53 protein-coding genes, 1 tRNA gene and 1 pseudogene (1 of these 55 running past the window's edge) are annotated in these 57671 nt (G+C 61.3%); 25 read left to right on the forward strand and 30 right to left on the reverse strand.

The genetic code is table 11. From position 1 onward, the window contains the following. Window positions 1-341, reverse strand: a pseudogene (locus AC1D0I_RS17675) (recombinase family protein); the annotation flags it as partial. A gap of 1431 nt (window positions 342-1772) precedes the next feature. On the opposite strand from AC1D0I_RS17675, the gene AC1D0I_RS17680 reads away from it, so the two are divergent. From AC1D0I_RS17680 to AC1D0I_RS17690, 3 genes are all read left to right on the forward strand, one after another. Next, window positions 1773-2960, forward strand: coding sequence for a TIGR03032 family protein (locus tag AC1D0I_RS17680; protein ID WP_477396689.1), 1188 nt, complete (start codon window positions 1773-1775; stop codon window positions 2958-2960). A 25-nt stretch (window positions 2961-2985) separates the two neighbouring features. After that, window positions 2986-7374: a hypothetical protein gene (locus AC1D0I_RS17685; protein WP_477396690.1), complete on the forward strand. Its 4389-nt coding sequence runs from the start codon at window positions 2986-2988 to the stop codon at window positions 7372-7374. Window positions 7375-7844: 470 nt separating this feature from the next. Then, complete coding sequence (locus AC1D0I_RS17690; protein ID WP_477396691.1) at window positions 7845-8216, forward strand: tlde1 domain-containing protein; 372 nt, start codon at window positions 7845-7847, stop codon at window positions 8214-8216. A 518-nt stretch (window positions 8217-8734) separates the two neighbouring features. On the opposite strand, the gene AC1D0I_RS17695 is transcribed toward AC1D0I_RS17690, so the two are convergent. Together AC1D0I_RS17695 and AC1D0I_RS17700 are read right to left on the reverse strand one after the other, a co-directional pair. Then, the gene (locus AC1D0I_RS17695) at window positions 8735-9148 is read right to left on the reverse strand and encodes a hypothetical protein (protein ID WP_477396693.1); all 414 of its coding nucleotides are present in this window, start codon (window positions 9146-9148) and stop codon (window positions 8735-8737) included. A gap of 323 nt (window positions 9149-9471) precedes the next feature. Then, window positions 9472-9795 (reverse strand): hypothetical protein, encoded by a 324-nt coding sequence (locus AC1D0I_RS17700; protein WP_477396695.1) that lies wholly within the window; start codon window positions 9793-9795, stop codon window positions 9472-9474. Window positions 9796-10121: 326 nt separating this feature from the next. Between AC1D0I_RS17700 and AC1D0I_RS17705 the strand changes: the two genes are divergently transcribed. Next, a complete protein-coding gene (locus AC1D0I_RS17705; protein ID WP_477396698.1) occupies window positions 10122-10274 on the forward strand; it encodes a hypothetical protein in 153 nt (50 codons plus the stop codon). Window positions 10275-11076: 802 nt separating this feature from the next. Here the strand turns inward: AC1D0I_RS17705 and AC1D0I_RS17710 are convergent. The 6 genes from AC1D0I_RS17710 to AC1D0I_RS17735 all read right to left on the reverse strand — a co-directional run bounded on the left by AC1D0I_RS17710 (window position 11077) and on the right by AC1D0I_RS17735 (window position 20977). Then, entirely contained in the window at window positions 11077-11778 is a 702-nt protein-coding gene (locus AC1D0I_RS17710; RefSeq protein ID WP_477396700.1) for a M48 family metallopeptidase, read from the reverse strand. After that, window positions 11775-15032, reverse strand: a complete 3258-nt coding sequence (locus AC1D0I_RS17715; protein ID WP_477396701.1) for a type I restriction endonuclease subunit R — start codon at window positions 15030-15032, stop codon at window positions 11775-11777. Before AC1D0I_RS17715 ends, AC1D0I_RS17710 begins: the two co-directional genes overlap by 4 nt. Further along, complete coding sequence (locus tag AC1D0I_RS17720; RefSeq protein ID WP_477396703.1) at window positions 15029-16102, reverse strand: restriction endonuclease subunit S; 1074 nt, start codon at window positions 16100-16102, stop codon at window positions 15029-15031. Before AC1D0I_RS17720 ends, AC1D0I_RS17715 begins: the two co-directional genes overlap by 4 nt. A 205-nt stretch (window positions 16103-16307) precedes the next feature. Then, a complete protein-coding gene (locus AC1D0I_RS17725) occupies window positions 16308-19028 on the reverse strand; it encodes a type I restriction-modification system subunit M (protein WP_477396705.1) in 2721 nt (906 codons plus the stop codon). Window positions 19029-19590: 562 nt separating this feature from the next. Further along, window positions 19591-20037: an MltR family transcriptional regulator gene (locus AC1D0I_RS17730; protein ID WP_477396707.1), complete on the reverse strand. Its 447-nt coding sequence runs from the start codon at window positions 20035-20037 to the stop codon at window positions 19591-19593. Window positions 20038-20203: 166 nt separating this feature from the next. After that, complete coding sequence (locus AC1D0I_RS17735; protein WP_477396709.1) at window positions 20204-20977, reverse strand: hypothetical protein; 774 nt, start codon at window positions 20975-20977, stop codon at window positions 20204-20206. Between the two features lie 923 nt (window positions 20978-21900). On the opposite strand from AC1D0I_RS17735, the gene AC1D0I_RS17740 reads away from it, so the two are divergent. Further along, window positions 21901-25857, forward strand: a complete 3957-nt coding sequence (locus AC1D0I_RS17740) for a P-loop NTPase family protein (RefSeq protein WP_477396712.1) — start codon at window positions 21901-21903, stop codon at window positions 25855-25857. A gap of 44 nt (window positions 25858-25901) precedes the next feature. Here the strand turns inward: AC1D0I_RS17740 and AC1D0I_RS17745 are convergent, their stop codons facing one another. The 4 genes from AC1D0I_RS17745 to AC1D0I_RS17760 all read right to left on the reverse strand — a co-directional run bounded on the left by AC1D0I_RS17745 (window position 25902) and on the right by AC1D0I_RS17760 (window position 27570). Continuing rightward, window positions 25902-26375 carry a hypothetical protein gene (locus AC1D0I_RS17745; protein ID WP_477396713.1) on the reverse strand — a complete coding sequence of 158 codons (474 nt, stop codon included), beginning with the start codon at window positions 26373-26375 and terminating at the stop codon, window positions 25902-25904. A 242-nt stretch (window positions 26376-26617) separates the two neighbouring features. Next, a tRNA-Glu gene (locus AC1D0I_RS17750) sits at window positions 26618-26692 on the reverse strand. Between the two features lie 90 nt (window positions 26693-26782). Then, window positions 26783-27190 (reverse strand): VOC family protein, encoded by a 408-nt coding sequence (locus AC1D0I_RS17755; protein WP_477396715.1) that lies wholly within the window; start codon window positions 27188-27190, stop codon window positions 26783-26785. Continuing rightward, complete coding sequence (locus AC1D0I_RS17760) at window positions 27187-27570, reverse strand: fimbrial protein (RefSeq protein WP_477396717.1); 384 nt, start codon at window positions 27568-27570, stop codon at window positions 27187-27189. Before AC1D0I_RS17760 ends, AC1D0I_RS17755 begins: the two co-directional genes overlap by 4 nt. A 26-nt stretch (window positions 27571-27596) precedes the next feature. Between AC1D0I_RS17760 and AC1D0I_RS17765 the strand changes: the two genes are divergently transcribed. Then, a complete protein-coding gene (locus tag AC1D0I_RS17765; RefSeq protein WP_477396719.1) occupies window positions 27597-28652 on the forward strand; it encodes an RluA family pseudouridine synthase in 1056 nt (351 codons plus the stop codon). 211 nt (window positions 28653-28863) lie between these two features. Then, window positions 28864-29775 (forward strand): RNA polymerase sigma factor RpoH, encoded by a 912-nt coding sequence (rpoH, locus tag AC1D0I_RS17770; RefSeq protein WP_095089340.1) that lies wholly within the window; start codon window positions 28864-28866, stop codon window positions 29773-29775. Window positions 29776-29857: 82 nt separating this feature from the next. Here the strand turns inward: rpoH and AC1D0I_RS17775 are convergent, their stop codons facing one another. The 4 genes from AC1D0I_RS17775 to AC1D0I_RS17790 form a co-directional block, all read right to left on the reverse strand. Continuing rightward, window positions 29858-30730 carry an MBL fold metallo-hydrolase gene (locus AC1D0I_RS17775; RefSeq protein WP_477396721.1) on the reverse strand — a complete coding sequence of 291 codons (873 nt, stop codon included), beginning with the start codon at window positions 30728-30730 and terminating at the stop codon, window positions 29858-29860. A 243-nt stretch (window positions 30731-30973) separates the two neighbouring features. Continuing rightward, window positions 30974-31633 carry a peroxiredoxin gene (locus AC1D0I_RS17780; protein WP_477396723.1) on the reverse strand — a complete coding sequence of 220 codons (660 nt, stop codon included), beginning with the start codon at window positions 31631-31633 and terminating at the stop codon, window positions 30974-30976. Window positions 31634-31859: 226 nt separating this feature from the next. Continuing rightward, window positions 31860-32225, reverse strand: a complete 366-nt coding sequence (locus AC1D0I_RS17785; protein ID WP_095089345.1) for a cell division protein ZapA — start codon at window positions 32223-32225, stop codon at window positions 31860-31862. A gap of 18 nt (window positions 32226-32243) precedes the next feature. Then, window positions 32244-32516 (reverse strand): DUF4164 domain-containing protein, encoded by a 273-nt coding sequence (locus AC1D0I_RS17790; protein WP_095089347.1) that lies wholly within the window; start codon window positions 32514-32516, stop codon window positions 32244-32246. Window positions 32517-32778: 262 nt separating this feature from the next. On the opposite strand from AC1D0I_RS17790, the gene tkt reads away from it, so the two are divergent. The 7 genes from tkt to AC1D0I_RS17825 all read left to right on the forward strand — a co-directional run bounded on the left by tkt (window position 32779) and on the right by AC1D0I_RS17825 (window position 42393). Continuing rightward, window positions 32779-34770 carry a transketolase gene (gene tkt / locus AC1D0I_RS17795; RefSeq protein ID WP_477396725.1) on the forward strand — a complete coding sequence of 664 codons (1992 nt, stop codon included), beginning with the start codon at window positions 32779-32781 and terminating at the stop codon, window positions 34768-34770. A gap of 210 nt (window positions 34771-34980) precedes the next feature. After that, window positions 34981-35991, forward strand: a complete 1011-nt coding sequence (gene gap / locus AC1D0I_RS17800; RefSeq protein ID WP_095089351.1) for a type I glyceraldehyde-3-phosphate dehydrogenase — start codon at window positions 34981-34983, stop codon at window positions 35989-35991. Between the two features lie 216 nt (window positions 35992-36207). Then, complete coding sequence (locus AC1D0I_RS17805) at window positions 36208-38097, forward strand: potassium/proton antiporter (RefSeq protein ID WP_477299936.1); 1890 nt, start codon at window positions 36208-36210, stop codon at window positions 38095-38097. A gap of 144 nt (window positions 38098-38241) precedes the next feature. Continuing rightward, window positions 38242-39438, forward strand: a complete 1197-nt coding sequence (locus tag AC1D0I_RS17810) for a phosphoglycerate kinase (protein ID WP_477396727.1) — start codon at window positions 38242-38244, stop codon at window positions 39436-39438. 186 nt (window positions 39439-39624) lie between these two features. Continuing rightward, window positions 39625-40650 carry a class I fructose-bisphosphate aldolase gene (locus AC1D0I_RS17815; RefSeq protein ID WP_457150470.1) on the forward strand — a complete coding sequence of 342 codons (1026 nt, stop codon included), beginning with the start codon at window positions 39625-39627 and terminating at the stop codon, window positions 40648-40650. Window positions 40651-40881: 231 nt separating this feature from the next. Beyond that, complete coding sequence (locus AC1D0I_RS17820; protein WP_457150469.1) at window positions 40882-41667, forward strand: DUF899 domain-containing protein; 786 nt, start codon at window positions 40882-40884, stop codon at window positions 41665-41667. Between the two features lie 9 nt (window positions 41668-41676). Further along, window positions 41677-42393, forward strand: coding sequence for an SGNH/GDSL hydrolase family protein (locus AC1D0I_RS17825; protein WP_457150468.1), 717 nt, complete (start codon window positions 41677-41679; stop codon window positions 42391-42393). 28 nt (window positions 42394-42421) lie between these two features. Here AC1D0I_RS17825 and AC1D0I_RS17830 read toward each other — a convergent pair whose 3' ends face one another. Both AC1D0I_RS17830 and AC1D0I_RS17835 read right to left on the reverse strand, forming a co-directional pair. Then, complete coding sequence (locus AC1D0I_RS17830) at window positions 42422-42583, reverse strand: hypothetical protein (protein ID WP_082525434.1); 162 nt, start codon at window positions 42581-42583, stop codon at window positions 42422-42424. Window positions 42584-42697: 114 nt separating this feature from the next. Next, window positions 42698-43645, reverse strand: a complete 948-nt coding sequence (locus tag AC1D0I_RS17835) for a ring-cleaving dioxygenase (RefSeq protein WP_477396729.1) — start codon at window positions 43643-43645, stop codon at window positions 42698-42700. A gap of 310 nt (window positions 43646-43955) precedes the next feature. On the opposite strand from AC1D0I_RS17835, the gene AC1D0I_RS17840 reads away from it, so the two are divergent. The 4 genes from AC1D0I_RS17840 (at window position 43956) to AC1D0I_RS17855 (ending at window position 46156) form a co-directional block, all read left to right on the forward strand. Continuing rightward, window positions 43956-44123, forward strand: coding sequence for a hypothetical protein (locus AC1D0I_RS17840; RefSeq protein ID WP_457150466.1), 168 nt, complete (start codon window positions 43956-43958; stop codon window positions 44121-44123). A gap of 83 nt (window positions 44124-44206) precedes the next feature. Beyond that, a complete protein-coding gene (locus AC1D0I_RS17845; protein WP_477227739.1) occupies window positions 44207-44797 on the forward strand; it encodes a DJ-1/PfpI family protein in 591 nt (196 codons plus the stop codon). A 158-nt stretch (window positions 44798-44955) separates the two neighbouring features. After that, window positions 44956-45366: a hypothetical protein gene (locus AC1D0I_RS17850; protein ID WP_457150464.1), complete on the forward strand. Its 411-nt coding sequence runs from the start codon at window positions 44956-44958 to the stop codon at window positions 45364-45366. 70 nt (window positions 45367-45436) lie between these two features. After that, on the forward strand, window positions 45437-46156 hold the full coding sequence (locus AC1D0I_RS17855; RefSeq protein ID WP_091578656.1) for a helix-turn-helix transcriptional regulator: 720 nt from the start codon (window positions 45437-45439) through the stop codon (window positions 46154-46156). 104 nt (window positions 46157-46260) lie between these two features. On the opposite strand, the gene AC1D0I_RS17860 is transcribed toward AC1D0I_RS17855, so the two are convergent. From AC1D0I_RS17860 to AC1D0I_RS17870, 3 genes are all read right to left on the reverse strand, one after another. After that, a complete protein-coding gene (locus AC1D0I_RS17860; protein WP_095089368.1) occupies window positions 46261-46953 on the reverse strand; it encodes a DUF1013 domain-containing protein in 693 nt (230 codons plus the stop codon). Window positions 46954-47300: 347 nt separating this feature from the next. After that, complete coding sequence (locus AC1D0I_RS17865) at window positions 47301-47441, reverse strand: DUF1127 domain-containing protein (protein ID WP_095089369.1); 141 nt, start codon at window positions 47439-47441, stop codon at window positions 47301-47303. A gap of 204 nt (window positions 47442-47645) precedes the next feature. Further along, entirely contained in the window at window positions 47646-48656 is a 1011-nt protein-coding gene (locus AC1D0I_RS17870) for an NAD(P)H-quinone oxidoreductase (protein WP_477299943.1), read from the reverse strand. 112 nt (window positions 48657-48768) lie between these two features. On the opposite strand from AC1D0I_RS17870, the gene AC1D0I_RS17875 reads away from it, so the two are divergent. The 3 genes from AC1D0I_RS17875 (at window position 48769) to AC1D0I_RS17885 (ending at window position 50593) form a co-directional block, all read left to right on the forward strand. After that, a complete protein-coding gene (locus AC1D0I_RS17875) occupies window positions 48769-48963 on the forward strand; it encodes a DUF1192 domain-containing protein (RefSeq protein ID WP_477299944.1) in 195 nt (64 codons plus the stop codon). An 86-nt stretch (window positions 48964-49049) separates the two neighbouring features. Continuing rightward, window positions 49050-50297, forward strand: coding sequence for an MFS transporter (locus tag AC1D0I_RS17880; RefSeq protein WP_095089372.1), 1248 nt, complete (start codon window positions 49050-49052; stop codon window positions 50295-50297). 32 nt (window positions 50298-50329) lie between these two features. Further along, window positions 50330-50593, forward strand: coding sequence for an ArsR/SmtB family transcription factor (locus AC1D0I_RS17885; RefSeq protein WP_095089373.1), 264 nt, complete (start codon window positions 50330-50332; stop codon window positions 50591-50593). A gap of 26 nt (window positions 50594-50619) precedes the next feature. Here AC1D0I_RS17885 and AC1D0I_RS17890 read toward each other — a convergent pair whose 3' ends face one another. The 5 genes from AC1D0I_RS17890 to AC1D0I_RS17910 all read right to left on the reverse strand — a co-directional run bounded on the left by AC1D0I_RS17890 (window position 50620) and on the right by AC1D0I_RS17910 (window position 53582). Continuing rightward, window positions 50620-51084: an SRPBCC family protein gene (locus AC1D0I_RS17890; protein ID WP_095089374.1), complete on the reverse strand. Its 465-nt coding sequence runs from the start codon at window positions 51082-51084 to the stop codon at window positions 50620-50622. A gap of 56 nt (window positions 51085-51140) precedes the next feature. After that, on the reverse strand, window positions 51141-51614 hold the full coding sequence (locus AC1D0I_RS17895) for an SRPBCC family protein (protein WP_477396731.1): 474 nt from the start codon (window positions 51612-51614) through the stop codon (window positions 51141-51143). An 11-nt stretch (window positions 51615-51625) separates the two neighbouring features. Beyond that, window positions 51626-51961 (reverse strand): ArsR/SmtB family transcription factor, encoded by a 336-nt coding sequence (locus AC1D0I_RS17900; RefSeq protein WP_095089377.1) that lies wholly within the window; start codon window positions 51959-51961, stop codon window positions 51626-51628. A 5-nt stretch (window positions 51962-51966) separates the two neighbouring features. Continuing rightward, the gene (locus AC1D0I_RS17905; RefSeq protein ID WP_477396732.1) at window positions 51967-52623 is read right to left on the reverse strand and encodes a glutathione S-transferase family protein; all 657 of its coding nucleotides are present in this window, start codon (window positions 52621-52623) and stop codon (window positions 51967-51969) included. Between the two features lie 122 nt (window positions 52624-52745). After that, window positions 52746-53582, reverse strand: coding sequence for an alpha/beta fold hydrolase (locus AC1D0I_RS17910; protein WP_477396734.1), 837 nt, complete (start codon window positions 53580-53582; stop codon window positions 52746-52748). Between the two features lie 100 nt (window positions 53583-53682). On the opposite strand from AC1D0I_RS17910, the gene AC1D0I_RS17915 reads away from it, so the two are divergent. From AC1D0I_RS17915 to AC1D0I_RS17925, 3 genes are all read left to right on the forward strand, one after another. Beyond that, the gene (locus AC1D0I_RS17915) at window positions 53683-54204 is read left to right on the forward strand and encodes a winged helix-turn-helix transcriptional regulator (protein WP_477396736.1); all 522 of its coding nucleotides are present in this window, start codon (window positions 53683-53685) and stop codon (window positions 54202-54204) included. 77 nt (window positions 54205-54281) lie between these two features. Next, a complete protein-coding gene (locus AC1D0I_RS17920; protein ID WP_095089622.1) occupies window positions 54282-54515 on the forward strand; it encodes a hypothetical protein in 234 nt (77 codons plus the stop codon). Between the two features lie 169 nt (window positions 54516-54684). Then, complete coding sequence (locus AC1D0I_RS17925; RefSeq protein ID WP_477396738.1) at window positions 54685-55116, forward strand: GlcG/HbpS family heme-binding protein; 432 nt, start codon at window positions 54685-54687, stop codon at window positions 55114-55116. 127 nt (window positions 55117-55243) lie between these two features. Here AC1D0I_RS17925 and AC1D0I_RS17930 read toward each other — a convergent pair whose 3' ends face one another. The 3 genes from AC1D0I_RS17930 to AC1D0I_RS17940 all read right to left on the reverse strand — a co-directional run bounded on the left by AC1D0I_RS17930 (window position 55244) and on the right by AC1D0I_RS17940 (window position 57010). Further along, window positions 55244-55645, reverse strand: a complete 402-nt coding sequence (locus AC1D0I_RS17930) for a hypothetical protein (protein ID WP_477396740.1) — start codon at window positions 55643-55645, stop codon at window positions 55244-55246. A 279-nt stretch (window positions 55646-55924) separates the two neighbouring features. Then, window positions 55925-56107 carry a 50S ribosomal protein L32 gene (rpmF, locus tag AC1D0I_RS17935; RefSeq protein WP_008834724.1) on the reverse strand — a complete coding sequence of 61 codons (183 nt, stop codon included), beginning with the start codon at window positions 56105-56107 and terminating at the stop codon, window positions 55925-55927. Window positions 56108-56248: 141 nt separating this feature from the next. Beyond that, a complete protein-coding gene (locus AC1D0I_RS17940) occupies window positions 56249-57010 on the reverse strand; it encodes a biosynthetic peptidoglycan transglycosylase (protein ID WP_095089384.1) in 762 nt (253 codons plus the stop codon). A 78-nt stretch (window positions 57011-57088) separates the two neighbouring features. On the opposite strand from AC1D0I_RS17940, the gene AC1D0I_RS17945 reads away from it, so the two are divergent. Then, window positions 57089-57671, forward strand: partial view of a polyprenyl synthetase family protein gene (locus tag AC1D0I_RS17945; protein ID WP_477227730.1) — the 5' portion only. 335 nt of this gene lie beyond the right edge of the window; only the first 583 of its 918 coding nucleotides appear in the window; the start codon lies at window positions 57089-57091; its stop codon lies beyond the right edge, outside the window.

Consider the following 57671-nt stretch of genomic DNA (forward strand, 5'->3'; position numbering starts at 1 on the left):
GTTGGATGGGGTCCTTGGTCGCTCCGTCGAACACCATGGCATTGATGACCGTCTTGATCACCACACCGTCACGCATGAAAAGCCGGATGCTATCCGATCACGTCCCGATAGTCGCGGCCCAGCCGATCGACCCAGCGCACCACCAGGGTGTCACTAGGGCGGATGATGTCGAAAAGCCGCTTTCCTTGAGGTCGCTCCGCCAGCTTGGTCGAGATGCCGGACACACCGTGGTCGGCAATCTCTTGATCAATCTTGAAACCTGCTAGCTCGGCCTGCCTGCGTTGATGCTCAAGCGTCTGGTCGGCAGTTGAGACGCGCGCATAAAAGACTGTCTTGGCCACAGGCCGACTCCTATCCGAAAGGGTTGCGTCCGTTGACTAACTTGTCCGTTGATCCAAGTCAGCCCTAACGGACGCTCTTTAGGAACCCATTTCACTTGACCGCTAGGCTATACCCCAACGGACGCCTCACTGCGTTTTTTCATCCCGATAGGGGGATGATGTCGGACAGGACCACCCCGCCTTGGCGACGGTGGCACCCGCTCCGGCATTGACGGGGGCCGACCCCAATGGTGACCTTTGGCCGGAGGCGGACTGACAGCTTTGGGCCTCGGATCTTGAATAGAGGACCTTCAAACCGGTGCGAAGATGGCTGGTCGACGTGTCGACTGGTTGCGCCATCCGCGCAGCCGGACGGTAGCGTGTCGGAGCGAAGCAACGGAGACCCAAGGTTTGTTTGATCTCGAGCTTTAATGGTGCGATATTTTCTTCCGAATGGAAGGAAGCGGTCATCAGCGACGTAATCGCGCGTTATCAACAAAGACGCCGTAGCGGCTATCAGTTTGGGATTGCCTACGCGTTTGGAACCGGCACGGTCAACTGATGTGAGGCGAAGGAGGGTCTATGTCTGCAAGGCTATCATTTATCTTGGTGATGACAATCGCGCAGTGCTTCTGGACAGCATCCTCATTCGCGAAGACAGGCGGTGCCCTTGCCGTCGTCTGGGGGCAAGGGGCCAAGTTCCATGGATTCTCCTCGGTTGGGTCGCCGACTGAGAACCGCAAAGCAGCCATCCGGAAATGCGGCAACCAGCGATGCGCGATCGCGCAGGAGTATCACAAAGGTCAGTGTGCAGTTCTAGTGCTTGGGAACGGGCAGATATTCTGGAACGGGGGGAAAGACGGGGACGTAAAGAGCTTCGCACCCGCAAATATTGTCCGCAAGAATTTACTCGCACATTGCAGTCGTATCGATGATGGCTGCCACATCATATTGACTGAGTGCTATTAACGGGCACGCTCTAATTAGGCAAATGTGCGCCGCTTCGTCATCGAGCCTCGTCGGGATCTTCCGCTGTGTGGACCGATACTGAGCCCAGGACCTAGCAAGCCTGTCGTTCAGCTATGCCAAGTTGTCGAAATCGCGCCCCGCGCGGCTGGTTTTCGTCAACGTGCTTCGTTGTCCCTGTATGTCACCGACAATTGTGTGGTCGCATCAGGAGAACTTTCCCCACCTGGATGAACAGCGTTCGCAGCTACGTGCTGCCGCTCTTCGAGATGGGGCTCCAGGATTACGTCGCTGCTCGAGCACCATTGGCGTTGCCGAACAGCAACAGGGGCCGAGGTTCCTGGCATCATGATCCCTGTCAGTCCATTTAAGGATTGCCTGTCGGTCAAGCTGAGATCATACATTAGCTGGAGATCATACATTCCTAAATTCTAAGTTAGCTGAGATCATACAATCCTAATTAGTTGATTTTTGGAGATCGGCACCATGGCTGCGCGCGGAAGCGGCAAAGCTGCGGGCGAGCCCCTTCCGGAAGAGAGCGAACCGGCCGAGGCCTCGCCTGATCTCACTTATTCGATGTCGGCCGGGCTGGTGGCGCGGCTAAAGGCGCTGGATGTCGCGCTCGCAGTTACCTCATACCAGTCCGGCCTGTTCTATCTCATTGGCCGCAACCCGATGACCGGCGGGCTCAACGTTCACCAGACGCCGATTCAACGGCCGATGGGACTTGCCTACGCCTCCGACGGGACGCTGATGCTGGTGGCGGGCTTCCATCTCGTGCGCTTCGTCAACGCGCTGGAACCACACCAGCGGGCCAATGAGATCTTTGACGCCTGCTATGTACCGCGCACCGTGCACGTTACCGGGGAACTCGACGCGCATGACGTCGGCATCGGCGCGGCCGGCCGGCCCATATTCGTCAACACGCGTTTCAACTGCCTCGCCACAGTGTCGGACCGCTACAGTTTCGAGGAAGCGTGGCGGCCGCCCTTCATCTCGGCGCTGGTGGACGAGGACCGCTGCCACCTGAACGGTCTGGCGATGCGCGACGGTGAGGCGGCCTATGCCACCGCTGTCAGCCGCTCCGACACGATCGACGGCTGGCGCGACCGGCGCGCCGACGGCGGCGTTGTGATCGATGTCAGGACCGGCACGGTCGTGTGCGAGGGGCTCTCCATGCCGCATTCGCCGCGTCTCCATCGAGGAGCGCTGTGGCTGCTCAACTCCGGCACAGGCGAGCTCGGCATCGTGGAACGGCCGTTGGACGGCGGCATGGGCCACTTCGAGCCGGTCGCGTTCTGCCCGGGTTTCGGGCGCGGGCTGGCGTTTTGCGGCCGCTACGCTTTCGTCGGTCTTTCCAAGCCACGCTACAGGCGCTTCGAGGGGCTGGCGCTCGACGCCCGCCTCGCCGCCGCCGATTCCGAGCCGTGGTGCGGCATCCAGGTCATCGACCTGGAAAAGGGAACCTGCGTCGACTGGTTCCGCATCGACGGCCAGGTGGCCGAGCTCTACGACCTCGCCGTCATCCCCGGCTTTGCCTGCCCCATGGCGGTGAGCCTTCGCTCGCACGAAGCGGCAGGATTCGTCAGTCATCCGACGAAAGACGCGCGACCGCAATTGCCATCGAACGATTCTCTTGCCGAAGCTGTTACGGGAGCCACGGCCACGCAATAACCAAGACCGCGAAGCGGAGGCGATCATGAGGCAGGGGACGAAACTGGGAAATACGGACGGGCCGGCGCTCGGCCTGCGCAATCGCCTGGTGCTCGGCGCCGCGCTCGCGACGAGCGCCTTCCTCGGTGGCTATCGCGGCTATGTGCGACGTGCCTATGCCGCCTGCAGCGGCGCCGGCGGCACCTACACCTGTACCGGCGTGACGACGACGACGCAGACGCTGCCTCCGCTAGGGTCGCCTCCCACCGTGCTCAACGTGACAACGGACAACACCTTCAGTATCAGCACAGCCGCGGGCAACGCCCTTACCCTCACGGGCACTGGCGGACTCACATTTAGCGACTACGCTTCTGGAGACCCCAATTTCTCGACCATCACTGGCTTTGTTAGCGGTATCGCCGCTCGCAACCACAGTAGCGGTGCTCTGTCGATCACGACGACAGGGACTGTCACAGGCAACAACCTGTCGAGTCCCGGATTTGGCGGAAACGGCATCTACGCCCACAACTACGTCGGAACCACCGACCTGACGATCCAGGCGGCGGACGCAAGCGGTGCGGGAAATGGCATCCACGCCATTAACCAGGGAAGCGGAGTGCTGTCGATTACCGTCAGCGGGACGGTGACGAGTACGAGCACGAACTATTCCAGCATCTCCGCCGCGAACTATGGCACTGATCTGTCGATCGTGGCGGCGAACGTGACAGGTCAGATCAAAGCCCATAATTACGGAAGCGGCGAATTGTCGATTACCGTCAGCGGGACGGTGACGAGTACGAGCGCGAACTATCCCAGCATCTCCGCCGCGAACTATGGCACTGATCTGTCGATCGTGGCGGCGAACGCGACAGGTCAGATCAATGCCCATAATTACGGAAGCGGCGAATTGTCGATTACCGTGACGGGGACGGCGGCAGCCTCGAACTTTCCCGCCATTTTCGCTCGCAACAACGCTGGGACAAATCTAACAATTACGACCGCAGGTACAGTGACTGGAACATCCGGCATCTACTCCCGGAACGACGGGAGCGGAGCACTATCGATTACCGCTACCGGCGCGGTGTCGGGGACGACCAATAGCGGCATTTACGCCCGCAACAATACTGGCACCAGTCTAACGATCAACGCGGCGAACGTGAGCGGTGGGACTAYCGGCRTCGWTGCCCGCAACTTCGGGAGCGGTGCACTGTCGATYACCGCCACAGGTGCAGTTACGGGGACGAGCAATATCGGCATCTACGCCAGYAATAATTCTGGCACCGCTCTAACGATCAACGCGGCGAACGTGAGCGGTGGGACCACCGGCGTCGTTGCCCGCAACTTCGGGAGCGGTGCACTGTCGATTACCGCCACAGGTGCAGTTACGGGGACGACAAATAACGGCATTTACGCCAACAACTCCGGTGGCACCGATCTGACGATTGAGGCGGTAAATGTTTCCGGCGGGACATCCGGCATACACGCAGAACACTACGGCACAGGCGCACTGTCGATCACCGCAACCGGTACAGTAACGGGAACGGCGGGAGATGGGATTTATGCCCGTACCTTCTCCGACGTTATTTCCAGCACCGATTTGACAATTGAGACGACAAACGTGAGCGGCGGGACCTATGGTATCTCCGCCGAACACCACGGCACTGGCGCCCTCTCCATTACTGCCACCGGTACCGTGACAGGGGGTACCGGCGCATTGACTGGAGGCATCTACGCCCGAAACTACGGCAGCGATCTCACGATCGTCACGTCGGGCGGCGTGAGCGGTGGTCTGGGCATCGGCGCCGACCAGGAGGGCACCGGCGTGCTTTCGATTACCGCCACTGGCACGGTGACGGGTACGTATGCGAGTGGCATTTTTGCCCTTACGGGGGTCAACTCTACTGGCCTCACGATCAACGTTGCCGATGTGAGGGGCGTCATCGGCATCTTCGCCGAACACCATGGCAGCGGCGCGCTCACCATTACCGCTAGCGGTCCGGTGACGGGGGGGATTGATGCTGGGGGCATCTTTGCGTTGGCATACGACAACGCTACGGGCCTATCGATCGAGGCCGCGGACGTAAGCGGTGGGGCATACGGCATCCTCGCAATTCATCGCGGTAGCGGCGGCGCGCTCGAAATTACCGCCACCGGCGCGGTGACGGGGACGGATGGTGGGGGCATCTACGCCAAGACTTTCAACAACGCCAGCGGCCTGACAATCCATGTGGCGGATGTGAGTGGCGGAACCTATGGCATCCGTGCCCTCCACGGAGGCACCGGCGCCCTTTCGATTACCGCCACCGGTACGGTGAAGGGCAATGGCGGCTCGGGCATTTACGCACGCAACGACTCCGCCGCTACTGGTTCGGCTACTACGGTTACGGTGCAAGATAGCGCGACAGTTAGCGGCTCCACGGTCGGCGTCGAGCTTGTGTCCGGCACCGGCCGCGCAGCGGGCGTGGATAATGCCGGTTCGATCGCAGGTGCAACGGGTATTCTGGCGAACACGGCGGGCTCGGTCACGATCACCAACGCCGGTTCAATCACCGGCACTGGGGGCACCGCGATTGATCTCACCGGCGCGGGTGCCAGCACAATCAACCAGCAGGGGGGCACCATCACCGGCAATGTTGTCGGCGGGGCGGGCGACGATAACGTGACCGTCAGCGGCGGCACCATCGATGGCAGCGTCGCCGGCGGTTCCGGCATCGATCACGTCGAGGTCTCCGGAGGGACAATCGGGGGCGGCATAAACGCGGAGTCGGTCAAGCTGACTGGCGGTGAAATCAAAGGCAACATCTCTGGCATATCTGGTAACACCCTAATCATCGACGGCACGGTGGCAGACCCGATTCTCCGCGATGGCGTGGTCTTCAGCGGCACGGGCGCCAACGGCACCGTCACCCGCACCGACCTCGCGGCCGGCGGCAAGAGCCAGAACTTTTCCGGCTTCGACAATTTTTCGGCCAACGCTTCCACGCTCCGCTTCAGCGGTGGCACACAAGGCATCAACCAGCTCAATCTCGGCAACGGCTCGACGCTGTTCATCAACGGCAACGTCACCATGCCGGGTTCGATCATCGCGACGAATTCGCGGATCGACATGATTGACGGTGCAGCCAACGACGTCTTGACGACGCTCGGCGGCCTCACCCTCAACGGCTCCACGATCAGCCTCGATATCAACCAGCAGACGGTGCAGTCGGATCAACTCTTTGCCAACCCGTTTTCGGCCACCGGCGCCAACATCATCATCGTCAATCTGCTGGGCACGCCGCAATTCGCCCAGGCGACCGATATCCCGCTCATCGTCTCGGCCAGCGGGCCGATTGCCGGGACTTTCAGCGTCGAAGGCATTCCCGGCACGCCGGGTTCGCTTTTCACCTATGAAATCGTAGCTGGCCCGAATGGCTTGTTCCTGCGTGCCACGCCGGCCAATTTCGGCATTGCCGCAGCGCCCACCAGCGCCACCAACGCCGGTGCGGTCACGGTGGCAATCGACGCCCTCTACGGCATAAACCGTGATGCGATCGATGCTGACCTCAACCTCTCGCCCGCAACCGGGGGKGCAATGGTGCCGGTTTCGTCCAGCTTCGGCGTCTTCGCCTCCGGCCAGTTCGCCCATACCGAGCATGACGGCTACGACATCAGTGGCGGYGGTTTGAATGGCCCCGGCCCGAGCTTCGATGCCAATGATTTTTCGGCCGCCATCAGCCTGGATTTCAATGCCGCCAAACACTTCCAGTTCGACAATGAGTATGGCCTGAACCTCGGCGTTTTCGCCGGCTATGCCTCGACCGATGTCAACCTCGGCGGGTTCCGGGGATTTGACGCCATCGGCGAAGGCACCAACAAGGCCGGCATGTTCGGCGGCTACGCGCTGTTCCGCAAGAACTACGACTACGCGCTGGTCTCCGCCTCCGGCTTCATCGGCGGAAGCGATGTGACCAACGGCGTGCTCGGCACCACCGGCAGCTATGACACCCAGGGCTATGCGGTGACGGCATCGGTCGGCCACATCTTCAAGCTGAGCGAGCGTACCCGTTTCGATCTGCGTGGCGGCCTGCTTGGCGTTTCGTTCCGTGGCGATCCCTACACCGACAGCGGCGGCAACGAGTTCGGCAAGAGCCGGCTTTCATTTGGCGCGATCAAGTTCGAGCCCGGCATCTATGGCGATTACACGCTAAGCAACGGCATGGTGATCAGCCCCTATGCGCGGGGCGAATTGCAGCAGCGTTTCGGCTACAAGAATACGACCGAAATCGACACCAGGGAGATCGACTTCGACGATGCGGATTTTTCCGCCGCGCTGTCGACCGGCTTTAACCTGAAGGTGTCGGATTTGACCACCGTCAACGGCGAAGTCCGTGGCAAGGCTTCGTCCGACAGTTCCACCGTCGGTGCCAAGCTCGGAGTGAAAATCGCCTTCTAGCCAGTGCAATTCCAGGAAAGTGCGAAGGGAGAGAGGGAGATTGCAGATGCCGCCTTTAGCGTGCCTCAGGGGCGCAGAGGGTTCGGTATTGCCTTCGCTCCGACCCTTTGAGAAGGGAGAGTCAGGCAACCTTTTCATTGTTACTCTCAGGGGTACAAGGTAAATTCTATATTTAGTCGAAGATGGCTTGAATCGCGTTTCCGCTGCGTCTGAAATTGGAACATCAGCAGTAATGAGCGCCCGCCTTTTCGAACCACAACACGGTCATGTTCAAGGTCAATTGGTGCTGTAGATGCCCACAGCCTGCACGGTTCTTGCCCCCATGTCGCCACATACGTTCGCGCAACTGGCGCACGCGCGCCCCCTAAGGGAGTACTTGACGATTTTAGGGAATGGGAGTTGCCATAGGTGCGTGCAGCCTGTGTCCCGGCGCTAAGCCGCTACGGCGGGCTCGTCTCTGAGGTAATGTCATGCCCTGGACATATCATCAACGGACTGGGAATCTCTATCATAACGGCCAATTTGTTGCGACAGGCTACTCGGGTCACGGAGCCGGGAAAAACAAGCCCGACATGGAAGACAGAAGGGGCCGGCTAAAGGCGGGCCCAATCCCTAGGGGCTACTATCGCATAGGTCCACCTCATCATGGTATCCACACTGGTCCACATGTAATGGATCTTACACCAATCGGGCACACAGCTCATGGAAGAACAGCTTTTCAAATGCACGGTGACAGCAGCGTTCACGTTGGCCGAGCTTCTGTTGGTTGTATAATACTAAAATTAATATTCAGGCAACGCGTCGCAAATAGCGGCGACGATTTGCTCAGGGTGGAAAGATAATCACAAAATCTCTTTCCGACCTTTATCGTTCTGGACTATTGCTAACGTAAGAGTGACGTCACGCCGGCCTCGATTTGCAGGCTCATGGCCTCCGCGTACCAGTGCCCCGCCACAGCCGAATAGCGGTTCCTGCCGACTGCCAGAAGCGGAGCAAGCGAACGGCAATTCGGCGCTATTGGACAGCGCCGGAGGGAAGCGCGCGATGTAGGGGTTCAATCGTCTTTGTGTTGAGATCGGCCCTGCCACCGCAACGAGGAATGCCTTTTCTGCAGCGTCACACGGGCCGCACGCGACGGTCCGTCCGCAACCTCCGCCGCCTTCAACGTTAATCCGTGCTTTTCGGCGAACGTCTCAAGGTTGCGGGCTCACCAGGCCACAGGAAGCGATCGGCTAACGCGTCCCGGCTGCGGCTGGACGCGATGGGCTGAAGCGCACCCATTCCCATTTCGGGCGGGCTTTTTCCTTACCGTGGGAACGTTGGAGCTGGCAATCCGGCCAGGCAATGGTTTGGGCGCGCCTCATTTTATGATTGTGAGCTTAAATCGAGCTCCAAAAAATTGCTTTGAGCCATCGTCGTAAAGAACGGTTCGGGTGCAGATTTCGATACGCACCTCGTCGTGTTTTAGGTTGAGTAGGCGTGCGAATTGGAACTCCCACACGCCCGACTGCACGTACGGCTTGTTCCTGGCGATGGAGATATCGCGGTCGATTAACATCGAGTCGATATAGCCGCCTAGTGCATCGTAGAAGCTCAGTTGAGCCTCGATCATGCGGATCGGCTTCTCAGATGACGTCGCCAGCGTAAGCGTGATTCGGTTGGTCTTGTCGTCGATCGGCTGAATCGTCCAGCTCGAGACTGACAGAAAGTTAGGATCGCTATGCGAGCAGGCATTCGCCGGCCAAGCCAAAAACAGAAATATCGCGATCGCCAATCCAAGTCGCATGGCCCCACAATATCGTTCGCCCTCAAGTTTGCAAATCGCTTGCTAGCGCCTCCAATCTCAGGAATATAATCCTCTCAGTTGCGGCGACCCTTCAACGGAGATGGCCATGCCCAAGACCCTCGCCGACACCCTGGCCGCTCGCGAAACGATGTACGTCAATTGCGAGCATCCGGCGTGCTGAAAAATGACAAAGCTCGACATCCAGGCGCTGATAGACAAGCTCGGCCCCGATTACGGGTCCATGCATTGGGACCTGGTCGGGAACTTTGTCTGCTCGTCGTGCAAGGCCGCCGGCCGGCCGCGCCAGCCAGCTAACGCGTTAACGGGGCGCTGTCGAACGTCGGTTTCCAGTCGCGGTTTCGTCTCGCGTTGATGTCTTCGTAGTCGGGAATGACAGTGAAGAACACCGGGCGCCGATCGCGCTTAATAGGCGAGCATGAAGACGATAATGGACCAGCAAATCTGCTGCTCGTTGAAACGGTGCTCTTTCGGATGCTGGAGTCGATGACGTCAGGCTTCGTGGGGACCTCCATGCTGTCCCAGAAGACCACCTCCCGGCCGCCGCGCATTTCCTTTCGCCCAGGGGAGGTGACGCGGGCGACCTGTTCGCGCGATACGGACCAGTCGATGAACACGCGAAGTATCGGCGGTTGGGCCGTCGCAAGTCAAACGTCATCGCGGAATCACTTGAACTAATCACCTGTCGTCACTACTATATTGCACGTCACCCGACGATGGAGCGCTAGTACCATGCGCAGACGCTGTCAGGGTCCGTGCCCCAAGACGTCTTATGACTGGTGTGACGCAACCGATCACTTCCTCTGGCAGGAAGGCTGAGCCCGAGTAGGGTTCAGCCCGCACGGACCGCGCCGGGGAGCTTTGTTCAACCGCAATATGCGGGCGAGCGAGGTTCCTCTGCGCATGTCGCAAGGTTTCTCGCTTTGCCCGGGGAAGAAATATTATGTCGAACACGACGCTCCTCGTTACCGCCGCCTGCCTGTCTCTGATGCTGGCCATCATCAGTGAGAGGAAGGGCGACATCCTCCCGAACATCTTCGACCTGGCCGGGAATATCCTGGTCGTGATCTTTGTGGCCTACGTCCTGCGTTTGTAGTTGCGCCGAACAGTTGCCGAAACTCGCCGGATATCATCTCTAATAATCAAGTCGCCGCGGGGCGGTCGCAGTTGTGGTTTATGCGCATCGCAACGGCTACGATGGGGGCTATCCGAAGACGCGTCCGGACAGCATAGACCAGAGCCAAAGTGTTAGCGGGAGTGCCTCCTCCCTGGGAGCGGGAGCGTTCCCAAAATCGAAGAGTACGGGGTTATGCAGTCAGTCTTGCGGGAAGGCCTTCTTGGGGTCTTGTGTGAGGAAAATGCGCGCCGCAATGCCGATGAACACGTAGGCTAGAGGCTGTCGGGGTCCGGGAAGTCTTGGAAGCCGGCGGGCAAATCGAAGGGCTGTTCGTTCATGGGGCTCACGGTCGTGCCGACCGCCATCCTGAGCATAGGCACAACTCCGATTGACCTCTTCCCGACAAGATCACGATCGCCAACAGTCGCCGATCGGCCGAGTATGTCCGCGATCAGTTGAAGCGGGCAGACAAGCGGCGCCGAGAACAACAGCGGTCGTAGATTGGCACCGGACGGGTAGGTACGATCGTACCTAGTTCGTTCGGCTTGGAGCCGACGTCCGTAACGTCGGTGGTTTCCCAGCGAATTTACACACGACAGTCCTCAGCATCAAGATTCCGAGAACCGCATACGCAGCCGCCCACCCATTCGACCCTGAATGCCAACAACGTGCCGTTCGTATTGGATGTCGGGGGGAAGGCAGCGGATTTGATTCAAGCTGATTGTGGGAGGTTAGCTTGTTACCGCCATTGCATCTTGGGAAGAGTAGACCGCGCAGCGCGTTACAGATCCAAAGAAGCCCCGTGCCGACGCAACCAGTCCCTACGTTCCCGATAGCGCGGAAGAATCTTGTCCACTTCATTCCAAAAGGCGTCCGAATGATCACGATGTCGTAGATGACAGAGCTCGTGGACAACGATGTAGTCGATCACTGTTAGGGGGGCCATCACTGTCCTCCAGTGGAAGTTCAGTGCGCCACTCTTCCCGCAGGATGCCCAATGATATCCGAGTTCTTTCACCGCGACCGATCCTCGCGTGACGCCCACTTGCGGTGCGAAATAGTCGGCGCGATCCGCAAATATCTGCTGGCCTCTGACGATGTAGAGGTCTCGGAATGCCTTACGTGCAGCGGGCTCACCTTCCCTTGCGAAGAACGGCTCGGACAATTCCCAATGCCCATTCTTGAGTCGAAGTGGCACCTCGGCATCTGCGATGAACTTCAGTCGATAGGAACGTCCGAGGTAAGGGAAGCCCTGACCTTGCACCAATGGTCGAAGCCTTCGGCTGGAATTGAGGTCTTCCCATTCGGCTAGTGTACGATGAACCCACAGCGCCCGATCGACGACCGCTTGCCGAACTTTCTCGTCATCGATTTCACGCGGCGCGCGAACGATCACATCGCCCGAACGCTCGATCACGATGTCGGCCGTTGTCCGGTCGCTTCGGATCAGGGTGAATTTGATATCCTTGGCGCACATCTTCATGACCGGAGGATCTCCGCGTGACGCTTTTCCGCGAGCTTGGTCAATTCCACGGCGATACGTTGGTGCCGATCCTGAACAGGGCCGATGCCAGAGACAATCAATTCAGTATCGATACTCGCTCTGAGGCGGCGCACCTGATCTGGCTTGCGCCAAAAATCGACGATCGAAATTGATTCGCGGATGACTCCGACGAGCCGGCCAGAGAGCGCGTCCAGCATGTTAGCATTCTCGACCGAAAGCGTGGCCCCGTCACGAATCAGATCGAAAAGATTTTCACGGAATACGAGCACTTCGGGGGGATGCTCGGCCATCGCCTCACCGCGCCCCGCCCTGATTTCCGACCGCAGTTCTTCATAGCGCTCGGCCAACGCTTTCCAATCGTCGCCATGCTTGGCGATGAGCGTGTCGAGCTTCTCGCTCATCCGCTTGAAGAAGGCCGGGTCTTCGTCAAAACGGATGGTGCAGTGCTTGCGGATGGCGTGCTCCATCTCGCTGGCCTTTGCCCGGGCACTTCCCTGCGCATGGCCCGTCACCTGCTCGACAAAATCCGCGTCCAACAGTTCGACGGGGGGAATTTTGGGGTCTACGCCCAGCTCTATCAGATGCTTGTTGATCAGAGTGGCGACCTTTTCGCCAACGCCTGCGAAATCAATGGAGTCGTCCTTGAATCGCTCCTTGGTCATGCGCATCAGGTAGCCTAGCCGCCTCGCCGGTCCGCGATACCGCTGCGCCGCCGCGCCCGGCAGAATGAGGTCGAGGCTCATCAGGAACTTCTTGAGATAGACCTCGAAGTCCGCTCGCGCCTTGATGGGTTCAAGCGCGTCCACGGCCTTTTGGACCACGCGAACGTCCTCGTCCGGATTGCCGAGCGTTCCGGTCAGGAACGCCTCGATATCGTGCACACCCAGCCCCTGGAAATGCTGGAGCATCCGGCGATAGCGTTCTTCCAGAATTGGCAGTTCCGAGGTCAGATTTTTCAGCCCGGCCTGAAGGTCCGCAAGGTCCTCGCTTGCATAGATTTTCAGCGCGTCGGTGAGGTGGTTGGCTATGCCGATGTAGTCGACGATGAACCCGCGCTGCTTGCCCGGCGCCACCCGGTTCACGCGGGCGATGGCCTGGAGGAGGTTGTGCTCTTTCAGCCGCTTGTCGATGTACATGACCTGCTCGATCGGGGCGTCGAAACCCGTCAGCAGCATGTCGCACACGACGAGAAAGGCGATACCAGTGCTGGCCTTGTCATAGTCGTCGAGATTGAATGGCTTGCAGAAATTCTCGACCGCGTTCCAGTCCCGCGCTTCCTTGCGGGCGGCGGTGACTTCTGCGGGCTCGTTGGTCGCGTCCGACGACACCACAACAGCCACCTTGAGGAAGGCGATCCGGCGGATCAGATCCCCATCCGGTTCCGGCTTTGCACGTTCGGCCTCCAGCCGTTCCTGCAAGGCCTCGCGCAAGGCGCTCCGATATCGCACGGCGGCGAGCTTGGAATGGCAGACGACCTGTGCCTYGAACCCATTGGGCAGGATGTTGTCGATGTAGTGGCCTACCAGGTCGCGGGCGATGGCACCGATGCGGTTTTCTGCTTCGAGGATATCGCCGGTGGCCCCATACTTCTTTTTGATGGCGAGCAGATCTTGGGCCGAGCGGTCCGCGAAGAGATCCTCGAACGCCGTGTCGAACTCAGCCTTGTTACGCAGGGCGGTGTTGGCAGTGCGGCCTTCGTAGAGGATTTGCAAGGTCGCCCCGTCCTCCACCGAATCCATTAGCTTGTAGGTGTCGATATATTCGCCGAACCGCTTCACGGTCTGCTTGCCACCATGCCGCTCTGTGATCAGCGGGGTCCCGGTGAAGGCTACCCGGGCGGCATTGGGGAACGCCTCGAACAAATTGTCCCCCATGTCGGACCCCTGGGTACGGTGCGCCTCGTCCACCATAATGAGGATGCGCGGGGAATCGTTGACAACACCAAAAGTCTCGGCGCTGGGCGGCGGGGCATAGCGCCCCAGCTTTTCGCGCAAGCTGTCGGGCAAATCGTCCTTCGCCTCGATAAATTTGTGGACCATCACCATGTTCACGTCGGAGGCGGGAGAGGCGAGTACGTCGCGTAGGGCGGTGCGGCTGTCGACCAAGTTGATCTTCCCCCCGATCAGCTTTGCGGTATCGGATAGCTGGTCTTCCAGATCAGCGCGGTCGACCACCATTATGATCTTGATGTCATTGAGGTCGCGGCTGGCGCGTAGCATCCGGCCGACGAAGACCATTGTGAGCGATTTGCCAGAACCCTGCGTGTGCCAGACGACGCCGCTGCGCTCCGTCGGCGTCTTGCCGTCGCGCAAACGCTCGACGATGCGGCGGGCGGCTCGGTGCTGCTGATAGCGGGCAAGGACTTTTACCCGCTTGCCGTTGGGTCGGTCCATAAACACCGAGCAGGTGCGCAGCATGTCGAGCAGGCAATGCGGGTTGAGCAGGCCCTGCACCAGTTCCTCCTGCGGGCGGAGCTCGCCCAGCGGCGGAGTAATCGCGGTAAACTGTTCAGGCCAGATGTTGTGCCAACCGTAGAAATGTTCGGGGGCGGAACTGATGGTGCCAAACTCCGCTGCCTCGCCGCACGTGCGGATCACCGCGAGGTTGGGATAGAACAGTTTTGGCTCGCCTTCGCGCAGGCCGGCACGAGTGGTATCGGGGCGGGCGTCGCGATAGCGCTGCAATTGCACGAAGGCTTCGTGCATCGGGTTCGCGGTGTTGGCGTCGCCAATCTTGGCCTCGATCACCACCAACGGCAGGCCGTTCACGAACAGCACCACGTCGAGGATGATGAAGCCCTTCACGCAACCCGGCGTATCGACGCGAAACTGATTGATGGCGTGGAAGCTGTTGCGCTTGGGAATGGCAAAATCAACCAGGCGGACGGTCGGGTCTTTTTCGCCGGTCAGCTCATTGCGGTCCACCTGCGCCTTAAACAACAGCGCCTGCACCGCCTCGTTGGCGTCAAGCAGGCCCTTGCCCGGTTGGCGGAAGATATCGTCGATCAGCCCGGCCAATTGTCGTTCGGTCAACCATTCGCGGCCGTCGTTCAGCGGATTGAGGGCGCGGACACTGTCGCGGAACACCTGCGGCAAGATCAGGTCGTGGAAGCTCGACCGCAGCGACTCTGCCGGATCGTACGGTATACTCTGAAAGCCTTGGTCGATCACCGTCCAACCGAGCCCGGCAAGCTGGGTCAGCAATGGCTTTTCGACGTGGGAGTATTCGCTCATGCGGCCGCACTTTCGAGCAGTGGCGCGACCGACACCTGGCCGGTGAGCAGGTCCTGCATCAGGCCGGACTTCTGGAGGCGGAGCTTAGAGAGGTCATTATCCAGAACCCTAACGGCGGACGATGCTTCGTCCAAGATCGTTGCCATCATCGAATGTTCCGGCTCTGGCGGGAAGGGCACTAGAATGGACTTGATAAACTCAACACCTAAGGTCGGCACGCCCGAATTGCTATTCATCTTGCGAGCAATGCCCGACAAAAAAGCATTTGAGCGGGCTAACCACAGCACCCACGAACGGCTAACTGTTTGATCGAGCGGCTTCATCGTTACCACGGTATGGCTGAATACCTTGCGGTCTTCTCCGTAACGGCGAGCTAGTCCTATCCTGCCCTTGCGTGCAAAAATGACATCCAAAGGATCATAGTGACAACGATTGTTCTGGAAAACAAACGTTCCTTCAGAAACGTGTTTTGAAAACGACACGTCGAATGCATCCATACCAATGAAGTTTTCCGTCGAACAAATCGGCACTCCCTCTTCAATTTCGTCTGGGTAGCGATGGGTCGGATTAGGGTCGATGACTTCGATCCGCTTGCCGAAAGCCTGTACTTCCCACCCCCTCGGCAGCCAACCGAGTTCGGCTTGGCAGTAAAGGTGCGGCGCTTCTTCGCGCGGCAGGCGGAGTTGGCCGTGCTCGTCAATGCCGCGTGTAAACAGGTCCTGCATCAGCCCGGCGCGCAATAGTTCCTGCTTGGCAATCAAAGCCTTCGCTGCCTCGATTTGAGCGTCGAGCGTAGAAATGACGTCCGCAATGACTCTTTGTTCCGCCGGAGAAAATTTCGGAAGAGATAGCCTGCGAACATCTGAGCTGTTTATAGCAGGGTAGTTCGAACCGACGCTGTGAGAGTCCACTTCACGGCTTACAGTGTCGCTTAGAATTGAATGGAGGATGAAACGACCGTCGTAACCATTTTTCGACCTGATTACGGCGAAGCCGGTTGAAGCTACATAATCGGCGTCGGACAAGTCAAAGAGAGCGAACGCTTTAAGATTCGGGCGGACCGTGGCCATCAAAACATCGTTGCGCCGAAGAACGCGCTGCGCACGACTTGGTGCATCGCGTCGTTCAATGCGCCCGCCGGGTGGCTTAATTGCCCCTGTCGCGACTGACGAAATGTCTAAGTAGAAAAAGGAAAACCCGCTCGGTGTTGAGGTCGGCAGAGATTCAGGGTTTACGTCAGCAATTGAGTCTAGCCGGACATTGCCCGATGGCCACTTAAACATAGCCAAGCGCCTTCAGATACCTGTCCAGCTCCGCCACCGCCTTGGTGCGCTTGTCCTCGATGTCACGCAGCGTTACAGCATATTTGTCGTGCAGCTTCTCAATTCCCGTGCTCACCGTCCGCCGGTCGGCGTCGAGATAGGCTCGGTAGGTTTCGAACAGGATGTTACGGAAGCGGGCGAGAATCTGGCTTCGCGCCACGTTTGGCGTGATCATTTGCCGGGCTGCGGCAACCAGTTCCTCCCGCTTCTTTTCTGCCGCGCGCAGCTCGGCCTTCAGCGCCTTTGCTTCATCCTCCAGCGCCTTGTGCCGGACCAGCCGGCTGTCCGCATCAGCAAGCGAGTCAATGATCAACTGACCCTGATGCGCGAGCACCTGGACCGGCGCCGCGAAGTGCGAAGTGCTGCCTGCCTTTGCGGCCTCCGCCGCCAGCCGGTGTACGGCGACGAAATCGGGATCGCCTAGCTTGCCAAGTTTGGCCGCGCCTTTGGGCAGCCCCAGTTCAGCAGCCAAATCGGGCGCGGCCCCTTGCGCCGTCCGAACCAGCGCCTTCAGTTCAGCGCCCTGCATCTTGAGCAGGTCCTTCAGCCGCTTGACCTCGGCGGAGGCAAGAACGCCGCTGTCGTCTTCGTCCTCATAGCCTTCCTCGTCTGCGGCGGCGAATGCGGCAAGCACCTGGTCAATCCGAACACGCTTGGCAGTCAGTTCCTCGATCAATTCGGGAAACTCGCTCTGCAGGATTTCGTCGTCGGGTATCAGCTCCGCATCCCAGCCGCTCGCAGCCACCGATTTCAGGTCGGTCTTGAGGCCATCGACGTACCGCGCCATGGCCCCGCGAATCTGGAAGGGGTTGAGCAGCCTCTGGTCGGCAAACATTGCGTCGATATCGGCCACTAGTGCTCGGCGCAGCGCATATACGTTGCCGCCGCGGCCGCCTGCCGCCGCATCCCCCGGTGCAAGCTGTACGATCGCGGGCTCGTTCACCTGCCACCATTTCGTTAGGCGGAGCATGAAATCCTGATGTGCAGCCAATACGCCGGGATGGGCCTTGACCAGCTCGGCGATATCGCGCCGTGTGGCGATCGCGGCGGAAAAATCGCAGTTGGCCACATCGCCGGTGCGTGGAGCGAAGCAGGCGTGGCGCAGGCCGTCATAGTTGAGCCAGAAGCGTTCAAGCGAATCAACTTCAGCCACAGGCACCCCGCCATGGATGTGTGCCCGCACGTCCTGCGGCTCGGGCGGCGGGGCGTTGTCGACATAGCGGCGGATGTTGCAGTTAAACCCTTCCGCCTCGATCTCGGTGATGGGCACGACGCAGGCATAGCCCGGCACATCTTGCCTCCGGCGATAGACATCTACGATCTTCGCCATATCCTCGGGCCGTAGGAAGTTCTGCCCTTTGCCTTCGCGGTATTCGCGGTCGGCATTGATGAACAGCACATCCTTGCGGGTCTCCGCATGATCCTTGTTCATCACCACAATGCAGGCGGGGATACCGGTGCCGTAAAATAGGCTGGGTGGCAGGCCGATGACAGCATCCAGCCATCCGTTGCGGACGAAGTGCTCGCGCGCGTCCCTCTCATCGCCGCCGCGGAACAGCACGCCGTGAGGCATCACCGTCGCCATGCGCCCGTTAGTTTTCAGCACCGCTAGCATGTGCTGGACGAACATCAGGTCCGCCTTCTTGCCCTTTTCCGGCATCCATTTCACGAAGCGGCCTTTGAACTCCATGTCCTTGGCGCTGTAGTTCTGGCTGAATGGCGGATTGGCCAGCACCCGATCGAAGCGGGTCAGTTCGCTGTCGTCGGCCCGGTGCTGAGGCTTGGACAGCGTATCCTCCTGCCGGATGTCAGCCGACTGGATATCATGCAGGATCATGTTCATCCTGCAGATCGACCAGGTCGTGCCCTGCGACTCCTGCCCAGCGAGCGAGAGGTTGTTTGGATCGCCACCGTTGTCGCGGATATAATCGCGCGACTGGATCAGCATGCCGCCCGAACCGACGGTCGGGTCATAGATGCTCATGCCAGGCTGCGGATCGACGATCTCGACCATCGTGCGGACGACATCTGCGGGAGTGTAGAACTCGCCTGCCTTTTTGCCGGCCGAGTCGGCAAAGTATTTGATCAGGTATTCGTAGGCGGCACCGAGCAGATCGGGAAACTCGAAGTTCTCGTCGCGCAGGGGGATTTTCTCGAACACTTGGATGAAATCGACCAGAGTGTCGTCGCTGAGTGTGCGCTGTCCGATCTTGCGGTTGAAATTGATGTGTTCGAGCACATCCTCAAGTTGGTCCTTATTGTGCCGCTCAAGCTCGCCAAGCGCGGAATTGAGGCCGTTGCCGACGTCCTCCTTAAGATGCCGAATGGTTGCCCAGCGCGATTCAGGGGGTACATAGAAGGTGTACTGGTCCCGACTTTCCAGTAGGTTTGCGAGCCGTTCACCACCAAGACCACGGGCGCGTAGACTGGCCGTGAGCTTTTCACGCTGCTGGTCGAACAGGTCGCTGCACCGCTTCAGAAACAGGACGCCGAAGATGTACTCCTTGTACTCGCATCCATGTTGCCACGAAGTTCGTCGCACGCCTTGAACAGAAGGGAGGTGAGCTGAGAGAGCGTGAGTTTGGCCATTGTCGCCTTTCGGTTCTAGCGGCTCGCTTTTTGCCACCAACCGACGCCGCCGTCGATGCCCTTCGTGGGCGACCGCAAGGACCAAGGCGTCACCTCGGCCCATGCGCGGGGGGTTCTACCTCGGATTACAAGCTAGGTTTGCCTTCTTTATGCGAGTCGAGTGCATCTCCATCAGCAAGTCACCGCCGTTAACCATAACGGAGCTCTCCTGAGCCGGCCGGCTTGAGATCCTTCGCGGATCCCGATTGATTGCGCATGCTTCGCTTTCGGAGCAACAGAAATCGGCGTTCGCAGGTGCTGGTAACACCGAACGAAGGCCTGACCCGCAACCTGACTAGAGGTCTTGGGCTATGTCGATCGATAGCGTTTTCGTTTCCTTCAGGGAAGTTCCTTCTCATCCTTCTTCATCGATCTGTCTGGCGGACTGCCTGGTTCGTTCCGACGCGGATTTCAATCCCGCTCGCCACGGCACCGCTCACGTCGTGGCCACGCAAAATGAGTCAAAGTCACTGACACGTTGGYGGCGTGGCGATCTTCGAAGCCCGCGAAACCGTCTATGTCAATTGCAGGCACCCGATGTGCTGCAAATCGACAAAGCTCGACATCCAGGCGCTGATCAACAGGCTTGGCGCCGTCCGTCCGTCTCGTTAAGTTTTGGCAGGATCTCGGGGCTTCCTGGCACTCAGAAGGCCGCCTATAGCCAGGCGACAGGCCTCGCCGAAGATATCGTCAGTAGCCTTGTCTTTGATGGCGTTCGACAATTTGTTGACCGCCTCTATGATTTCAGGTGTCTGAAACGAAATGGCCTCGCGCGTGTGCGCAAACTTGTTCCTGATGTTTCTGATCTTGTCGAGCTCGGCCGCCAGATCCGTCGGGATTATGCCGAACGCTAGTGCGATCTTGATCTTGGCTGAGAAGGTGGCAAGTGGGCCGCTGGAATCGTACAACTTCTCGCTCATCTTCTTCGATCGGTGCGCCATATGACTGTCCAATGCAACCTGCAGCTCGTTTTCCAAAACTGCCGTGAAGGTTAGCACGCGCCCGATGTGTGTCCGCTCGATGAGCTGATTAGTCCTGTCGAGCAACCCATCCACGGAGGCCTGTAGCCGAACGATATGGGGAGATTTTGGCCTTGCCTTCGGTGCTTCATCGTCACTTTAAATTGAATGCCCCTCAAAGAGGGAAGGATTGCGCCAGTCGAGCGCAAACGCAAGCCGGCGCCGGACAAGCGGCGTTGAATAGCGCGGCGCGGCTGCGCCTTTAATCTGGGTTCAGAGGTTTCCCAGCCGGACTGACGGCAAGGCGGCGCCTGGTCATGTCCAGCAAGACGCCCCCGGCTTCCCAAATGTGAAGAGCACCCCCATCGGGCGGGTGCGAGTGCAGCAACGAGTGGCAGTCGGTCAGTGCATGCTGCACATCTGCAGGAAAATCCATCCGCGSAACACCGTGCGGCGATGTCATAGTGGGCGGACTGAACGGCACCTCGCGCACAACCATGCTAACGTTCTCGCCATTGTCCAAACCGAAGAAAAATGTTGGCGTCCCCATCACGCTCAATTTTGGCTCAAGGGTCGCGGCTGGCTCTTTGGACATGAAGAAACGGAATTGTGCGGCGTTCTCGCAATTCGTTATGCCAAAAGCAAATAGGCCCTTTCCCGGCTTTCCTACTTGCTCACCAAGGGCAAGATGCTTTGCGGGGATAGTCAGTGATACAACCTCGACGGCGCCCGTTTCTGGCAACATGGGTTTTTCCCAGACCACGGTTGCGCGCTCATCAATAAAACCCCGGCTGTTGCGTGAGCGAAGGTATTCGACATCATGTTTGTCGAAGGCCAGCCGGAATTTGTGGTCGGCATGGAGGCTCACCTTTTGCGCCCGCCCCAATCCTGTCGGCATAAGGTAGAACGAGTTGCGGTGCGCCCAAGCTGCCCACACCCACGAATACAGGTCATGTGGCCCAAAGACAGTAAAGTGCACGCGATTGCGGATCGCACTGTCGATCGCATCGCTGATCGCTTGCTTCCCAGAAGTCATAGGTCAGCTACTTCCTCAACCTGACGCCAGCGCCGCCGCCATCATCGGCGCAACTGAACGCGGGCCAGCTCTGGCGGGGCTTCCATGGCCGCTTCAGTAAATCCTGAATCAAAAGTCCGGTCGGACCGTTTGTAATCTGCCAGACCACACTCTGGCTACCCCAGAACTCCGCTGGCTCGGCCGGCGGGTTTTTTGAGGGACTTGTTTAGCAATAGCTAACGGAACGGAAACGACCGTGCGATATTGAGTCAAACTCGGTGTTGCGGGGAGTTACGATGCGTATCCGCGAGCGGTCGTTGCGACAGCTTGACGGGAGGCTCCCACTTCTTCGTCTTCTTCGTCTTCTTCGTCTTCTTCGTCTTCTTCGACCCCTGGACCGCCCTGTAAAACACACCACGCTCGAGCCGGCTCGGGCATTGGGTCTACTGGGGCGCCTTTGAACATTCCCGCCTATTGCAGGGTGCGGTAACGCCGGCCGCGACGACAAGCAAATCGGGATAACCCATCTTACCCTCACGCCACTGTATTCGGACTGGCCACGCGAGCGAGAGGATCGGCGACGGGAAGCGGTGATGGCGAAGGCCTGCTGAATTCGCACCACAGCCGCACTTGCCGGTCCACGGTCGCGCTGCGATCACCTGCCGACACGGCAGGCGTGGATCTCGGCATCCGGCGAGCAGCGAATAGGCGGACGTTTTGTTGGACGGCGTACTGTCCTCATCTGGCCTCGACTACACTATTAGCTGGCTTATCATTGTATACCCAGATCAGGTACGCGAGTACCGCGCCATCGGTGTTTGCCGGTTGCTTGCTTATGGCGCTTGGTCCTACATCAGGTCATGGATAACGATAAAAGTCTTACCCCCTTGAAGAATGATCCAGCGCGAGAGGCGGTGGACTCTTTGCGGGGATATTCCTACCAAATGCTGCGCAGCATCGAAGCATGGCTCGACCTCTCCGAAGGGCAAATCCTCTATCTGGAAGGTGCAGAGGATCTCGATCGGATAGATGCGGCAAACGCGTTGGTGGAACAGGTGAAGGACACCGTAGGGTCGGGCAACCTGACCTTGCGTAGCGTCAACGCCCTCGCGGCTATCGGCAACTTATGGCAGCACTCCGAGCGCAATCCAGGCATCTCCATCCAATTCCGTTACCTGACGACCTCGGGGATCGGCCAGGAGCGAGGCAACGACCTTCCGCTGTCGTCGCCCGGGATTGCAGCTTGGCAGGAGATCCGGTGCGCGCCTTCAAGCGCGATATCCTTAGCCACTGCCAAAATCATACAAGATTTCCTCCGAGCACGCGGCGAGCTACCGGTGTCCTTCCGCAACTGGCTTCGCACAGCTTCGGTCGAAAGTTTTATTTCGCGGATCGTCGAGCCATTGGAGTGGGTCACAAATCAGCCCGGGGCCGAAGAGCTACGGATGCGCATAGAGAACAGGCTAATCGAGCTCGGCGAGCCCAGAGGCATTAGCGCGGCTCATTCCGCAGGTGCGTTGGGGGCGCTCCATGTCAAAGCATGGGCAAATGCAACCGACTCCTCGCGCGCACCGCTCCGGAGGGGCGACTATATTCGCGTGCTGGAGGCGGCGGGATCGGTGACGATCCCAATGGCTCAGCTCATGGAGCTGATGAAGCAGCTTACCGGCAAGGGCACGGCCCAAACGGAGGTAGCGCACGTCGATCGCACGATTGCGAAACCACCACGTACGCCAGTGCGCCGGTTGGCTCGCCCGCAACTGGAATCGGCCATTGGGGATGCGCTCCATGGCGGTACGGTGTTGATCCACGGCTCCACTGGCGTGGGCAAGACGCTCCTTGCGACGGTGGTCACCGAATTTTCGCACACCGCCGGATGGATCGACCTGCGCGACCTCCCCCAGACCGCCCTCGTTGCAAGATTAGATGCAGCCGCGGAGATCATCGAGAAGCAAGGTTCGCCGATTACGATTGTGCTGGACGATCTCGAAGTGGGCGACGACCCTCGAAGCCTGCTGCCGCCGCTAGGTCGATTGACGGCCGCATTGACGGCAACGAAAAGTGAATTGCTGATAACAGGGGCCCAGCGATTGCCGCCACGGGTAGCGGAGGCCGTCAATCTGACAGACGACCATACGTTCGCGGCGCCACTGTTCGAGTCCGACGAGATTGCGTCCTATTTCATCGAAGCCGGGTGCCCAGCCGACGCGGCAGATACATGGTCGAAGATCGTCTTCGCGTCCACGAGCGGCCACCCGCAGTTGGTTGATGCCCGTCTCTATGCCTTGCAACAGCTGGGCTGGCCGTCGCCATCTATAAGGGAGTGGCTATCTCCTACTTCGGAACTTGTCGACGTTCGCGCCGAAGCGAGGCGGATGGTTTCGGCTCTGTCGGAGGACGAGCGCGAGCTGCTTTCTCGGGCGAGCTTGGTGATCGGCCGCATATCCCGCTTGCGTCTGATGGCTGTGGGCAGGATTCCGCCCGCTCTCAACGAACCGGGACATACAATCGACCGGCTGACGGGGCCGTGGCTGGAGGTAACGGACACTTCGGATCTCCGCGTCTCGCCTTTGTTGCGTGGGCTCGGTGCAGAGACCCGCGGACAGCCGTGGAGCACCGCCATGTACGGCAGCATCGCGTGGGCATGGCTCGCAGATCGCTCGCTTTCAGCCACAGACGTTGCAACTCTTCTGTTGCACTCCATGCTCAGCGGAAAAGCCGGACCTCTGGTGTCTCTATTGCCAAGCTTACTGGACGCGTCGGCGGAGGTCTGGAAACAGATCGGAGAATCCGCCGGTATGTTTGCGTCGTTCGGTGTAGGTGAGCAAACGAAATCTCCGTTTAAGGCTGCGATCGACACGGCCGTGTTGCGGATACTCCAACTGCGTATAGCCGCGGAGGCCGAGCCGGACAAACTTGAAGCAATCGTCGCGCAAGCACTAAAGGAGGCAGACGAGCGCGATGCGAGCGATATTGCTGCTGGTTTCTTCGATTTCCTGTTTCTGTGGCAGTTGATGAGCCTGGAAAGTCTCGATCGAGACGTGCAGGCCTCCGTCGATCTGGGTTTGCGTTTCATGCGGCTCGCGGGGACCGTACGAGACGCACTGGCCAGATATGGGCGCGAGGGGCGCGACATTACTTCGAACTGGCCGGACCTATCGCCAATCGTGTCGCTCACCCTGCTCCGTTCCGTCTCAGACGCTGAAGAATTCGGAGAGTTTCTGGATATCATCGGAAGCCTCGGGAACGACGAAAAAAGGTCGGTTTTGCCAGGTCACACCGGTGACATTGATGTGGCCGCCCACACCCTTGATCGATTGTGGTTGAGTGAGATCCGAAAAACGCAGCCGAATTGGACAGGTTTCGCGGCGCTGCTTAAGCGGACGGTCGAGGTAGCTATCGATGCGAGAGCACCTGCGCTCGCCAATGCCGCAGCAGCATTGTTGATCCGCGTGATCGACGAGGATCTGGAAGACGCCCCGATCGCAATTGTGGAGGCCGATCGTTCAGCCAAGAAGCTGGGCTATCCTACTCGAGTGCTGGCGGCCAAAGCGAAGGTATTGTGGCGTTCGGCAGCGGTATCGGAAGCCCTCGAAATCTACGATCGAATACTCCCCGACCTTGATGTACCTCGACCCTACTTGACGGACATCCTGCGCGAAGCGGCAATTGCGGCCGGACGTGCCAAACAATGGTCATTGTGTTCGAGCCGGTTCGCGGAAGCTGCTTCTAGCCTCCTCGACGAAGACCCTGTTGAAAGGTTTGTGGGTCTTATGTTCGACCAGGGTCTGGCTCTTCACTTGGCCAACAGTACACGCAGTGCGGTGGATGCCTTTGGGGTCGCGCTTGATCGCTTGATCGAAGATGGTCGTGAACCACCACCGGAACCATTGCTGTCTGTTCGGCAATTCGGATCGCAAGCCATCAAGTCGGTGCTCGCGGACGTGAAGGGTGAGCGACACGAAGGTGCCGTCGATCCAGAAACTTTCATTGGTATGCCTAGTTCGCTTGACACGCTCAACTGGGGCGAACAGCGCCCAGCAAGCACAGCCTTATTGGCTAGCCAACTCCTGGAGCTGGACCTATCGGTGGCCCGCGGCCCTACAGTTGCCATACGTCTCTCCGAGTGGGTACGGGGAACAAAAGACGGTCTGGTCTTGGCGACGACCTGGAGCAATTTCAATCGGCTCGCCATCGCCACGTCGGACATGGCACCACTCATGAACGATACCATCCGGGAGATCTCATACCTTGCCTACCTCGCATCCGAACGCGAGGCTGGGCGTGACGGGTTGGGCAAACTCGAAGATGACCCTCCGATTCAGCCACTGACGGATTCGTATGAAATTTTCTTCTTTTACCGCATTTTGCTGGCGATAGTGAGTTTGATGGCGAAGGGAGCCATCATGAAGATACCCCTTCGCAAATGGCAGCAAGATTTGCCATCCCATACTAGTTACGACCGACTTCGGAGCTTCCTGGCGGATGTCGAAACTGTGTTGTTCGGTCTGGATGATCCATGGTGGAAGGTTGTCGACAAGAATCCGACCTGGCAAGCTCACGCTCTTGCCGCTATAGCTGCTCTGGGTCGCGATCGAACGCCTTCAGAACTGATCACGGCGCAGTCATTAGCCGCACACTACCTGAACCAGCCTCAGTTCGGCAACTTCGTCGCTGTGCCATTCTCCGATCTCGTGACCCAGGCATGGGATCGACTATGCGACACCTCCGCGCTGTTGGCTACGCCGAGACTAAGTGTACCCGCCATACTTGAGAGCATTGCATCGACCACCCCTGGGTGGGCCCGAACGAAAGCCGTATTACGTGCAGCGCTGGACGCCGTACCAATCGGCACGGCAAGACAGGTGCGAGAACACATCCAGGCACTTCCAGATACCTGAGTGTTCGTCGTCTGGAGACCCGAGGCGCGAGATCCAGTTCGGAGTTACGCTGTCTCATCCGAATTGGACCCGAAACTTATGTCTCCAACGGGGCCTTGAATGGCAGCTTTGGTTTGGCATGACCGAGCCTGAACGGCTCCTTTTGGCCGATGGCAAGATGCAGCCGCACAACAAGAGATTTTGCGGATGAGCTTCGGAATGCCCGAAGTGCGGGGATCGGCGATGTCGGCAATCAGGATCTCGCCGACATCCTTGCCTTTGACCTTGATCGTCACGGCGTCCGGCCACAGCGGTCTTTCAGCCGGCCGTCGCGGGTCGCCAGGGTGAACGATGAGCTTGCCCGGCGCGAGCAGCTCGACCATGCGCCGCTTCGCCAGCAGGCCAAGCCGCAGCTCGGGATCGCAATGCGCGCGATGGAGCTCCGGCGTATCCATGCTGGCGAATCGGATGCATTCCGGCGATGACCACCGTGTCGCCGTCGCGGCTTGATCCTTGCCTGTTTGATTGCCGCCCGCCACGGCGACTTGGCCGTGTCCCGCGATGATTATTGAAACACCTTGGCGCTCGGCTCCCGGTTGCCCGGGATATTGGCGATTGCCGCCACAAGGACGGGCGGCAGGTGGCCGGCTCCAGCTATGCGATGGATGTCGATCGCCGAACAGCCAGTTCTTAGTTGCCAGCATTCGCTACTGTACGCAGCCGTTTATTCGGTGAATATTCGATGCAACGGAGCGCAAGCGAGCTAAGCTATTGATTTTCTTGGTACGCCCAAGGGGAATCGAACCCCTGTTCCCGCCGTGAGAGGGCGGTGTCCTGACCGCTAGACGATGGGCGCGTTCAAGAACCGGCGATATAGGCTGACGGCAGGGAAAAAGCAACTGGGGTTCGGCCGCTTTACCGCATCGCGGAAAAACCGGCCACAGGCCTACCGTTTCGGCTCGATCAGATCCCAGAGATTGCCATGCAGATCGGCGAAAACCGCCACCGTGCCATAGGGCTCGAAGCGCGGTGTCTCGCGAAATTCGACGCCCTTCTCCAGCATCGCCGCATGGTCGCGGGCAAAATCGTCGGTTTCGAGGAACAGGAAAACACGGCCACCGGTCTGGTTGCCGATGCTTTTCTCTTGTGCCTCGTCGGAAGCCTCGGCCAGCAGCAGCCTCGCGCCCTGCCCGTCGGCCGGCGCGACGGTGACCCAGCGCTTGCCGCCGCCGAGATCGACATCCTCGACGAGGAGGAAGCCCAGCCGCTCGACATACCAGGCAATCGCCTCGTCATAGTTGGCGACGACCAGGGCGACGGTCGCGACGCGACGATATTCGGCGAACCCGCTCATTTGTTGCGAATTGCAAAACGGCCGATCACCCGGCGCTCTGTCATGTCGTAGACGAAGATCGTGCGGCTGCCGTCGGCAAGCTCGGCGTCGATGGAGACGCGGTTGCCGGACAGCGACTGGCTGACCACCTTGGCCCCGACCGGCAGCACGATGTCGCCGCTGACCGGCTCGCCGGCCGGCATCTGGATGTCGCCGGCCAGCGGCGGGTTCGCCGGCGGTGCGTTGCGCGCTTTGTAGACAAGGGCGCCGATCACCACCATAAGGGCAAGGAACAGCAGGCCGAGATTGATCCCGACGAAGCGGACGAGTTTCCTGCGCACCATTTCGACCTCGGGGTCGAGCGGTTTCTCCTGATCTTCCTCGGCAATTGGGCTGGCCATGGCAAATAGTCCGGAACGGTTTTTCAATGAGCGCTCATAGCGAAGAGGCCCCTGAATTGATAGAGGACCAATTCATAGCGGCGGCGCCCACCGTGCTGGTGGCGGGCGCGGATGCGGCCGGTCAGCGCCTCGACCAATGGCTGGCTGCGAGCCTCGGCCCGGACATGTCGCGCAGCCGCGTGCAGATGCTGATCAGGCAGGGCGCGGTTTCGATTGACGGCAAGCCGGTCGACGAGACCAAACGCAAGATGACGCCGGGCGAAAGCGTCTCGGTCGCCATGCCGGAGCCGGAACCAGCGGAGCCACAGGGCGAGAACATCGCGCTCGATGTGCTCTATGAGGACGACGAATTGATCGTCATCAACAAGCCGGCCGGACTTGTCGTGCATCCCGGCGCCGGCAATTGGACCGGCACGCTGGTCAACGCGCTGATCCATCATTGCGGCGACAGCCTTTCCGGCATCGGCGGCGTGCGCCGTCCGGGCATCGTTCACCGCCTCGACAAGGAGACCAGCGGCGTCATGGTGGTCGCCAAGACCGATCGCGCCCACAAGTCGCTGTCCGAAGCCTTCGCCGATCACGGCCTGACCGGCGATCTCGAACGCGCCTATCTGGCTTTGGTCTGGGGCATACCGCAGCGGCCGACGGGCACGGTCGACGCGCCGCTCGGCCGCGCCGCCGACCGCGTGCGCCGCGCCGTGGTGCCGGAAGGACGCGACGACGCCCGCCATGCCGTCACCCACTTTACCGTGCGGGAGCGCTTCGGCGTCGATCAGCAGGAGTTCGCCACAGCCAGCCTGGTCGAATGCCGGCTCGAGACCGGCCGCACCCACCAGATCCGCGTCCACATGGCGCATATCGGCCATCCGGTGATTGGCGACCCCGACTATGGCCAGGCCTTCCGCACCAAGGCCAACCGGCTGCCTGAACCGCTGAAAAGCCAGGTCAAGGCATTTTCCCGGCAAGCTTTGCATGCCTGGCTGCTTGCATTTCGCCACCCGACTACCCATCTAACGATGAGGTTCGAGGCGCCGATACCGAGGGACATGGAGGAACTCGTCGGCGGTTTCCGCAAGCTCTGAACCGGTCACCAACAAGCTTCAAGCTAGCCATCAAAAAACCTGACTGGCATTGTTCACTTCAGCGTGACACACTGTTTCGTGTTGAACAAACGCCTGTCTTTTCTGGTTTTGTTCCTGTATATATCTGATGTCGCGGGCGAGCCTTTTGGTGCTCGCGTCACATGCCCGCCGCGTTTCGGGGGCATCACTCCAATAGAGAGGGGGCGCTATCATGGCCCAGTCACTACCCAGTATTGTTTCCGGCGAAGGCGGCCTCAGCCGCTACCTGGAAGAAATCCGCCGCTTTCCCATGCTGCAGCCGCAGGAAGAGTACATGCTCGCCAAGCGTTATGCCGAGCATGAGGACACCACGGCCGCGCACAAGCTCGTCACCAGCCACCTCCGGCTCGTCGCCAAGATCGCCATGGGCTATCGCGGCTACGGCCTGCCGATCGGCGAGGTGATCTCGGAAGGCAATGTCGGCCTGATGCAGGCCGTCAAGAAATTCGAACCGGAGCGCGGCTTCCGCCTCGCGACCTACGCCATGTGGTGGATCAAGGCCTCGATCCAGGAGTACATCCTGCGCTCGTGGAGCCTGGTCAAGATGGGCACGACCGCCAACCAGAAGCGCCTGTTCTTCAACCTGCGCAAGGTGAAGGGCAAGATCCAGGCGCTGGATGACGGCGACCTCAAGCCCGACCAGATCGCCGAGATCGCCACAAGGCTGAACGTTTCCGAAGCCGAAGTGGTGTCGATGAACCGCCGCCTGTCGGGCGACGCCTCGCTCAACGCCCCGATCCGGGCGAGCGAAGGCGAATCCGGCGAATGGCAGGACTGGCTGGTCGACGACCATGAAAGCCAGGAAGAGATGCTGATCGAGCAGGACGAGCTGGAAAACCGGCGCGGCATGCTGTCGGGCGCTCTTGCCGTGCTCAACGAGCGCGAGCGGCGCATCTTCGAGGCTCGTCGCCTCGCCGAGGAGCCGCTGACCCTGGAAGAGCTGTCGGCCGAGTTCGACATCAGCCGCGAGCGCGTGCGCCAGATCGAGGTGCGCGCCTTCGAGAAGGTGCAGGACGCGGTCAAGGCCGCCGCCAAGCGCCAGACCCAGGCGCTGCGCACCATCGAGGCGCAGCCGGCGGCTTAAGGCCAGCTCGGCAACAAAATTACAAAGGCGGCGTCAGGAAACTGACGCCGCCTTTTTTGTGCCGCTGTCTAGCACCGTCAGGTCAAAGCGAGTCCAGCGGAAATTTCAGATACCGCCGGCCATTGGCCTCCGGGTCAGGCAGCCGTCCGCCATTCATATTGACCTGCAGCGCATGCAGGATCAGCCTCGGCATCGGCAGTGTCCTGTCGCGGGTTTCACGCAGGGCGACGAAATCGGCCTCGGTGCGCGCGGCAACGAGGTGGATATTGCTGGCCTTCTGCATCGCGATCGTGCTTTCCCACAACGGCTCTCGTCCGCCGGGCTGATAGTCATGGCCGACGAAAACGCGCGTCTCGTCCGGCAACGCCAGGATGTCCTGGATCGAATGCCAAAGCCGCGCTGCACTGCCGCCGGGAAAGTCCGCCCTCGCGGTGCCGCTGTCGGGCACGAACAGCGTATCGTGGACGAAGGCGGCATCGCCGATCACATAGGTGATCGAGGCCAGAGTGTGCCCGGGGGAGAACAGCACGGTGACCGGAAGGGTGCCGATCCGGAAGGTCTCGCCTTCCCCGAACAGCCTGTCCCATTGCGAACCGTCGGCGGGAAAATCCGGCCAGTTGTAGATCGCCTTCCACAGTTTCTGGACGTCGACGATCCTCTCGCCGATCGCCGTGGGCGCGCCGGTCTTCTGCTTCAGATAGTGCGCCGACGAGAAATGGTCGGCATGCGGATGGGTGTCGAGGATCCACTCGACGCCCAGCCCCTGCTCGCTGACGAAGTCGAGCAGGGCATCGGCGCTCTTCGTCGCCGTGGCGCCGGACCTCTCGTCGAAGTCGAGGATCGGATCGATGATGGCGCATCGTTTCGTCGCCGGGTCGGCGACGACATACTGGATGGCCCCGGTCGGCTTGTCATAGAAGCCGCTGACCTGCGGCCTGGCCAAAGCTAGGTCCAATTTCAGCTCCCCCAACCCTTGATGCATGTCGCCCAAAAGTGGCCCCGGCTTTGGGAGAACGACATGCATAACAACTCAGACCTCAGCGCGCCGTCTCAATCCATTCAGAAGCGACGCGCTTTGGTCGGTAGGAATGATTTTCTCTACCGGTACCCAAGGGGAGCATGGTTGCCCCCTCGCGTGACCCAGTCAAGTATCATTTCGCTCGCTGCGGCGAGAAAGCCAAAAACTGTTCCGAAGTGGTCAGGCGGATGGCTGCTTGGTCTTCCTGAGATAGGGCAGGATGGTCTCGTAGGCGCCGAAACGCTTGATTGCATCCTCGTTGGAGACGGCGGCGGTGATGATGACATCCTCCCCCTGCTTCCAGTTCGCCRGCGTCGCCACCTGGTGTTTGGCGGTCAGCTGCATGGAATCGACCGCGCGCAGGATCTCGTCGAAGTTACGGCCCGTAGTCATTGGGTAGGTGAGCACCAGTTTGATCTTCTTGTCCGGCCCGATGACATAGACCGAGCGCACCGTGGCGTTGTCGGCGGGCGTGCGGCCCTCCGACGTCTCGCCGGCGCCGCCCGGCAGCATGTCGTAAAGCTTGGCGACCTTGAGGTCCCTGTCGCCGATCAGCGGATAGTTCACCGAGTGGCCGGTCGCCGTCTTGATGTCGTCCTGCCATTTGCCGTGGCTTTCGACCGGATCGACCGAAATGCCGATGATCTTGACATTGCGTTTCTTGAACTCGCCCTCCAGCCCGGCCATCGTGCCAAGCTCGGTCGTGCAGACCGGGGTGAAATTCTTCGGGTGGCTGAACAGGATCGCCCAGCCGTCACCGATCCATTCATGGAACTTGATCGTCCCTTGCGTGGTCTCGGCGGTGAAGTCCGGCGCGATGTCGTTGATACGAAGGCTCATGGCACATCTCCCCTGAAACAAATCCTGCCAGCAGAGAGGGCTACGGGCGGCAAACCATGCCGCCATCAAGGCGTCCCCACGCTCCGGCATTGCTGCATCTTAGCGCAAAAATCGCGGCCGCGAGATAATATGAAACTCTTGTCGGCGGCAGAACGAGCATTTTTGTGCCGATGGCGGCAACGCCAGCGCATGCGAGCCTGGTGTGGACAGGAAGGCTCCGTGCGCCTCAAGCCTTGTTGACCGCCAGCGTCTCCGTCAGATCTTCCATGCGCTGCGCCAGTGCACCAAGCGCGTTGGTCAGCACGCTGTCGTTCTTGTCGGCCTTGGTCAGCGCATCGTCGCGCGTCTTGCGCAAGGTCAGCACTTCGCTTTCCATGCCCTTGACGCGCTTCTGCAACTCCGAGAGCTCGTCCATCACCATGATGCCGGCCATGACCGTCAGCCGCTGGTCGCCGATCTCGCCAAATGAGTCCTTCAGATGCAAGACATAGCGGTCGAAGCGTTCCGCAAGATCGATCAGGTGCTCTTCCTGGCCTTCGTCGCAGGCCATCCGATACTGCTTGCCGTCGATGGAAACCGTGACCTGTGCCATGAGCCTACCTGTCCAGCCCTATCTGTCCAACACAGCGCGGATGGTTTCCATGGCGGTCACCAGCCGTCGCGACACTTCCTTGTTGGCGTCTTCCAGCCTTTCGGCGCGCGCTTCGGAATTGTCGAGTTCTTGCGCCAGCCGGGATCTGTCGGCATTCATCCGCTGTACCTCGGCCTCGGCTTCCGAGTAATCGCGTTCATGCTCGAGCTTGGCCGCGACGGCATTTTCCAGCCCCTCGATGGCCTTACCCAGCCTGGAGATGACTTCCTTGAGCGTGGTTTCCCCGGTCATGGCCTTCGTCCTGTGCCCTGCCCATCACCGAATCGTTCGCGTTCAGAACGCGTTATCCGCGAAACATTAGGCACCGGGTGAAGGCAACGTCAACAAAGCTCTCGCGACTGTCCCCTGCTAACGCTAATGTAGGCCCGCCGTCGGCATCATAAGACCGGCAAATACGCACCGATTTGTTGACTAAAAGCCCGCGCCTGCTATGTGTCGCGCACCCTTTTCCAGGGCTCTCCCCAGCCCCCAAACCCCCATTTCTGGAGGAACCATGACGTCGCGTGAACAACATGACCGGATGGCCAATGCGATCCGTTTTCTCTCCATGGACGCCGTCGAGAAGGCTCAGTCCGGCCATCCCGGCCTGCCCATGGGCTGCGCCGACATCGCCACGGTGCTGTTCACACGCTTCCTGAAATATGATCCCAAGGCGCCACACTGGCCCGATCGCGACCGCTTCATCCTGTCGGCCGGTCACGGCTCGATGCTGCTCTATTCGCTGCTGCATCTGACCGGCTATGAAGACATGACCATCGACCAGATCAAGCATTTCCGCCAGTTGGGCTCGAAGACCGCCGGCCACCCTGAATATGGTCACGCCACCGGCATCGAGACGACGACCGGCCCGCTCGGCCAGGGTCTCGCCAATTCGGTAGGCTTCGCGCTCGGCGAGCGCATCATGAACGCCGCCTTCGGCAACGACCTCGTCAATCACTACACCTACGTGCTGGCCGGCGACGGCTGCCTGATGGAAGGCGTCAGCCAGGAGGCCATCGCGCTTGCCGGGCACCTCAAGCTCAACAAGCTGATCGTCTTCTGGGACAACAACAACATCTCGATCGATGGCCCGGTGTCGCTCGCCGACAACACCGACCAGGTCGCCCGCTTCCAGGCGTCCGGCTGGAACGCCAGCCACATCGACGGCACGGATCCAGAAGCGATCGCCTATGCCATCGAAGCCGCCCGCCATTCCGACAAGCCGACGATGATCGCCTGCAAGACGACCATCGGCTTCGGCGCGCCGACCAAGGCCGGCACCAACAAGGCACACGGCTCGCCGCTCGGCGCCGACGAGATTGCCGGCGCGCGGAAGTTCTTCAACTGGGATTCGCCGCCCTTCGAGATTCCGGCCGACATCCTCGACGCATGGCGCACCGCCGGCAAGGCCGGCGTCAACGCACGCACCGACTGGGAAGGCCGCCTCGCCAAGGCCGAAGCGAAGCTGAAGGCGGAGTTCGAGCGCCGCATCGCCGGCAAGCTGCCGTCCAACTTCGACGCCGTCATTGCCGACTACAAGAAGAAGCTCTCGGTCGACAAGCCGAAGGTCGCCACCCGCAAATCGTCCGAAATGGCGCTCGAGGTCATCAACGGCGCCGTGCCCGAGACCATCGGCGGCTCCGCCGACCTGACCGGCTCCAACAACACCAAGACCAGCCAGACCAAGAACATCACGCCGGACGACTATGGCCAGCGCTATGTCCACTACGGCATCCGTGAGCACGGCATGGCCGCTGCACTCAACGGCTTGACGCTGCATGGCGGCCTGATCGCCTATGGCGGCACCTTCATGTGCTTCTCCGACTATGCCCGTCCGTCGATGCGGCTGGCCTCGCTGATGGGCATCCGCTCGATCTTCGTGATGACCCATGATTCCATCGGTCTGGGCGAAGACGGCCCGACCCATCAGCCGGTCGAGCATCTGGCGGCACTGCGCGCCATTCCCAACCACAACGTCTTCCGTCCGGCCGATGCGGTGGAAACCGCCGAATGCTGGCAGATCGCTCTCGAGTCGGAAAAGACGCCTTCGACTTTGGCGCTGACCCGCCAGAACCTGCCGACGGTGCGCACCGAATTCTCGGCCAATAACCTGAGCAGCCAGGGCGGCTACGAACTGGCCGCAGCCAGCGGCGAGGCCGCGGTGACGATCTTCGCCAGCGGCTCCGAGGTCGAGATTGCGCTTGCCGCCCGCGAGTTGCTGGAAAAGCATGGTCATCCGACCCGCGTCGTGTCGATGCCTTGCTTCGAATTGTTCGACAAGCAGAGCGACGACTACCGCAAGAAGACGATCGGCAACGCGCCAATCAAGATGGCGATCGAAGCCGGCATCCGCCAGGGCTGGGATCATCTCATCGGCTCCGACGGCATCTTCATCGGCATGACCGGCTTCGGCGCCAGCGGCACCATCGAACAGCTTTATCCGCATTTCGGCATCACCGCCGATGCCGCCGCCAAGGCAGCGGAAGCCCGCTTGCACGGCAAGTAAGGTCTTGCATGTCGCCCAAAAGCGTATCGCAGTTTGGGACAACGACAGGCTGAAGCAAAAGTGCCCCGGCGAAACCGCACAAAGCGATTTCGCCGGACTGGCCCAACCTAATCGATTTAAATCCATGTCGCTGCGGCTGGATTCTTTCCGCTTCCGCCGCTATGAAGCTGCGGACCCATTGTCTGCCCTCCAGCTCCCCGGGAGAGAAAAATGACCGTCAGAGTTGCCATCAACGGATTCGGCCGCATCGGCCGCAACATCCTGCGCGCCATCCATGAATCAGGCCGCAAGGACATCGACGTCGTCGCCGTCAACGATCTCGGCCCGGTCGAGACCAATGCCCATCTCCTGCGCTTCGACAGCGTGCATGGCCGCTTCCCGCACGAGGTCTCGGTCTCCGGCGACCAGATCACCGTCGGCAAGGAAAAGTTCAAGGTCACCGCGATCAAGGATCCGACGCAACTGCCGTGGAAGGAACTCGGCGTCGACATCGCGCTCGAATGCACCGGCATCTTCACCGCCCGTGACAAGGCCGCAGCGCACCTGACCGCCGGCGCCAAGCGCGTGCTGGTCTCGGCGCCGGCCGAAGGCGCCGACCTCACCGTCGTCTACGGCATCAACCACGACAAGCTGACCAAGGACCACATCGTCATCTCGAACGCGTCGTGCACCACCAACTGCCTGGCGCCGCTGGCCGCCGTGCTGCACGAAACGGTCGGCATCGAAAAGGGCATGATGACGACGATCCATTCCTACACCGGCGACCAGCCGACGCTGGACACCATGCACAAGGATCTCTACCGCGCCCGCGCCGCCGCTCTGTCGCAGATCCCGACCTCGACCGGTGCCGCCAAGGCGATCGGCCTCGTCTTGCCCGACCTCAAGGGCAAGCTCGACGGCATCTCGATCCGCGTGCCGACCCCGAACGTCTCGGTCGTCGATTTCAAGTTCATCGCCAAGCGGCCGACCACCGTCCAGGAGATCAACGATGCGGTCATCGCTGCGTCCAACGGCAAGCTGAAGGGCATTCTCGGCGTCACCCATCACCCGAACGTCTCGATCGACTTCAACCACGATCCGCGCTCCTCGATCATGGCGCTCGACCAGACCAAGGTCATGGACGGCAACTTCGTTTCGGTGCTGTCCTGGTACGACAATGAATGGGGCTTCTCCAACCGCATGGCCGACACGGCGGTCGCCTTCAGCAAGACCATCGCCTGATCGCAACGCCTTCCTTCGAGACCTGAAACGCCCGGCTTGTCCGGGCGTTTTTCATGCGAGCGCCGTGCGCCTTCTCAAATCGTGCCCTGAGCGCCAAAGCGTTCGAAAATCAGCGGCATAGGGCAAAAAACCACCCCGCCGCCTTGCACTGGTCACGTCTTCGCCCCACTCTGCCGTAAACCAGGAGACAGACGAATTTGAGGGGCTGATTTCAGGATGGAGCATGCGATCTATCTCGTCACGCTGGTCGGCACAGCACTTGTCGTCGCCGCCGCGTTTTCGAGCCTGATCGCCTTCCGCTTCGGCGCCCCGCTTCTGCTTCTCTTTCTCTGCATCGGGTTGGCCACCGGCACCGACGGCCTCGGCATCGAGTTCGACAACGCCCGCATCGCCTATTTTGCCGGCTCACTGGCGCTGGCCGTCATCCTGTTCGATTCCGGTTTCGGCACCCCGCTCAACGCCTTGCGGCAGGCGGCGGGACCGGCGCTGTCGCTGGCGACCTTCGGCGTGCTTCTCACCACCGGCCTGTTTGGCGCCGCCGCCCACTACCTGCTCGACCTCACCTGGCTCGAATCTTTCCTGCTCGGCGCCGCCGTCGCCTCCACCGATGCCGCGGCGGTGTTCTTCCTGCTGCGCGCCGGCGAGATCAATCTGCGCGAGCGCGTGCGTTCCACGCTCGAGGTGGAATCCGGCACCAACGACCCGATCGCCATCTTCCTCACCATCACGCTGGTCGAAATCATCGCCGCCCACGCCAACCCCGAGGCCAATGTGCTGGTCACCAGCCTGGTCTTAGGCTTCCTGCTCAACATGGGCCTCGGCGCCGTCGTCGGCGCGCTTGGCGGCCTTGCCATCGTGCGCCTCGTCGACCGGCTCAATCTCGATCACGGCTTGCTGCCGATCTTCGTGCTGACCCTGTCGCTGATGATCTTTGCCGCCGCCGGCGCCATCGGCGGCTCGGGCTTCCTGGCGGTCTATATTGCCGGCCTGATCGCCGGTAATTCCGACATCCGCGCCGTCACCATTCTGAAACGCTTCCAGGACGGTATGTCGTGGCTGGCGCAGATCATCATGTTCCTGATCCTCGGCCTGTTCGCGACGCCGTCGCAATTTCCGGCGATCATGGTGCCGGCGATAGCGCTCGGCCTGTTCCTGATGTTTGTCGCCCGCCCGATCGCTGTCTGGCTCTGCCTGATCCCGTTCCGCTTGCCGCGCCCCGAAGTCGCCTTCGTCTCCTGGGTCGGCCTGCGTGGCGCGGTGTCGATCCTGCTCGCCATCACCCCGCTGCTCGGCGGGTTGGAAAACGGTCGTGTCATCTTCAACACTGCCTTCATCATCGTGCTGGTGTCGCTGGTCATCCAGGGCTGGACGGTCGGGCCGCTGGCGCGCCGTCTCGGCCTGATCGTGCCGGCGCGGCTCGGCCCGCTGGACAAGGTCGAGCTGGAACTGCCGGGCTCGGCCCATCACGAGCTTCTTGCCTATCGCGTGGCACACGGCAGTCCCGTGGCGCGCGGCGAGCGCATTCCGCGCTGGGCGCGGCCCTCGCTGGTGCTGCGCGACGGGCGCTCGATGCGCTTCCAGGACATGGGCAGGCTCGCCGCCGGCGACCAGGTCTATATCTTCGTGCCGGATCGCTATCCGCGCCTGCTCGACAAGCTGTTCGCCAGCCGCGCCGTTGTCGATCCCGAGGATGCGGATTTCTTCGGCGCCTTCGCCGTGGACCCGGCGCGCTCCGCCGCCGAACTGGAGGCCGCCTATGCGCCCGGTCTGACCGAAGCGGAGCAAAAGCTCACCGTCGGCGCGCTGGTCACCGCGCGGCTCGGCGGCCATGCCGAATATGCCGACCGCGTGCTGCTCGGTCCGATCGAGCTGATCGTCCGCGACGTCGACGACAAGGGCAAGATCATGGGCCTCGGCCTTTCCTTCGAGCCGACCGCACCGGTGGCGCGGGTGCCGGTTTTCCTGAGCGCCGGCGAAATCGGCGACCGGCTCTCTGCCTTTATCCGCAACTGGCGCAAACCGACCGAGACGCAATTGGCCGAGGCGCGGGCGGACGAGAAGCCGGCGCCGGAACCGGCAGCGGAAAAGGCTGCGACCGAGAGCTGACACGGCGATCGCTGCGCTACCCCTCGCCCAGTTGCCGGCACAGCCCTGGTCCCGACTTCAAAATTTCGTATCGAACCTAGCCTAAGCCTTGCATCATCGTTGGCGCGGGGTATGGTCCCCCGATTTTTTGCGAAAGGAACCTGCATGGCCGCCTTCAAGACCCTCGACGACATCGGCAACATCAGCGGCAAGCGCGTGCTGGTGCGCGTCGACCTCAACGTGCCTGTCGCCGACGGCAAGGTTACCGACGCCACCCGCATCGAACGCATCGCGCCGACCATCGCCGAACTGTCCGGCAAGGGCGCCAAGGTGATCCTGCTCGCCCATTTCGGCCGGCCCAAGGATGGCCCCTCGCCCGAATTCTCGCTGGAGCCGATCGCCAGGGCGACAGCCGATGTGCTTGGCCGGCCCGTCGGCTTCGCCAGCGATTGCGTCGGCGACACGGCGGGAAGCGCCATCGCCGCCATGGACAAGGGCGACGTGCTGCTGCTCGAAAACACCCGTTTCTACAAGGCCGAGGAGAAGAACGAACCGGCTTTCACCGAAAGGCTCGCCGCCTGCGGCGACATCTTCGTCAACGACGCCTTTTCCGCGGCGCACCGCGCCCACGCCTCGACCGAGGGGCTGGCGCGTCTGTTGCCGGCCTTCGCCGGCCGCACCATGCAGGCTGAGCTCGAGGCACTGGAGAGGGGTCTCGGAAATCCGGTCCGGCCGGTGGTTGCCATTGTCGGCGGTGCCAAGGTCTCGACCAAGATCGACCTGTTGATGAATCTGGTGAAGAAGGTCGACGCGCTGGTCATCGGTGGCGGCATGGCCAACACGTTCCTTGCCGCGCGCGGCACCGATGTCGGCAAATCGCTGTGCGAGCATGATCTCGCCAGCACTGCCAAGCAGATCATGATCGAAGCGGCCGAGGCCGGCTGCGCCATCATCCTGCCGGTCGACGGCGTCGTCGCGAAGGAATTCAAGGCCGGTGCGGCCTGCGAGACCGTCGCCATCTCGGAGGTGCCGGCCGACGGCATGATCCTCGATGTCGGCGCCAAAACCGTAACGACCATTGGCGAATGGATCGACCGCGCCGCAACGCTGGTCTGGAATGGCCCGCTCGGCGCTTTCGAGATCGCGCCCTTCGACCATGCGACGGTGGCGGCGGCGAAGCACGCGGCGGCGCGCACCAAGGCCGGCAAGCTGGTCTCGGTCGCCGGCGGCGGCGACACGGTGGCGGCGCTCAACCATGCCGGCGTCGCCGACGACTTCACCTATGTCTCGACCGCCGGCGGCGCTTTCCTGGAATGGATGGAAGGCAAGCCGCTGCCCGGCGTCGACGTGCTGAAGCACTAATGCATTCTTCAGCCAGGCGGAAACGTCTGGCGCCGCGGAAATGCGGCTAAACCGAACGCCTCGATCAACACAAAGAGAGCGGGCAAGGGCTCTCAAGACTTTCAATCGATTCGAGCTTTCCGATGCCATTCCTTTGGCGGTAGACTTCCGTTAAGCGCGGAAGACAACCGTTTCAGGAGAAGCAGAATGAGCGAACGTCTCGAAGACATTGCCGCCGCGATCGTGGCCGATGGCAAGGGCCTGCTGGCCGCCGACGAAAGTTCCGGCACCATCAAGAAGCGCTTCGACGTCATCGGCGTCGAATCGACCGCCGACAGCCGTCGCGACTACCGCGAGATGATGTTCCGCGCCAGGGAGGCGATGACCCGGTATATTTCCGGCGTCATCCTCTACGACGAGACGATCCGCCAGAAGGCCGCCGACGGCACGCCGCTGGTCGATATCATCAAGGCGGCCGGCGCCATCCCCGGCATCAAGGTCGATGCCGGCGCCAAACCTCTGGCCGGTTTCCCCGGCGACACCGTCACCGAGGGCCTCGACGGCCTGCGCGAGCGCCTTGCCGATTACTACAAGCTCGGTGCCCGCTTCGCCAAATGGCGCGCGGTGATCGACATCGACACCGGCAAGGGCGTGCCTTCGGCCAATTCGATCAGTTCGAACGCCCATGCGCTCGCCCGCTATGCAGCACTTTGCCAGGAAGCCGGCATCGTGCCGATCGTGGAGCCGGAAGTGCTGATGGACGGCGCCCACGACATCGACACCTGCTATGCGATTTCGAAGGCGACGCTGATCAAGCTCTATGACGAGCTCCATGCCGCACGCGTCGTGTTGGAGGGCACCATCCTAAAGCCCAACATGGTGCTGGCCGGCAGGAAATCGGGCAAGGTGAGCAGCCCGGAAGAAGTCGCGGAAATGACGATAAAACTGTTCCGCGAGACCGTGCCGGCAGCGGTGCCTGGCATCGCCTTCCTCTCCGGCGGCCAGGAGGACGAGGAAGCGACCGCCAACCTCAACGCCATCAACGCCATCGGGCCGCACCCGTGGAAGCTGACCTTCTCCTATGGCCGCGCCCTGCAGGCCGCACCGCAGAAAGCGTGGAGCGGCAAGGCCTCGAACGTCGCCGCCGGCCAGGCCGCCTTCACCCACCGTGCCCACATGAACCATCTGGCCGCACTTGGGAAATGGAAGGCGAGCCTGGAGCAGGCCGCCTGATCGGGGCTTTTTCCGTCTTCCTTCGAACCCGGGCCGCTGCGCCCGGGTTTTTGTTTGTGGCTTGCCTGGGCTTGGGACGGCTCGCCTGCATCCCTACTTCCTCTCCGGCGCTGGAGCGTGATCCCGAAACTGGAATCCGGTTTCGCAAGATCATGCTCAAAAACAAACAACCGGCGATGTCGGTTTTCGCCCGTCCCGAACGTCCTTGGGATGACAGACAGGGAGAGGTTCATGAACCGCAACAAGGTCGTTTCGCGCGAAGACTGGTTTCAGGCGCACAAGGCGCATCTGGCGCGCGAGAAACAACTCACCAAGCTTCGCGAGCGCATCGCCGCCGAACGGCGTGAACTGCCCTGGCTGAAGATCCGCAAGGACTATGTCTTCGAGACCGGGCAAGGGCCGAAGAAACTGGCGGACTTGTTTGCCGGCAACAGCCAGTTGATCGTCTACCACTTCATGTTCGGGCCGGGGTGCAACCATCATTGCGAGGGTTGCTCGTTCCTTGCCGACCATATCGACGGGGCCAACCAGCATCTCAGGCATCACGACGTGTCGCTGGTCGTGATCTCGCGGGCGCCGCTGGCCGAATTGCTGCCCTACAAGCAGCGCATGGGCTGGAAGTTCGACTGGGTGTCGTCCTATGCCTCGGATTTCAACTTCGACATGCAGGTCTCCTTCACCGACAAGCAGATCGCGGCTGGCGACACCACTTACAATTTCGAGACAATTCCCCGGACGTCGAAGGAACTTCCCGGCACCAGCGTTTTCTACCGAGACGAGAACGGCGACATCTTTCTCACGTTCATGTCGCGCGCCCGCGGGGGCGAAGCGCTGATCGGCACATATGATTATCTCGACATGACGCCGAAGGGCCGCAACGAGACCGGCCCCTATCATGGCCTGATGGACTGGGTGCGGCTGCACGATGAATATGGCGACCGGTCTGGAGTGCAGGAAACCTGTTGCGATCAGCGTGTCGGCGAGCCGGTCGTTCACCTCGGGCGCAACATGCGCTAAAGGGTGCGCATGCAGCGCCCTCTCGCCCTTCTCACCTGGCTCGCCTACCCGGTCTATGTCTGGCAAGGCCTCGGCGTGCGCCGCCGTACCACGCGCATGCTGCCGGCGCAGGGTCCGGTCATGCACGATATCCAGGGCAAGGCGCCGCCAATCTCGCTTCTGGTGCTGGGGGATTCCTCGGCCGCTTCGGTTGGCATCGGCAATTCGGAGAACGGGCTTGCCGCGCAACTCGCCGTGCTGATTGCGCAGGACACCGGCCGCGCCGTGCGCTGGCGGGCGGCCGGCTTCAATTCGGCAACGTCGGGCCAGATCCGCGACCATGTCCTGCCCAATCTGTCGGCCGATCCGTGGACACATATCGTGCTCGCCATCGGCACCAACGACACCAAGAATTTTCACTCGGTGCCGCGCTTCAAGAAGGAGTTCGGCGGCCTGCTCTATGCGCTGCGCGCCAAATGGCCGGAAGCGCGCGTGGTGTGGTCTCCGGTGCTGGAGTTCACGCGGGCACCGGCCATGCCGTCGCTGCTCGGCAAGATCCTGGAGATCCGTGCCGCGGAGATGAACCGGATGGGCGAACGCCTTTGCCTGGAACGCGGCGCGGTGCCGGCGCCGCGCCTGCCGATCACAAATCCTGAAGAGGGTTTTGCCTCCGACGGTTTTCACGCCTCGGAAGCCGGCTACCGGGCATGGGCTGAGCATCTCGCCGGCCTGGTACTTGCCAGCTGAACTGGAGCCGGGCTTGGTTGGCGCAGGCTTATGTCCAGTGTCCGAGCACGGCTGTTATGGAAATCGCCGCCATCGCCAGCAGGGCCAGCTTCCAGAAGTCGCTGCGCCGTTTCAGCCCCGGCCAGCCGAGCGGCTTGATCAGCTGGATGACCATGATGCCAACAATGACGAGCGCGAGGAGTTTCGACATGCCGCCTTTGACCAGCAACACGGCCGGCTGTCAAAGCACGTCGTCGTTGCCCGAGAAGAATGGGCGCCGCGATCCCGAGCCGGAACGCGGCGCCCGCCTTGACTGAGGAACGATCTACTTCAGCGGCTTGAGGCCGGCCTCGATCGAGGCGCGCTTCGGTTCGAGGAACGGCGGCAAGGCCAGCTTTTCACCCAGCGTCTCCAGCGGCTCGTCGGCGGTGAACCCCGGCCCATCGGTGGCGATCTCGAACAGGATGCCGTTCGGCTCGCGGAAATAGAGCGAACGGAAGTAATAGCGCTCGACCTCGCCGCTCGACGGCAGTCGGAATTCGGCCAGCCGCGCCGTCCATTGATGCAGCGTCTCCTGGTCCGGCGCCCTGAAGGCGACGTGATGGACCGCACCGGCGCCTTGCCTTGCCGGCGCCAGTCCAGGCTGCACAAGGACATGAAGCTCCGCCGCCGGTCCGCCCTTGCCCATTTCGAAGACGTGAACCTGACCTTCCGGCGAGGCATAGTCGCGGGCCTTGCGCATGTTCATCACTTGCGTCACCACCGCCTCGGTGTTGGTGATGTCGGGAACGCTGATGACGATCGGCCCGAGCCCGCGAATCTGATGCTCAGCCGGCACCGGGCTGTGCGCCCAGGGGTGGCTGTCGCCCTCGCCGTCATCGCTGATGAGGCGCAGACGCTGGCCCTCGGGATCCTCAAAATCCAGGCTGGGGTAGCCGCCGATGTCGGCGATCTCACTCGTCGCGATGTTTTCGCTGGTCAGGTGCTGCTTCCACCAGGCAAGGCTTTCCTGGCTGCCGACCCTGAGGCTGGTCCGCACGATGCTATGGGTGCCGCGCCGCTCCTGGCCAACCGGCCAGTCGAAGAAGGTAAGRTCSGTGCCCGGYGTCGCTTCGCCGTCGGCATAGAAGAGGTGGTAAGCCGAGGTGTCGTCCTGGTTCACCGTCTTCTTGACCAGCCGCAAGCCCAGCACCTTTGTGTAGAAATGAAGATTTCCAGGCGCATTGGCGGTGATTGCCGTCAGATGGTGGATTCCTGTCAGTTGCAGGCTCATGGTCGTCTCCCTGTTTTTGGGGAATAATTTTCTCCCTCCATATCAGAACTTCGGCCACGTCGCTGAAGACCGCGTATCCTGACAGTCCGTCGCTCAGGATTGAACAATGGACCCTCAATCGATATTCGCTCGGTGAACAATCCCGACCGGCAAGCGTGCTGCATGGCCTCGACTTGATGCAGCGAAAACGATGTCTTCTCTCGGGGTACACTGCGATCACAACTATCGTCCGCGCCCTGCCACCCTCCTGACAGACTGCTGTCAGGAGGGGTATGCGATACTGCCTCCAGTTAAAGAGAGGAGACTAGCTATGAACGGTTCCACCCTTCTGCGCGGCGTGCAGCACTATGTCGGCAAGATACGGACGATGCGCAACGAGATCCGCACCCAGCGGTTCATGAACTCGCTGCCGGCGGACATTCGCAAGGATATCGGCTGGCCGGACATGTATGCCGAACGTCGCTACCGCGGCAATTGAGACGAATTTTTCGACACAGCGGTTGGATGTGGGCGCCCCAAGGCCCAGATAATAAGTCCGGCGCGCAAGGGAGGAGCGAGCTCATGCCCAAACAGAAGCAGATCGGCTTTCTTTTCATCGACGGCTTTGCCGACTGGGAATATGGGCTGCTGGCGGCCTCGGCGGTCGAATGGTTCGGTGCGCGCGCCGTATCGCTGACGCCCGGTGGCAAGCCAGTGACCGGGATCAGCGGTTTTCAGTTGACACCAGATCGCTCTGCTGAAGCTGGGGAGAATGCCGATCTCGACGCCATCGTCGTCATCGGCTCCGACCAGTGGACAGGCAAGGCGCCACCGGATGCGGCAGACCTGCTCACCGCTGTTGCGTCGCGCGGCGGCGTCGTTGGCGGTGTCTGCGCCGGCACGTTGGCGCTGGCCCGAGCCGGCCTGTTCGAGAAGGCCAGGCACACCAGCAATGGCCGCGATTGGATCAACAGTCATGAAGCCGGCTATCCCGGCAACGGCAACTATCAGGACGTGCCGCATGCCGTTGCCGACGGCGCTGTGGTTTCCGCGCCGGGCTCGGCGCCGGGCACATTCGCGCTCGCCTTCCTGAAGACGCTCTATCCGGAAAGAAGCAGCGATCTCGCGCAGATGCGGACGCTGTTCGCCAAGGAGTATGCTGAAGCCTCCTGACAGTATGCTGTCAGGATAGACGTGCAATAGGTGTCGCGAGCAAACTCACTTCGGGAGAAACGCATGGCTTCCATTGCTGCAAAAGCTTCGGCCTGGTTTCAGATTCCCGTCACTGACATGGACAGGACAGGAGCCTTCTACGGGAAGGGCCTCGCGGAATGGTGAAGAGCTGGAACGACAGGCTGAATACGCCCGGTATCAACGGCGTGAAGCCGACGCCGCGCACGATGGCCGATGTCATCGAGGGCCAGCCGATGCTGGTGCCGACTGCACGCCAGGTCGATGATTTCATCCGCTCGATCCCGGAAGGCGTGGAGATGGATGTCCGCGCCCTGCGCACGGCGCTTGCCATCGAGCACGGCGCCGAAGTGACATGCCCGGTCACCATCGGCTATCATCTGCGCACTGTTGCCGAGGCCGCCAACGAGGATCTCGAGCGCGGCATGACACTGAGCGATATTGCGCCGTTCTGGCGCGTGCTCGACTCGAACACGCCGACCACGAGAAAACTGTCCTTCGGCGCGGCATTCGTCGCCGCGCAGCGCAAGCGCGAAGGGCTGAAACCATGATGCATGCCGCCCCAAAACTGTTCTGCGGTTTTGGGCGGCATGCATAGAAACAACGCCGAGGGACCAAACGATGCGCCGCGCCGACAGGCTCTTCCAGATCGTGCAGCATCTGCGCGGTGGCCGTCTGGTCACCGCCCAGAAGCTCGGCACATGGCTCGAGGTTTCCGAGCGAACCATCTACCGCGATATCGCCGACCTGCAGTCGACCGGAGTGCCTATCGACGGCGAGGCCGGGGTTGGCTACATGATGAGGGAGGGTTTCGACCTTCCGCCGCTGATGTTCACGCGTGACGAGATCGTCGCGCTGGTTGCCGGCGCCCGCATGGTGCGCGCCTTTGGCGGCGCCGCCATGGCGCGCGCTGCCGACGAGGCGCTGGTCAAGATCGGTGCGGTGCTGCCGGATGCCGAGAAGGACCGCATCGCCCGCACCGAGATCCACACGCCGATGTGGGTGGTCAGCGACGCCGCCCGCGAAGCGATCGACCTGATCGAGCGCGCGGTCGAAAAGCGCCAGGTTCTGACCATCGACTATAGCGACGAGGCCGGCCGCGGCACCGCACGCGATATCCGTCCGCTCGGCCTGTGGTTCTGGGGCAAGGTGTGGACGCTGGTCGCCTGGTGCGAGATGCGTGACGACTTTCGCGCCTTCCGCATCGATCGCATCGCTTCGGTGGTCATCGCCGGCCGCATCTTCAAGCCGGAGCGAGGCAAGCAGCTTGCCGACTTCTATCGGGCAGTGGAGCGCAGCGAGGATTACGGCATGGCGCCGGACCGTGCGGCGCGGACCTAGAGCAACTCCAGGAAATGGGTGAACGGCGTCAAAGTAAAAAGGGACTGCCGGACCGCACAAAAAAAGCCCGCTCGAAGCGGGCTTTTTGTTGGGTGTCGGAAATATCACTCGTCGTCGTTGTCCGTGTTCTTCGACTTCAGGGCCGAGAGCTTGGCGAAAACGGCGTTGGCGTCGAGCTCGGCGTCCTCGTCCTTCGGCTTCTCCGGAGCCGGCACCAGCCGCTCGGTCAAGGCCGCYGGCAAAAGCGTGTCGCCGACCGGCTGCGCCTGTTCGCGGCCACGCGAAGCGCGGTTGACTTCCATGTCGAGGTCGATCTGCGAGGCGAGACCCAGCGTCACCGGGTCCATCGGCTGCAGATTGGCCGAGTTCCAGTGCTTGCGCTCGCGAATCTGCTCGATCGTCGACTTGGTGGTGCCGACGAGGCGGGAGATCTGCGCATCTTTCAGTTCGGGATGGTTGCGCACCAGCCAGAGAATGGCATTCGGCCGGTCCTGGCGCTTAGACAGAGGCGTGTAGCGCGGACCCTTGCGCTTGGATTCCGGCACCCGCACCTTGGGGTCCGAAAGCTTCAGGCGCTGGTTCGGATCCTTTTCGGCGCGCGCAATCTCGTCGCGGGTCAACTGGCCGGTCATGATCGGATCCATGCCCTTGATGCCTTGCGCCGATTCGCCGTCGGCGATCGCCTTGACCTCGAGCGGATGTAGCCCACAGAACTGCGCGATCTGCTCGAAAGAAAGCGCGGTGTTGTCGACCAGCCAGACGGCAGTCGCCTTGGGCATCAGCAGCGTATTGGCCATTCTAAAAATCCTTCTCGTTCGCCCGCGTTCCCGCGCGGGCGGTGGTTTAGAGCCACCAAAATGGGAAATTCGCGGCCTGTATAGCCGCTCCGTCGCCGCTTCGCAATGTTTTTGGATGTCATCGGCCAGAAACCGTGGCCCGCGACCACTGGAACGGCTCCGCGCTCTTGAGCAGCGACAAACTGGCTTTGCCGACGGAGGCCGCGGTCGACCGGCTCTGGTCGTCCGACCCCCAGAACGACAAAACCCGCCGGACTGGGTCCAGCGGGCTCGGAACCGCGACGGGATCCGTCTGATGCGGCTCTGGCTTCTACGGCACCGTCCGCCTGCGCGGACCGTGCTCGGCTTTAGATGGCCTTGCGGGCGATCTTTTCGATGTCGGCGCGGTTGATGCCGAGATCGTTGAGCTGACGTGCGTTGAGACTGTTCAGTTCGCGCACAGTCTCGGTGTACCTACGCCAGTTACGGAAAGCGCGGATCGGGTTCATGGTAGTCCTCCAAATGGGTTGTTCGTTTCGGTGATGCTCAAATAGTCATCATCGATCAGGACTTGAACGGCCGTTTTTGCATAGCAATGATGCAAATGCTGCATTGCACCATTAAGCCTCTGTTCATCTTGTAGGCAGGGAGGCGCACGACCAGGATGTGTCGAGATTCAGGTCAGTCCCGCAGCAGCTGAAACTCGATGCGGCCTAGCCGACGTCGAGCACGATCTTGCCGATGTGCTCGCCCTCCTCCATCCGCTCATGCGCCCGCCAGGCCTCGCTGAGCGGGAAGATCATGTCCATCACGGGAGCGACCTTGCGCGTGCCGAGCAACGGCCACACCTGCGCCTCCAGCGCTGCCGCGATCGCCGCCTTGAATTCGACGGTGCGCGGCCTCAGCGTCGACCCCGTATGGGTCAGCCGCTTGACCATGATCTTCGAGAAGTCGGCGCTCGCCACGGCGCCGCCCTGCACGGCAATCTGCACAATGCGACCCTCAATCGCCGCGGCCTCGTAGTTGCGCGCCACATAGTCACCGCCGACCATGTCGAGGATGACATTGGCGCCTTTGCCAGCGGTCGCCTCCTTGACCGCAGCGACGAAATCCTCCTCGCGATAGTTGATCGCCCGGTCGGCGCCGAGCTTCAGGCAGGCGTCGCACTTCTCCTTGCTGCCGGCGGTGGTGATGACATTAGCGCCGAAAGCCGAGCCAAGCTGGATCGCCGTGGTGCCGATGCCGGACGAGCCGCCATGGACGAGCAGTGTCTCGCCGCTCTTCAGGCCGCCGCGCTCGAACACGTTGTGCCAGACGGTGAAGTAGTTTTCCGGCACCGCTGCGGCTTCGGTGTGGGTAAAGCCGGCCGGCAGCGGCAGCACACTGCCGGCGTGAACCTTGACATATTCGGCATAGCCTCCGCCGGGTGTGAGCGCGCAGACGCGGTCGCCGATGCGCCAGCGCGATATGTCATCGCCAAGGGCGGCCACTTCGCCCGACACCTCGAGGCCGGGCAGGTCGGACGCGCCGGCCGGCGGCGGGTAGGCGCCTTTGCGCTGCTGGATGTCGGGCCGGTTCACGCCGGCGGCGTGCACCTTGATCAGGATCTCGCCGGGGCCCGGCTGCGGCACGTCGCGCGTTTCGGGTTTCAGCACCCGGGGGCCGCCCGGCACCGAGATCGCGATGGCCGTCATTCTTGCCGGAATTTTCTGTCCGCTCGCCATGTGATTTCCCGTCTTTCCTCGCCGTTATCCGACCGGCCGTTTGCATCGACGCCCCTGCCCTATGTATGCTGATTGCCAAATCAGGCAAATGGCCAATGTGGGAGGAGCGACGATGGCGATCTTCGACGACGAACCCAAGAAGAAGGCGCGCCCGCACGAGATCGGGCAGGAGCTGTCGCTGCTTTCGGTCGGTGAATTGACCGAGCGGATCGGTATCCTGCGCGATGAGATCACCCGCCTGGAAAACGAGCTCAAGGCCAAGGACAGCACCAAATCGGCCGCCGAAGCACTGTTCCGTCGCGGATAGAGGCTGGCGCAGGGCCCGCCGCCGAAAAGCCCGAATGCGACTGTCTTCAGACCCAGCGTCCCCGCCAACCCGAGCCGGATCAAACAATGTTCGCAACCTACCGACCGATCCTCTCGCTGCTTCGCGGCACCGCCTTCCTGCTCGCGGCGTCTGGATTGCACGGGCTGCTGTTGCCGCTCCGCGGTCAGTTGGAAGGCTTCTCGACCGCATCGCTTGGCCTGATGGGCACGGCCTGGGCCGGCGGCTTCGTCACCGGCTGTTTCTTTGCACCGCGCATCGTGCGCCGTGCCGGGCACGTGCGCGCCTTCGGCGCCTTTGCCGCATCGGGCGCCATCGTGGCGCTGCTCACCGGACTGATCATCGACGAGTATGTCTGGATCCTGCTGCGCGCCTTCACCGGCTTCACCATGGCCGGCGCCTTCATGGTCATTGAAAGCTGGCTGAACGAAAAGGCCACCAACGAGAACCGCGGCACCATCTTCGGCCTCTATATGATGGTCACCTATGCCTCGATCATGGGCGGACAGATGATCGTCGCTGGCGGCGACGTGAAATCGGCCTCCCTGTTCATGATCACCGGCATCCTGTTTTGCCTGTCACTGCTCCCGACCGCGGTTTCGACCGCTTCCCACCCCAAGCCGCTGCAGGATGTCTCGCTCGACGTCAAAGGCCTTTATGTCAATTCGCCGGTGTCGGCTGTCGCTTGCGTCCTGATCGGCATCGCCAACGGCGCCTGGGGCACCCTTGGCGCCGTCTATGGCGCCCGCATCCGCATTCCCACGGCCGAGATCGCCCTGATGATGAGCCTGGTGGTCGTTGCCGGTGCCGCCATGCAGCTTCCTGCAGGGCGCCTCTCGGACAAGACCGACCGGCGTTTCGTGCTGGCAGGTGCTGCCTTCGGCGCGGCCTTGGTTGCGCTTGCCATCTTCGTGTTCGAGCCACGCTCCAGCGTCTTCGTCATCGTCTTCACGGCGGCCTATGGCGGCTTCGCCTATACGCTCTATTCGATCGCGGTGGCGCATGCCAACGACCACGCCCGCGCCGAGGATTTCGTCAAGGTGTCGGGCGGCCTGCTTCTGCTCTACGGCTTCGGCACGATGATCGGACCTCTGCTGGCAGCCGCCTTGATGGGCTGGACGCGCCCGGAAGGCCTGTTCTTGGCGACCGCTTTCGCGCATGTCTGCCTGGCGGCCTATACGTTGCTGCGCATCAGCCGCCGTGCTCCGGTGCCGATCGAAGATCGTGACGCCTTCAAGACGCAACCGGCCGACCGGTCGGTCACGCCGGAAGCATTGCGGCTTGATCCCAGAAGAAAAGCAGAAGCAGACAGTTGAGATTCGAAAGGCTTTGCCTCACTAATAAAGGCATGATGTTTTCCGACGCCTTCATGGCGATTGCCGATCCCAACCGGCGCCATCTTCTGGAAGAACTTCGCCGCGGCCCGAAAACCGTCAACGAGTTGGCTGCGGGTTTGCCTGTATCGCGCCCGGCCGTTTCGCAACATTTGAAAGTGCTGCTCGATGCAGGGCTGGTCAACGCTAAGGCCGAAGGCACCAGGCGCGTCTATACGGTGAGCAATCCCGGCTTCCTCAAACTCAACATCTGGCTCGATCAGTTCTGGGAAGCCTGACGGCTCCGCCGTATCGGCAACGCAGTTCAAGCTTCCTCGCGCAAGAAAGCGCCGAGCGCATCAAGCAGTTCTCCTGTGCCATGCTCGCGTGTGGCCGACGTATCGTGGCCGTCGAGGAAGGCGCCCTGTTCCGTCATCACAAGCCGCGTGCCATCGCCCTCGGCAAGCAGCTCGATCGTGGCCAGTGACACCGAGACACGGGTTTCGCCGAACAACAACTCATAGCTGTAGACGATGCGCTGGTCCGGCACGATGTCTTGATAGACAGCATTGAAAAAATGCATCTGGCCATCGCTCGGACAGCCGGCATTGACCTCCTTGCCGCCGATACGGAAATCCATTTCATGCCTGCTGGGCACCGGATCGTGCGGATCCGCGAACCAGCGCCGTTTGGCCGCCGGATTGCTTAGCGCGAAGTAGACTTTTGCGGGCGACGCTGGGTAGCTGCGCTCGATGACGAAGGTGGAATGGACGACGGAACGTTCGGTCATGGGATTCTCCTCGATGGATGGATTGAATTCAGAGCATGATCCTCATCGATGGATCGTCAGGCACCGGCGGTCTCGGGCACGAATTCGGCAGCCAGATTGTCCAGCGCCGCGCTGAATCCGGCCTCGCTGCCGGCGATCATGTCCTTGTCGCCGAAGGCAGCGATCTGGTCGGTCAGCACCAGCCGCGTGCACGCACCGAGCGGCTGAAGCTCTATCGTGATCAGCGAGGCGGACAGCCGGTCCCACCCTTCGCAGACGAGTTCGGTCGAGACGATGCGCTGCTCAGGCACGATATCGACGTAGCGGTTTTCGACCCGGTAGATCAGACTGCCACGCGGACCGCAGCGGCTGACATCCAGCCCGCCGACGCGGAAATCGGCCTTGTCGTAGACCAGTTCGGCAGTCTTTGAAGGCGCGCCCCAGCGCATGCGGGCCTCCGGGTCGGCAAAGGCCTGGAACACGCGCGCCGGCACAGCGTCGTAGGTGCGCTCCAGCACGATGGTCGAATGAATCACGGAACGTTCCGTCATAATTGCCTCCTTCAGCTTTTGTCCTTGGTCTCAGCCAGAAAATCGCCGAGCCGGTCCAGCCGGCGCTCCCAGACGAGACGCCGTTCATTGATCCAGTGTTCGGCTGCCCTCAGTGCCTTGGGTTCGATCTGGCAGGTGCGCACTCGACCGACCTTCTGTGTGCGCACGAGGCCGCTTGCCTCCAAAAGGTTCAGATGCTGGACGACGGCCGACAGCGACATCGCCAGCGGCTCGGCCAACTGGCTGACCGAAGCCGGGCCACGCGACAGCCGGTCGACCATCTGCCGCCGCGCCGGATCGGCGAGCGCTTGGAACATCAGATCGAGCTGGGCAGGATCGTGCAGCATTGCGATCAGCCGTTGTTGTAGGGAAAGAACTTGAAGTAGGGCTGCGCCTCCTCGATCACGCGGGCGAAAGCGGAGCGCTGCACCAGGCGGTCATGGTATCGCTTGACGGCCGGGTATTTGTCGCCGAACGGCTCGACCTTGTTGGCGTAGAAGAGTGCGGGAGACGCCGAACAATCGGCCATGCTGAAGGCGTCGCCCACCGCCCAGGTCTTCGTCTGCATCTCCTCTTCGACGATGGCGTAGGAATTGCGCAGCTGGGCGCGGGCCTGCTCGACGCCGAACGGATCGGTCTTGTGCTGCGGCCGCAACCGGTCGCCGACGATCTTCTGCATCGGTTCCTGCACATAGAAATCATAGAAGCGATCGCCCTGCCGGACGGTCAGCGCCAGGTCGATGTCGGCCGGGACGAGGTCGACCGGCCCCGGATAGTGGGCGGCCAGGTATTCGACGACGATGGTCGATTCCAGCACCGTGCGGTCACGCGCATCGTCGCGCAGGGCCGGCATCTTGCCGGTCGGCGAAATCTTCAGGAAGGCCGCGCGCGACTCGGTGTCGCCGAGATCGACGATAACCGGCGCGAACGGTATGCCGTTCTCATACAGCGCGATCAGCGGTTTCCAGCAGAAGGAGGCCAGCGGATGGAAATGAAGCGTCAGGGACATTTTTTGCTCGTCTGTTTCGAGATGCGCCGGTGGTCGGTGCCATGCTGCTTGCCAGGATTAACACTGAAGCATTTACTTAACTATTGCGGCGGGCCTTGCTCGTCAAGCCCGCGCAGGATGGCTCAATTGGCTTGGGCGTGGTCGACGACGGCGGCGACCATCACAGCCCAGTCGTCCGGGTGCAGCTCGTGGCCGCCACCTTCGATCCGAAGGATTTTCGCACCGGCGACGGTCTCGGTCAGTGCATCGCCGTGCTCGACCGGAAAGATCGGATCGGTGGTGCCGTGGATGACCAGCAGCGGCGCCGTCATCTCGCGCAGGCGCCCCTTCCAAGCGTTGCCACCCCTGACCATGAAGTGGTTGGTCGCGCTCAGCAAACCGCCGGATCGATCGTAATCCTGTTCGATGAAGGTCCGCATCCCGGTCTCATCGAACGGATGTACGGTGCTTGCGATCGCTAGCGTATCCTTGACCATGAAATCGACCACCTGGCCACGGTCCGACCAATCGACTTTCGCGCCGTCGGCCGAATGCTTGATATAGGCATCGCTCGTTTGTGGCAGATGCGATGTGTCGATCCCCAGGGGCGAGCTGCTGATCACGGTCAGCGAAGCGACACGGGACGGGTGCTTGAGCGCCACAAGCTGGGCGATCATGCCGCCCATGGACATGCCGACGACATGCGCCTTGCCGACGCCGTGGTCGTCGAGAACGCGCATCGCGTCGTCAGCCATGTCGTCGAATGTGTAGGGTGGCTCGCCCGGCGGATATTTGGTCGAACGGCCGGTATCGCGATTGTCATAGCGGATGACGAACAGGCCGCCATCGGCCAGTTTCCGGCACAGCGCCTCCGGCCACCAGAGCATCGAGGCCATCGATCCCATGATCAGCAACAGCGGCGGGTTTGCCGGATCGCCAAAGGCCTCGGATACGATCTTGGGGCGCTCAATAGTTGTCATGGCTCGGTCTCCTCCTCAGCAATACTGATTGCTTTTTGCAATCGGTTGCACGATAATAAAACTGATACGATAATGCAACCGGTTTTGCGGAGAAAATCTCATGAGCATGGATCGCCGGTCCGGATGCCCGATCAACCTGTCGCTCGAAGTGTTCGGCGACCGCTGGAGCCTGATCATCCTTCGCGACATGATTTTTGGCGGCAGGCGCCACTTTCGCGAGCTGCTCAACGGATCGATGGAGGGCATTGCCTCCAACATCCTCGCCGACCGGCTGAAGCGGCTGATGGGACTGGGCATGCTGACCAAGGCCGACGATCCCAGCCACAAGCAGAAGGCGATCTACAGTCTGACCGAGATGGCGATCACCCTGGTGCCGATCCTGGCCCACCTCGGCGCCTGGGGCCGCGTCTGGTTGCCGGTCAGCGCGGAACTCTCGATCCGCGCCGAGCTTCTGGAGAAGGGCGGGCCGCAGATGTGGGACAAGTTCATGGACGAGTTGCGCCACGAGCATCTCGGCATGCCGCTCGATACATCGGCTGGCCCCTCTGTCCGTGCGACCCTGCAGGCCGCCTATGAGGCCGTGGTCGCCAGCAAGGCCCCCGGCGCCAGCCCGGCCGCTTGACCAACATATTTTCCCGTTTGAGGCCCGGCTCTGCTAGAAGGGGCGGAAAATCACAATTCACGGGATTGGATAAGGTCTTGGTTGAGAACTCTCGGGATGCTGCCCGCGCGCGTGCTGACCTGCGTTTCAAGAAGCAGGAAGAGGCGGCAACCGTCCGCCAGAAGGCGATGGCCGAATACGTCGCCGAGAGCGACGCCCGCCAGGCCAAGACCAACAAGCTGCGGGCGCTGCGTCTCGCCAAGGAAGCGGAAGACCTTGCCAACGCACCGATGGCACCCGCCAAGAAGCCTGCCCGAGCCAAGAAAAAATAGCGCTGCCGGCCGGCACGATCGACTGCAGGTCTGGAAGCTGCAAAATGGAAACGCCATATCCGGATCGTTCCATTCCACCTCTTAACGCGAAGCAATTTCAACCGAAACCGGGATTTTGCCATGTCCGTCGACGGTCGATGATCGGCGCGTTTTCAAACAGGAGACTGCCATGACCGCGCTGCCGCTCGAAAAAGCCAGGCAAATCATCGATGCCGCCTTTGCCAGGGGCGCCGATCTCAAGCTCAAGCCGCTGGGCGTCTCGGTGCTTGACGCCGGCGGCCATCTGGTCGCCTTCCAGCGCCAGGACGGCGCCTCGTTCCTGCGCCCGCAAATGTCGGCCGGCAAGGCTTATGGCGCGCTCGCCATCGGCATGGGCTCGCGCCGCGTCGAAGCCTTCGCCAAGGAGCGCCCGCATCTCGTCGCCGGCATCTCGGACGTGTCTGGCGGCCGCGTGCTGCCGGTCGTCGGCGGCGTGCTGATCCGCGACATGGCCGGCGCCATCATCGGCGCTGTCGGCATTTCCGGCGATACGTCGGACAATGACGAAGCGGCCGCCATAGCCGGCATCGAAGCGGCCGGCTTCACTGCCGATCCGGGCTGAGCTATCACGGCCAAGGCTGTGTTGAGATTCAGGTCACCGGAGCGAAGCGTACCTTTAGGTACGTGAGCACCGGAAGCGCAGGAGGTAGCCGTTTGCAGGCCGGCATCACCTCAAGATCAATGCAGCGTTAATTCAGATTGATGTCTCTGCTCGCCGACCGCATCGACACCGCAAACCCCGCCAGCACGTCGAACAGCGCAATGACCATCAGCGTGAAGAAGATGGAATGTGCCGCGCCCTTCACCAGCAGGAACTCGACCAGGAACGCGACGAAGACCAGCGTCGACAACAGATGGTCCATGATAGAGGCGCTGGTCGTGCGCGCCGACTTCACCATTTCGGCGAAAAGGGAAATCAGCCCGATCAGCACTATCAGGTCGCCGAGAGTCATCGCGAACACCCCGCCCGACATCATGCGGAAGGAGAAGATTTCGTTCGCCCACGGATCGTCGCCGCCGCCGAATATTCCGAGCAGGCCGAGATTGTAGAGCACGAATGGCACGATCAAGAGCGGGACGGCACCGAACATCTGGCGTCTCCATATGGGGGCAATCTCTGTAGAATGCGCCACAGGCACGCCGTCAAGAATTTTCGTAAAATGCCACGAACACGGTCGAAGACCGGATGCAACAACCATGTCAGCCCCCGGCGCAACGATCCTGATGAATCGCCCACGCCAGGCATTTGGCGTTTGGCATAGGGTGAGCGGCCAAGCGACAATCTAGGCTGCCCGGTTATCGGCCCACCCAACGCAAAAGACCGGCCACCGGCCGGTCTTTCGAATACTCAATACGTCGAAAAGCTGGTCTCAGCTTTCCTTGGGCGTCAACACCTGGCGGCCGCGATACATGCCGGTCTTCAGGTCGATGTGGTGCGGACGGCGCATTTCGCCGGAATTCTTGTCCTCGACATAGGTCGGGGCCTTGAGGGCGTCGGCCGAGCGGCGCATGCCGCGCTTGGACGGAGAGGTTTTTCGTTTCGGAACGGCCATGGATATGCTCCATTACATGGTCAAAAAGCCCCGCCCGCCCTCGTGAAAGGGCCGTGTCGGGGCCGGAATCTGAGAAAGTCGGGTGCCTATACACGCCCTACGCCGTTTTGGCCAGCACTGCCGCGAATTTTTTTGAGCTGGCTACTGCAGACAGCCGACATACGCGCCGGAGCGGCCGGCCCGCCGCTCGATCAGGTTGGCAAGCCGTCTCAGGCCCGGCCCGGGCTTTGCCGGATTGCGGGCGATCGGATTTGGCAGGGAGACGGCGAGCAGGGCGGCCTGCCGTCGCGACAATTGTTTTGCCGAAACGCCGAAATGGTGCTGTGCGGCGGCTTCGATGCCATAGATGCCCGGCCCCCACTCGGCGATGTTGAGATAGATCTCCATGATGCGCCGTTTCGACATCACCGCGTCGAAATAGACGGCCAGCGGCAATTCGACCACCTTTCGCACCGAGCCCAGCGGTCGTGACCAGAGAAAGAGGTTCTTGACCGTCTGCATGGTGATGGTCGAGGCGCCGCGCGTTGCTTCGCCGGCCAGCGCATCGTCGACGACGCCCCTCAGTTCGCCGAGATCGACGCCGCGATGAAAGCAGAACTGCCCGTCCTCCGACATGATGACCGAATTGGCCAGCACAGGTGCAACGTCGTCGATCGACACCCAGCGGCGGTCATAACCCGAGAATGTCGCCAGGTCCTTCAGCATCAGCGTCGAGACCGGATGCACGAAGGACGGCAGATAGAGGAACGTCAGCACCGTTGGTATGAGCGCCAGCACCGCGGCCACGACGATCCCGCGCCGGACCCAGCGCTTGAGACCGCGGCGGTTCACGCTCCGCGATCTGGTCGCCATGTCCAGCTTTTCGGTTTCATGATCGACGATCGGTTCCGCCAAGCCGCCCAACCCGTGCTTCTCCCTGCTCCGGCATAATGGCGCTTGGCTTCTTGCGCAACGTCTGAGTGTCGGCTACCGGTCCCGACCATGACGAATGAGGACGAAATGGCGTTCGAAATGGCGCTCATCAGACGGGCAGCCGCCGTCGAGGTGCTGCTGCGGCGGTTGCTCGACGACCGCGCGCTTTCGGGCGAGATCACGCGGCCCGACCGCCTGATGGCGGCGATGCGCCACGGCGTGCTCAACGGCGGCAAGCGCCTGCGCCCTTTCCTGGTCATGGAAAGTGCCGCCCTTTTTTCCGCCGATGGCGAGGCAGCACTGCGCGTCGCGGCCGCCCTTGAATGCGTGCATTGCTATTCGCTGATCCACGATGATCTGCCCGCCATGGACGACGATGACCTGCGTCGCGGCCAGCCGACGGTGCACAAGGCCTTCGACGAGGCAACCGCCATTCTGGCCGGCGATGCCTTGCTGACGCTGGCCTTCGACATCATTGCCGACGAAGCGACCATGCTGCCGGCAGAGCGGCGCGCAGCCCTGGTGCTGGCGCTGGCCCGCGCGGCCGGGGCAGGCGGCATGGTCGGCGGCCAGAAGCTTGACCTCGAGGCCGAACAGGCGCCGCCGGACGAGGCCGGCATCATCCGGCTGCAGGCGATGAAGACCGGCGCGC

The organism is Mesorhizobium sp. P2_D1, assembly GCF_056404455.1.

Bases quoted from the DNA above. Each gene is read 5' to 3' on its own strand.
- AC1D0I_RS17680 (WP_477396689.1), top strand. From the start codon at position 1,773: ATGGCTGCGCGCGGAAGCGGCAAAGCTGCGGGCGAGCCCCTTCCGGAA.
- AC1D0I_RS17690 (WP_477396691.1), top strand. From the start codon at position 7,845: ATGCCCTGGACATATCATCAACGGACTGGGAATCTCTATCATAACGGC.
- AC1D0I_RS17705 (WP_477396698.1), top strand. From the start codon at position 10,122: ATGTCGAACACGACGCTCCTCGTTACCGCCGCCTGCCTGTCTCTGATG.
- AC1D0I_RS17710 (WP_477396700.1), bottom strand. From the start codon at position 11,778: ATGAAGATGTGCGCCAAGGATATCAAATTCACCCTGATCCGAAGCGAC.
- AC1D0I_RS17720 (WP_477396703.1), bottom strand. From the start codon at position 16,102: ATGGCCACGGTCCGCCCGAATCTTAAAGCGTTCGCTCTCTTTGACTTG.
- AC1D0I_RS17740 (WP_477396712.1), top strand. From the start codon at position 21,901: ATGCTGCGCAGCATCGAAGCATGGCTCGACCTCTCCGAAGGGCAAATC.
- AC1D0I_RS17755 (WP_477396715.1), bottom strand. From the start codon at position 27,190: ATGAGCGGGTTCGCCGAATATCGTCGCGTCGCGACCGTCGCCCTGGTC.
- AC1D0I_RS17760 (WP_477396717.1), bottom strand. From the start codon at position 27,570: ATGGCCAGCCCAATTGCCGAGGAAGATCAGGAGAAACCGCTCGACCCC.
- AC1D0I_RS17765 (WP_477396719.1), top strand. From the start codon at position 27,597: ATGAGCGCTCATAGCGAAGAGGCCCCTGAATTGATAGAGGACCAATTC.
- rpoH (WP_095089340.1), top strand. From the start codon at position 28,864: ATGGCCCAGTCACTACCCAGTATTGTTTCCGGCGAAGGCGGCCTCAGC.
- AC1D0I_RS17785 (WP_095089345.1), bottom strand. From the start codon at position 32,225: ATGGCACAGGTCACGGTTTCCATCGACGGCAAGCAGTATCGGATGGCC.
- AC1D0I_RS17790 (WP_095089347.1), bottom strand. From the start codon at position 32,516: ATGACCGGGGAAACCACGCTCAAGGAAGTCATCTCCAGGCTGGGTAAG.
- tkt (WP_477396725.1), top strand. From the start codon at position 32,779: ATGACGTCGCGTGAACAACATGACCGGATGGCCAATGCGATCCGTTTT.
- gap (WP_095089351.1), top strand. From the start codon at position 34,981: ATGACCGTCAGAGTTGCCATCAACGGATTCGGCCGCATCGGCCGCAAC.
- AC1D0I_RS17805 (WP_477299936.1), top strand. From the start codon at position 36,208: ATGGAGCATGCGATCTATCTCGTCACGCTGGTCGGCACAGCACTTGTC.
- AC1D0I_RS17810 (WP_477396727.1), top strand. From the start codon at position 38,242: ATGGCCGCCTTCAAGACCCTCGACGACATCGGCAACATCAGCGGCAAG.
- AC1D0I_RS17815 (WP_457150470.1), top strand. From the start codon at position 39,625: ATGAGCGAACGTCTCGAAGACATTGCCGCCGCGATCGTGGCCGATGGC.
- AC1D0I_RS17820 (WP_457150469.1), top strand. From the start codon at position 40,882: ATGAACCGCAACAAGGTCGTTTCGCGCGAAGACTGGTTTCAGGCGCAC.
- AC1D0I_RS17825 (WP_457150468.1), top strand. From the start codon at position 41,677: ATGCAGCGCCCTCTCGCCCTTCTCACCTGGCTCGCCTACCCGGTCTAT.
- AC1D0I_RS17830 (WP_082525434.1), bottom strand. From the start codon at position 42,583: ATGTCGAAACTCCTCGCGCTCGTCATTGTTGGCATCATGGTCATCCAG.
- AC1D0I_RS17840 (WP_457150466.1), top strand. From the start codon at position 43,956: ATGAACGGTTCCACCCTTCTGCGCGGCGTGCAGCACTATGTCGGCAAG.
- AC1D0I_RS17845 (WP_477227739.1), top strand. From the start codon at position 44,207: ATGCCCAAACAGAAGCAGATCGGCTTTCTTTTCATCGACGGCTTTGCC.
- AC1D0I_RS17850 (WP_457150464.1), top strand. From the start codon at position 44,956: ATGGTGAAGAGCTGGAACGACAGGCTGAATACGCCCGGTATCAACGGC.
- AC1D0I_RS17855 (WP_091578656.1), top strand. From the start codon at position 45,437: ATGCGCCGCGCCGACAGGCTCTTCCAGATCGTGCAGCATCTGCGCGGT.
- AC1D0I_RS17865 (WP_095089369.1), bottom strand. From the start codon at position 47,441: ATGAACCCGATCCGCGCTTTCCGTAACTGGCGTAGGTACACCGAGACT.
- AC1D0I_RS17870 (WP_477299943.1), bottom strand. From the start codon at position 48,656: ATGGCGAGCGGACAGAAAATTCCGGCAAGAATGACGGCCATCGCGATC.
- AC1D0I_RS17875 (WP_477299944.1), top strand. From the start codon at position 48,769: ATGGCGATCTTCGACGACGAACCCAAGAAGAAGGCGCGCCCGCACGAG.
- AC1D0I_RS17880 (WP_095089372.1), top strand. From the start codon at position 49,050: ATGTTCGCAACCTACCGACCGATCCTCTCGCTGCTTCGCGGCACCGCC.
- AC1D0I_RS17885 (WP_095089373.1), top strand. From the start codon at position 50,330: ATGATGTTTTCCGACGCCTTCATGGCGATTGCCGATCCCAACCGGCGC.
- AC1D0I_RS17890 (WP_095089374.1), bottom strand. From the start codon at position 51,084: ATGACCGAACGTTCCGTCGTCCATTCCACCTTCGTCATCGAGCGCAGC.
- AC1D0I_RS17895 (WP_477396731.1), bottom strand. From the start codon at position 51,614: ATGACGGAACGTTCCGTGATTCATTCGACCATCGTGCTGGAGCGCACC.
- AC1D0I_RS17900 (WP_095089377.1), bottom strand. From the start codon at position 51,961: ATGCTGCACGATCCTGCCCAGCTCGATCTGATGTTCCAAGCGCTCGCC.
- AC1D0I_RS17905 (WP_477396732.1), bottom strand. From the start codon at position 52,623: ATGTCCCTGACGCTTCATTTCCATCCGCTGGCCTCCTTCTGCTGGAAA.
- AC1D0I_RS17910 (WP_477396734.1), bottom strand. From the start codon at position 53,582: ATGACAACTATTGAGCGCCCCAAGATCGTATCCGAGGCCTTTGGCGAT.
- AC1D0I_RS17915 (WP_477396736.1), top strand. From the start codon at position 53,683: ATGAGCATGGATCGCCGGTCCGGATGCCCGATCAACCTGTCGCTCGAA.
- AC1D0I_RS17925 (WP_477396738.1), top strand. From the start codon at position 54,685: ATGACCGCGCTGCCGCTCGAAAAAGCCAGGCAAATCATCGATGCCGCC.
- AC1D0I_RS17930 (WP_477396740.1), bottom strand. From the start codon at position 55,645: ATGTTCGGTGCCGTCCCGCTCTTGATCGTGCCATTCGTGCTCTACAAT.
- rpmF (WP_008834724.1), bottom strand. From the start codon at position 56,107: ATGGCCGTTCCGAAACGAAAAACCTCTCCGTCCAAGCGCGGCATGCGC.